57 protein-coding genes (2 of these 57 cut by a window edge) are annotated in these 57,671 nt (G+C 42.5%); 24 read left to right on the forward strand and 33 right to left on the reverse strand.

From position 1 onward, the window contains the following. Positions 1-741, forward strand: partial view of a fumarate hydratase gene (locus B9T26_RS02930; protein WP_086198323.1) — the end only. Its footprint begins 786 nt before the window's first position; the window shows 741 of its 1,527 coding nt (coding positions 787-1,527); the start codon falls outside the window, past its left edge; it ends in the stop codon at positions 739-741. A 53-nt stretch (positions 742-794) separates the two neighbouring features. Here the strand turns inward: B9T26_RS02930 and B9T26_RS02935 are convergent, their stop codons facing one another. From B9T26_RS02935 to tig, 4 genes are all read right to left on the reverse strand, one after another. Further along, the gene (locus B9T26_RS02935; protein WP_086198324.1) at positions 795-1,508 is read right to left on the reverse strand and encodes a DUF2846 domain-containing protein; all 714 of its coding nucleotides are present in this window, start codon (positions 1,506-1,508) and stop codon (positions 795-797) included. A 202-nt stretch (positions 1,509-1,710) separates the two neighbouring features. Then, positions 1,711-3,021: an ATP-dependent protease ATP-binding subunit ClpX gene (gene clpX / locus B9T26_RS02940; protein ID WP_086198325.1), complete on the reverse strand. Its 1,311-nt coding sequence runs from the start codon at positions 3,019-3,021 to the stop codon at positions 1,711-1,713. A 27-nt stretch (positions 3,022-3,048) separates the two neighbouring features. After that, positions 3,049-3,654: an ATP-dependent Clp endopeptidase proteolytic subunit ClpP gene (gene clpP / locus B9T26_RS02945; RefSeq protein ID WP_086198326.1), complete on the reverse strand. Its 606-nt coding sequence runs from the start codon at positions 3,652-3,654 to the stop codon at positions 3,049-3,051. Between the two features lie 191 nt (positions 3,655-3,845). Continuing rightward, positions 3,846-5,177: a trigger factor gene (gene tig, locus B9T26_RS02950; protein ID WP_086198327.1), complete on the reverse strand. Its 1,332-nt coding sequence runs from the start codon at positions 5,175-5,177 to the stop codon at positions 3,846-3,848. A gap of 624 nt (positions 5,178-5,801) precedes the next feature. On the opposite strand from tig, the gene B9T26_RS02955 reads away from it, so the two are divergent. The 9 genes from B9T26_RS02955 (at position 5,802) to B9T26_RS02995 (ending at position 17,806) form a co-directional block, all read left to right on the forward strand. Beyond that, positions 5,802-8,111: a TonB-dependent receptor gene (locus B9T26_RS02955; protein WP_086198328.1), complete on the forward strand. Its 2,310-nt coding sequence runs from the start codon at positions 5,802-5,804 to the stop codon at positions 8,109-8,111. Between the two features lie 110 nt (positions 8,112-8,221). Continuing rightward, complete coding sequence (locus tag B9T26_RS02960; protein WP_086198329.1) at positions 8,222-8,905, forward strand: Fe2+-dependent dioxygenase; 684 nt, start codon at positions 8,222-8,224, stop codon at positions 8,903-8,905. Between the two features lie 367 nt (positions 8,906-9,272). After that, a complete protein-coding gene (locus B9T26_RS02965) occupies positions 9,273-11,507 on the forward strand; it encodes a catecholate siderophore receptor Fiu (RefSeq protein ID WP_086198330.1) in 2,235 nt (744 codons plus the stop codon). Positions 11,508-11,616: 109 nt separating this feature from the next. After that, positions 11,617-12,300 carry a Fe2+-dependent dioxygenase gene (locus B9T26_RS02970; RefSeq protein ID WP_086198487.1) on the forward strand — a complete coding sequence of 228 codons (684 nt, stop codon included), beginning with the start codon at positions 11,617-11,619 and terminating at the stop codon, positions 12,298-12,300. Beyond that, positions 12,297-13,403, forward strand: coding sequence for an alpha-hydroxy acid oxidase (locus tag B9T26_RS02975; protein WP_086198331.1), 1,107 nt, complete (start codon positions 12,297-12,299; stop codon positions 13,401-13,403). Before B9T26_RS02970 ends, B9T26_RS02975 begins: the two co-directional genes overlap by 4 nt. Positions 13,404-13,669: 266 nt before the next feature. After that, positions 13,670-15,367, forward strand: coding sequence for a 2-isopropylmalate synthase (gene leuA, locus B9T26_RS02980; protein WP_086198332.1), 1,698 nt, complete (start codon positions 13,670-13,672; stop codon positions 15,365-15,367). A 101-nt stretch (positions 15,368-15,468) separates the two neighbouring features. After that, positions 15,469-16,629: a homoserine O-succinyltransferase MetX gene (metX, locus tag B9T26_RS02985; protein WP_086198333.1), complete on the forward strand. Its 1,161-nt coding sequence runs from the start codon at positions 15,469-15,471 to the stop codon at positions 16,627-16,629. Next, entirely contained in the window at positions 16,629-17,222 is a 594-nt protein-coding gene (metW, locus tag B9T26_RS02990; RefSeq protein WP_086198334.1) for a methionine biosynthesis protein MetW, read from the forward strand. Before metX ends, metW begins: the two co-directional genes overlap by 1 nt. Then, entirely contained in the window at positions 17,219-17,806 is a 588-nt protein-coding gene (locus tag B9T26_RS02995) for a tetratricopeptide repeat protein (RefSeq protein WP_086198335.1), read from the forward strand. The genes metW and B9T26_RS02995 overlap by 4 nt, the downstream gene beginning before the upstream one ends. A 38-nt stretch (positions 17,807-17,844) precedes the next feature. On the opposite strand, the gene B9T26_RS03000 is transcribed toward B9T26_RS02995, so the two are convergent. Next, positions 17,845-18,288, reverse strand: coding sequence for a GNAT family N-acetyltransferase (locus B9T26_RS03000; protein WP_086198336.1), 444 nt, complete (start codon positions 18,286-18,288; stop codon positions 17,845-17,847). A gap of 121 nt (positions 18,289-18,409) precedes the next feature. On the opposite strand from B9T26_RS03000, the gene rdgB reads away from it, so the two are divergent. Beyond that, positions 18,410-19,036: an RdgB/HAM1 family non-canonical purine NTP pyrophosphatase gene (gene rdgB / locus B9T26_RS03005; protein WP_086198337.1), complete on the forward strand. Its 627-nt coding sequence runs from the start codon at positions 18,410-18,412 to the stop codon at positions 19,034-19,036. Positions 19,037-19,199: 163 nt separating this feature from the next. On the opposite strand, the gene B9T26_RS03010 is transcribed toward rdgB, so the two are convergent. Beyond that, positions 19,200-20,081, reverse strand: a complete 882-nt coding sequence (locus tag B9T26_RS03010; protein WP_086198338.1) for a permease — start codon at positions 20,079-20,081, stop codon at positions 19,200-19,202. Between the two features lie 185 nt (positions 20,082-20,266). Here B9T26_RS03010 and tatA point away from each other — a divergent pair, with 185 nt between their 5' ends. The 4 genes from tatA (at position 20,267) to B9T26_RS03030 (ending at position 24,154) form a co-directional block, all read left to right on the forward strand. After that, on the forward strand, positions 20,267-20,500 hold the full coding sequence (gene tatA / locus B9T26_RS03015; RefSeq protein ID WP_086198339.1) for a twin-arginine translocase TatA/TatE family subunit: 234 nt from the start codon (positions 20,267-20,269) through the stop codon (positions 20,498-20,500). 6 nt (positions 20,501-20,506) lie between these two features. Further along, complete coding sequence (gene tatB, locus B9T26_RS03020; RefSeq protein ID WP_086198340.1) at positions 20,507-20,977, forward strand: Sec-independent protein translocase protein TatB; 471 nt, start codon at positions 20,507-20,509, stop codon at positions 20,975-20,977. Further along, positions 20,974-21,759 (forward strand): twin-arginine translocase subunit TatC, encoded by a 786-nt coding sequence (gene tatC, locus B9T26_RS03025; RefSeq protein ID WP_086198341.1) that lies wholly within the window; start codon positions 20,974-20,976, stop codon positions 21,757-21,759. Before tatB ends, tatC begins: the two co-directional genes overlap by 4 nt. Positions 21,760-21,931: 172 nt before the next feature. Continuing rightward, positions 21,932-24,154, forward strand: a complete 2,223-nt coding sequence (locus B9T26_RS03030; protein ID WP_086198342.1) for a PhoX family protein — start codon at positions 21,932-21,934, stop codon at positions 24,152-24,154. A 43-nt stretch (positions 24,155-24,197) separates the two neighbouring features. Here the strand turns inward: B9T26_RS03030 and B9T26_RS03035 are convergent, their stop codons facing one another. Then, complete coding sequence (locus B9T26_RS03035) at positions 24,198-24,980, reverse strand: NRDE family protein (protein ID WP_086198343.1); 783 nt, start codon at positions 24,978-24,980, stop codon at positions 24,198-24,200. Positions 24,981-25,073: 93 nt separating this feature from the next. Here B9T26_RS03035 and lgt point away from each other — a divergent pair, with 93 nt between their 5' ends. The 3 genes from lgt (at position 25,074) to B9T26_RS03050 (ending at position 26,831) form a co-directional block, all read left to right on the forward strand. Continuing rightward, a complete protein-coding gene (gene lgt / locus B9T26_RS03040; RefSeq protein ID WP_086198344.1) occupies positions 25,074-25,886 on the forward strand; it encodes a prolipoprotein diacylglyceryl transferase in 813 nt (270 codons plus the stop codon). A 193-nt stretch (positions 25,887-26,079) separates the two neighbouring features. Next, positions 26,080-26,466 (forward strand): hypothetical protein, encoded by a 387-nt coding sequence (locus B9T26_RS03045; protein ID WP_086198345.1) that lies wholly within the window; start codon positions 26,080-26,082, stop codon positions 26,464-26,466. Continuing rightward, complete coding sequence (locus tag B9T26_RS03050) at positions 26,466-26,831, forward strand: hypothetical protein (protein ID WP_086198346.1); 366 nt, start codon at positions 26,466-26,468, stop codon at positions 26,829-26,831. The genes B9T26_RS03045 and B9T26_RS03050 overlap by 1 nt, the downstream gene beginning before the upstream one ends. A 127-nt stretch (positions 26,832-26,958) precedes the next feature. Here the strand turns inward: B9T26_RS03050 and rplT are convergent, their stop codons facing one another. Further along, positions 26,959-27,318: a 50S ribosomal protein L20 gene (gene rplT, locus B9T26_RS03055; RefSeq protein WP_004647525.1), complete on the reverse strand. Its 360-nt coding sequence runs from the start codon at positions 27,316-27,318 to the stop codon at positions 26,959-26,961. Between the two features lie 12 nt (positions 27,319-27,330). Beyond that, positions 27,331-27,525 carry a 50S ribosomal protein L35 gene (rpmI, locus tag B9T26_RS03060; RefSeq protein WP_004278281.1) on the reverse strand — a complete coding sequence of 65 codons (195 nt, stop codon included), beginning with the start codon at positions 27,523-27,525 and terminating at the stop codon, positions 27,331-27,333. 236 nt (positions 27,526-27,761) lie between these two features. On the opposite strand from rpmI, the gene B9T26_RS03065 reads away from it, so the two are divergent. Next, complete coding sequence (locus tag B9T26_RS03065; RefSeq protein WP_086198347.1) at positions 27,762-29,021, forward strand: MFS transporter; 1,260 nt, start codon at positions 27,762-27,764, stop codon at positions 29,019-29,021. A 103-nt stretch (positions 29,022-29,124) separates the two neighbouring features. Continuing rightward, complete coding sequence (locus B9T26_RS03070) at positions 29,125-29,871, forward strand: TonB family protein (RefSeq protein ID WP_086198348.1); 747 nt, start codon at positions 29,125-29,127, stop codon at positions 29,869-29,871. 36 nt (positions 29,872-29,907) lie between these two features. Here B9T26_RS03070 and B9T26_RS03075 read toward each other — a convergent pair whose 3' ends face one another. The 3 genes from B9T26_RS03075 to B9T26_RS03085 form a co-directional block, all read right to left on the reverse strand. Then, positions 29,908-30,333 (reverse strand): YqaA family protein, encoded by a 426-nt coding sequence (locus tag B9T26_RS03075; protein WP_086198349.1) that lies wholly within the window; start codon positions 30,331-30,333, stop codon positions 29,908-29,910. A 15-nt stretch (positions 30,334-30,348) separates the two neighbouring features. Then, complete coding sequence (locus B9T26_RS03080) at positions 30,349-30,633, reverse strand: hypothetical protein (RefSeq protein WP_086198350.1); 285 nt, start codon at positions 30,631-30,633, stop codon at positions 30,349-30,351. 75 nt (positions 30,634-30,708) lie between these two features. Then, positions 30,709-31,338: a glutathione S-transferase N-terminal domain-containing protein gene (locus B9T26_RS03085; RefSeq protein ID WP_086198351.1), complete on the reverse strand. Its 630-nt coding sequence runs from the start codon at positions 31,336-31,338 to the stop codon at positions 30,709-30,711. 324 nt (positions 31,339-31,662) lie between these two features. Here B9T26_RS03085 and B9T26_RS03090 point away from each other — a divergent pair, with 324 nt between their 5' ends. Then, positions 31,663-32,124: an Hsp20 family protein gene (locus tag B9T26_RS03090; protein ID WP_086198352.1), complete on the forward strand. Its 462-nt coding sequence runs from the start codon at positions 31,663-31,665 to the stop codon at positions 32,122-32,124. Positions 32,125-32,263: 139 nt separating this feature from the next. After that, complete coding sequence (locus tag B9T26_RS03095; RefSeq protein WP_086198353.1) at positions 32,264-32,659, forward strand: hypothetical protein; 396 nt, start codon at positions 32,264-32,266, stop codon at positions 32,657-32,659. 95 nt (positions 32,660-32,754) lie between these two features. On the opposite strand, the gene infC is transcribed toward B9T26_RS03095, so the two are convergent. From infC to B9T26_RS03115, 4 genes are all read right to left on the reverse strand, one after another. After that, entirely contained in the window at positions 32,755-33,252 is a 498-nt protein-coding gene (gene infC, locus B9T26_RS03100; RefSeq protein ID WP_413772757.1) for a translation initiation factor IF-3, read from the reverse strand. A gap of 59 nt (positions 33,253-33,311) precedes the next feature. Then, on the reverse strand, positions 33,312-35,234 hold the full coding sequence (gene thrS, locus B9T26_RS03105; protein WP_086198354.1) for a threonine--tRNA ligase: 1,923 nt from the start codon (positions 35,232-35,234) through the stop codon (positions 33,312-33,314). Positions 35,235-35,467: 233 nt separating this feature from the next. Further along, positions 35,468-36,622: an alanine racemase gene (locus tag B9T26_RS03110; RefSeq protein ID WP_086198355.1), complete on the reverse strand. Its 1,155-nt coding sequence runs from the start codon at positions 36,620-36,622 to the stop codon at positions 35,468-35,470. Positions 36,623-36,637: 15 nt separating this feature from the next. Then, positions 36,638-37,918 (reverse strand): D-arabinono-1,4-lactone oxidase, encoded by a 1,281-nt coding sequence (locus tag B9T26_RS03115; protein WP_086198356.1) that lies wholly within the window; start codon positions 37,916-37,918, stop codon positions 36,638-36,640. A gap of 234 nt (positions 37,919-38,152) precedes the next feature. Here B9T26_RS03115 and B9T26_RS03120 point away from each other — a divergent pair, with 234 nt between their 5' ends. After that, on the forward strand, positions 38,153-39,793 hold the full coding sequence (locus tag B9T26_RS03120) for an acyl-CoA synthetase (RefSeq protein ID WP_086198357.1): 1,641 nt from the start codon (positions 38,153-38,155) through the stop codon (positions 39,791-39,793). A 152-nt stretch (positions 39,794-39,945) separates the two neighbouring features. Here B9T26_RS03120 and yjgA read toward each other — a convergent pair whose 3' ends face one another. From yjgA to B9T26_RS03180, 12 genes are all read right to left on the reverse strand, one after another. Further along, positions 39,946-40,482 carry a ribosome biogenesis factor YjgA gene (gene yjgA, locus B9T26_RS03125; RefSeq protein ID WP_086198358.1) on the reverse strand — a complete coding sequence of 179 codons (537 nt, stop codon included), beginning with the start codon at positions 40,480-40,482 and terminating at the stop codon, positions 39,946-39,948. Between the two features lie 2 nt (positions 40,483-40,484). Next, positions 40,485-40,754, reverse strand: a complete 270-nt coding sequence (locus B9T26_RS03130; RefSeq protein WP_086198359.1) for an HPr family phosphocarrier protein — start codon at positions 40,752-40,754, stop codon at positions 40,485-40,487. Further along, a complete protein-coding gene (gene rapZ / locus B9T26_RS03135) occupies positions 40,751-41,602 on the reverse strand; it encodes an RNase adapter RapZ (protein WP_086198360.1) in 852 nt (283 codons plus the stop codon). Before rapZ ends, B9T26_RS03130 begins: the two co-directional genes overlap by 4 nt. 27 nt (positions 41,603-41,629) lie before the next feature. Continuing rightward, positions 41,630-42,475, reverse strand: a complete 846-nt coding sequence (gene panC / locus B9T26_RS03140; RefSeq protein WP_086198361.1) for a pantoate--beta-alanine ligase — start codon at positions 42,473-42,475, stop codon at positions 41,630-41,632. Positions 42,476-42,477: 2 nt separating this feature from the next. Beyond that, positions 42,478-43,287 carry a 3-methyl-2-oxobutanoate hydroxymethyltransferase gene (panB, locus tag B9T26_RS03145; protein ID WP_086198362.1) on the reverse strand — a complete coding sequence of 270 codons (810 nt, stop codon included), beginning with the start codon at positions 43,285-43,287 and terminating at the stop codon, positions 42,478-42,480. 47 nt (positions 43,288-43,334) lie between these two features. Further along, entirely contained in the window at positions 43,335-43,820 is a 486-nt protein-coding gene (gene folK / locus B9T26_RS03150; RefSeq protein WP_171262923.1) for a 2-amino-4-hydroxy-6-hydroxymethyldihydropteridine diphosphokinase, read from the reverse strand. Next, positions 43,820-45,274, reverse strand: a complete 1,455-nt coding sequence (pcnB, locus tag B9T26_RS03155; protein ID WP_086198364.1) for a polynucleotide adenylyltransferase PcnB — start codon at positions 45,272-45,274, stop codon at positions 43,820-43,822. Before pcnB ends, folK begins: the two co-directional genes overlap by 1 nt. Before the next feature lie 135 nt (positions 45,275-45,409). Beyond that, the gene (locus B9T26_RS03160) at positions 45,410-45,817 is read right to left on the reverse strand and encodes a ComEA family DNA-binding protein (protein WP_086198365.1); all 408 of its coding nucleotides are present in this window, start codon (positions 45,815-45,817) and stop codon (positions 45,410-45,412) included. Positions 45,818-45,828: 11 nt separating this feature from the next. Next, positions 45,829-46,590 carry a nucleoside triphosphate pyrophosphohydrolase gene (gene mazG, locus B9T26_RS03165; protein ID WP_086198366.1) on the reverse strand — a complete coding sequence of 254 codons (762 nt, stop codon included), beginning with the start codon at positions 46,588-46,590 and terminating at the stop codon, positions 45,829-45,831. A gap of 392 nt (positions 46,591-46,982) precedes the next feature. Beyond that, positions 46,983-47,675: a hypothetical protein gene (locus B9T26_RS03170; RefSeq protein ID WP_086198367.1), complete on the reverse strand. Its 693-nt coding sequence runs from the start codon at positions 47,673-47,675 to the stop codon at positions 46,983-46,985. A gap of 12 nt (positions 47,676-47,687) precedes the next feature. Next, positions 47,688-49,748: a hypothetical protein gene (locus tag B9T26_RS03175; protein ID WP_086198368.1), complete on the reverse strand. Its 2,061-nt coding sequence runs from the start codon at positions 49,746-49,748 to the stop codon at positions 47,688-47,690. Continuing rightward, positions 49,739-51,244, reverse strand: a complete 1,506-nt coding sequence (locus B9T26_RS03180; protein WP_086198369.1) for a hypothetical protein — start codon at positions 51,242-51,244, stop codon at positions 49,739-49,741. Before B9T26_RS03180 ends, B9T26_RS03175 begins: the two co-directional genes overlap by 10 nt. A gap of 708 nt (positions 51,245-51,952) precedes the next feature. Here B9T26_RS03180 and B9T26_RS03185 point away from each other — a divergent pair. Further along, positions 51,953-52,381 carry a hypothetical protein gene (locus B9T26_RS03185; protein WP_086198370.1) on the forward strand — a complete coding sequence of 143 codons (429 nt, stop codon included), beginning with the start codon at positions 51,953-51,955 and terminating at the stop codon, positions 52,379-52,381. 184 nt (positions 52,382-52,565) lie between these two features. Here B9T26_RS03185 and B9T26_RS03190 read toward each other — a convergent pair whose 3' ends face one another. The 5 genes from B9T26_RS03190 to hisS all read right to left on the reverse strand — a co-directional run. Continuing rightward, positions 52,566-53,213: a 4'-phosphopantetheinyl transferase family protein gene (locus tag B9T26_RS03190; protein ID WP_086198371.1), complete on the reverse strand. Its 648-nt coding sequence runs from the start codon at positions 53,211-53,213 to the stop codon at positions 52,566-52,568. Positions 53,214-53,305: 92 nt separating this feature from the next. Beyond that, positions 53,306-54,715 carry a ribosome biogenesis GTPase Der gene (der, locus tag B9T26_RS03195; protein WP_086198372.1) on the reverse strand — a complete coding sequence of 470 codons (1,410 nt, stop codon included), beginning with the start codon at positions 54,713-54,715 and terminating at the stop codon, positions 53,306-53,308. A 162-nt stretch (positions 54,716-54,877) separates the two neighbouring features. Beyond that, positions 54,878-56,026 carry an outer membrane protein assembly factor BamB gene (gene bamB, locus B9T26_RS03200; protein ID WP_086198373.1) on the reverse strand — a complete coding sequence of 383 codons (1,149 nt, stop codon included), beginning with the start codon at positions 56,024-56,026 and terminating at the stop codon, positions 54,878-54,880. Continuing rightward, positions 56,026-56,727 carry a YfgM family protein gene (locus tag B9T26_RS03205; protein WP_086198374.1) on the reverse strand — a complete coding sequence of 234 codons (702 nt, stop codon included), beginning with the start codon at positions 56,725-56,727 and terminating at the stop codon, positions 56,026-56,028. The genes bamB and B9T26_RS03205 overlap by 1 nt, the downstream gene beginning before the upstream one ends. Before the next feature lie 29 nt (positions 56,728-56,756). Then, positions 56,757-57,671, reverse strand: the 3' portion of a protein-coding gene (gene hisS / locus B9T26_RS03210; protein ID WP_086198375.1) for a histidine--tRNA ligase. The gene runs 381 nt beyond the window's last position; the window shows 915 of its 1,296 coding nt (coding positions 382-1,296); the start codon falls outside the window, past its right edge — the gene reads right to left on this strand; the stop codon is at positions 56,757-56,759.

A 57,671-nucleotide genomic window follows, 5' to 3' on the forward strand; every position in this document is an offset into this window, starting at 1 on the left:
CCATGCCACGCTGCGGGTAAACCAGTCGGTATGATTCCGAACTGTGCTGCAACCCGTCATGCACACTTCCAGTTAGACGGTACGGGCGTTGCTCACATTCAAGCTCCTAAACTTGATGACTACCCTGCTGTAACTTGGGATTCTTCATCTTCTAAACGTGTTGACCTAGACAACATTACTCAAGAAGAAATGAACTCTTGGAAACCAGGTGATACCCTTCTTCTTAACGGTACCATCTATACCGGTCGTGACGCTGCGCACAAACGTATGGTTGATATGCTAAACAAAGGTGAAGAACTTCCTGTAGACCTTAAAGGTAAGTTCATTTACTACGTTGGCCCTGTAGATCCAGTGGGCGACGAAGTGGTTGGCCCTGCTGGTCCTACTACTGCGACGCGTATGGACAAATTTACTCGTCAAGTTTTAGAGGCAACTGGCCTGTATGGCATGATTGGTAAAGCTGATCGTGGTCCTGCTGCGGTTGAAGCAATCAAAGACAATAAAGCAACTTATCTGATGGCTGTGGGTGGTGCTGCTTACCTTGTATCTAAAGCTGTTCGTGAAGCTGAAGTTGTGGCTTTTGCTGACTTGGGTATGGAAGCAATCTACAAATTCAAAGTTGAAGATATGCCTGTATCTGTAGCGGTTGATGTCAATGGTACGTCTATTCACGCAACAGCACCAAAAATCTGGCAAGCGAAAATTGGTAAAATTCCAGTAGTAGATGCTGCTGCGAACTAAGATTCCAAGCTAAAAAAAGCACCCATATGGGTGCTTTTTTTATATTTAGACGATTACCACGTCAGTGGATTCCAAATCTTAAACGGCTGGGTCAGTTGCACATCTTCCGCTGGATCATATTTTGCAGGTTTCAGTTTTTGTGCTTTCTTGCGCTGCTTCCCGGTATTCTGATCTAGAGCAACAAAGTTATAACTTTCGGACTTCAATTGAGTATAGGCAATTTCATTTAAGCCGGTTTTTTCTGGTACCAAGATTAAAGGCCCGGAAACTTCACGACGGGTACTTAAGTTTTCTTCATCATACTTAATGAAATAAGACTGTCCTGCTTGCACAGTAAAATCCAGATATTTCGGCTTTTGAAAATGCTGCACACCCAAAGGACGGCTGGTAGATATGCGATAGGTTCCGACCGGTAGTTCAACCCAATAATAGTGATTATTTAATAAGCTTGGGATACGTTCACTATTAATAAATAAACTGGATGCCACAATTTCCTGACGGTTCCATTTGCTGTCAGGACGGTATAGATACACTATGGCTGCCTGATCATTTTGCGCCTGTACCGGCTGAAAGCGTTGCCCTAATTTTTGATTGACCCAAGCACCAATGGTAAACATGCCAAAACGATATTGTTCCAGCATACCCGGTTCATGTTCGGTATCTACAGGTTTTAAGGTTGATGTAGCTTGAGTATGCTCCATAGCAGATTTGCCATGACATCCCAATAAAATAAAGCTTGCACAGACTGCAATACAGACTCCACGCATGATTTTCCCTCACCGCGTATTTTTTATTTTTGTACTCAATTGAAAATTCATTCTTCGCTTATTGATCGCGACATTGATCTGAGTTAGTTGATCTTATTTAGGCGTCCACGCCTAATCATTGAGATTAACATTGCGTTTTATTTTTGGAAATAAAAAACGTGCGAAAACACCAGTTTTCCGCACGTTTCTGACGAATAGCGAGTTAAGCAGATTTAGAATTTACAACTTTTAAATCTACTTTAGAGGCATTTTCAGTCTCTGATTTGGGCTGACGCTCTGCTTTTAATACCGGTTTGGCTTCACCAGAAATCACTGCATCATTCACAATTACCGTCCCGATATCTGTACGGCTTGGTAAATCATACATGGTTTCAAGTAACGTGTTTTCCAGAATTGAACGCAGGCCACGCGCACCCGTATTACGCTCCAATGCTTTTTTGGCAACGGCACGTAATGCTGAATCTTCAAATACCAGATCCACGTTTTCCATATCAAATAAATATTGATATTGACGGGTTAAGGCATTTTTAGGTTCAGTCAGAATCTGCATCAAGGCTTCTTCATCCAGCTCATCCAAAGTTGCAATGACCGGTAAACGACCAATAAATTCTGGAATCAAACCAAATTTCACCAGGTCGGTCGCCTCAACTTGACGGAACAAATCAGACAGTTTTTGAGTATCGTCTTTGTTCTTCACTTCTGCCGTGAAACCGATACCGCCTTTTTCCTGACGCTGTTGCACGATTTTCTCTAGACCCGAGAAAGCACCGCCACAGATAAACAGGATATTTGAGGTATCAATTTGAATGAACTCTTGCTGCGGATGCTTACGGCCACCTTGAGGTGGAATTGAAGCAACCGTACCTTCAATCATTTTCAGTAAAGCTTGCTGAACACCTTCACCGGATACATCACGGGTAATCGACGGGTTTTCAGACTTGCGGGTAATCTTGTCGATCTCGTCGATATAGATAATACCCTTTTGCGCTTTCTCTACATCGTAGTCGGCTTTTTGCAAAAGCTTCTGTACGATGTTTTCAACATCTTCCCCTACATAACCGGCTTCGGTCAGTGTAGTGGCGTCTGCCATAGCAAATGGAACATCTAACAAACGCGCTAAAGTTTGTGCCAGTAAAGTTTTACCTGAACCTGTTGGCCCTACCAAAAGAATATTACTTTTTGCGAGTTCAACAGCATCATCAGGTTTATGGCCTGAATGAGTGACTTTTAGGCGTTTGTAATGGTTATATACCGCAACTGAAAGCGTTTTCTTAGCCACATCCTGACCAATGACATATTGATCAAGTGCAGCACGAATTTCGTGTGGCTTTGGCAAAGGCTTACTTGCCCAATCACCAGATTCAACTTGCTGACTGGTTTGGACTAAATCTAAGCATACGTCCACACACTCATTACAGATGTAAGCGTCCTCACCTGCAATCAGTTTCCCGACTTCAGACTGCGTTTTACCGCAAAATGAACAATGCTTTTGTCCTTGAGGATGGTCGGACATATTCACTCCAATATAAAAATCTGAAAATTATGGACGTTTACTTAACACTTCATCCACGAGACCGTATTCTTTAGCAGCCTGTGCTGTCATAAAGTTGTCACGGTCAGTATCTCTGGCAACAGTTTCATAGTCTTGACCACTATGCTCTGCCATTAAACGGTTTAAACGTTCTTTGATAAATAGAATTTCACGCGCGTGAATTTCAATATCTGATGCTTGACCACGGAAGCCACCAAGCGGTTGGTGAATCATCACACGGGCATTTTCCAAACAATAACGTTTACCCTTAGCACCTGCATTGAGCAGGAATGCACCCATTGATGCTGCCTGTCCCATACAATAAGTCACTACATCTGGTTTAATAAACTGCATGGTGTCATAAATCGCCATACCTGCAGTCACTGAACCACCTGGTGAATTAATATAGAGGTGTATATCTTTATCTGGGTTCTCTGCTTCTAAAAACAACATTTGCGCAACAATTAAATTTGCCATGTTGTCTTCAACTTCACCGGTTAAAAAGATGACGCGTTCACGCAAAAGACGTGAGAAAATATCGAAAGAACGCTCACCACGAGAAGACTGTTCTACCACTACTGGCACTAAAGCGTTATCAATTGTTGGAACATACATACGTTATTTATTCCTAAATTCTTGTTACTCAACTCATAGTCACAATATGAGGGATAATTGCCGAAAATGCAAAAGATTCCCAATTAAATAACAGATATTTTTTATATAAACATTGTGAATTCAGGACATGTTCAAGATAAGCCTGTACATAAAAAAAGGCGCATGATGCGCCTTTTTTCAGTCAGCTAAACTTAGCCTTGTTGACGAGCTTGTTGCTCTTTCAATAAGTCTTCGTAGCTTACTTTAGTGTCAGTCACTTTAGCAGATGCCAAGATGTGATCAACAACTTGATCTTCTAGAACAACAGCTTCGATTTGAGCACGTTGCTGTTTGTCATTTTTGAAGTATTCAATCACTTCAGTTGGATCTTCATAAGAAGAAGCCATGTCTTCGATGTAAGCTTCTACGCGAGCAGCATCTACTTCAATTTTAGCATCAGCTAAAACTTTGCTAACCAATACGCCAAGTTTTACAGATTTTTCAGCTTGTTCTTTAAACAAGTCATCTGGAAGCATGCTTGAATCAAATGCTTTAGCGCCTTGAGCACCAAACTGTTGAGTGAACTGTTGGATCATTTGTTGACGTTGACGGTCAATTTCTTGAGCCAACATAGCTTCAGGAATTTGAACTTCGTTTGCAGCTACAAGCGCATCAAAAGTTGCACCTTTTACCTGGTTACGAAGACCATTTTTCACTTCACGTTCCATGTTTTTACGAACGTCAGCTTTTAATTTTTCAACGCCTTCTTCTTCAGTTAGACCGAAGATTTTAAGGAATTCAGCATCAATTTCTGGAAGCTTTTGTTTTTCAACTAATTTCACAGTGATTTTGAATTGAGCAGCTTTACCCGCTAAGTTTTCAGCTTGGTAGTCAGCAGGGAAAGTAACATCAATTACTTTCTCTTCGCCTTTCTTCATACCAACGATGCCGTCTTCGAAGCCAGGGATCATACGACCTGAACCTAAAACAAGTTTGAAGTCTTCAGCAGCGCCGCCTTCAAATTTCTCGCCGTCCACAGTACCTTCGAAATCGAAAGTTACTTGCATGTCTTTTTTAGCCATGCCTTTAGTTTCAGTCCAAGAAGCACGTTGCTTTTGAAGGTTTTCGATCATTTGATCTACGTCTTTGTCGTTCACTTCAGTTGCTTTACGCTCAACTGCCAGACCGTCAAATTTAACTTCAACTTCTGGATAAACTTCTACAGTTGCTTCATAAACAAGAGCGTCTTCTTTGTTTTCAACTTTTTCAATGTTTGGCATGCCAACAGCATTGATTTTCTCTTGTTGAATTGCTTCAAATACTGTGTCACGAATTACATCGTTCACAACTTCTTGATAAATGCTTGCGCCATATTCACGACGTACTACATTTAAAGGCACCTTACCTGGACGGAAGCCGTTGATCTTCACAGTTTTGGCAGTGCGTTTTAAACGAGCTTCAAATTGCTCGTTCACACGGCTCGTCGGTACAGATACATTTAAACGACGGGCAACGCCCGAAACCGCTTCAGAAGTTACTTGCATGGCTTCCTCGATATAGAAATAGTAATTGCAATTTTGAAAGTGCCACATTATATGACAACATTGAAAGATATACAAAACAGGATGGCTTAACCATGTAATTTTACCCTTTTTAGATAAAATTCTGGCTTTATTGTTCTTTCATCCCATCTTTTTTAAAGATAACACCTTGCCGAATTTGTTCGTATTGCATTTGTGTGGTCTATTCTTCTCATTATTTTACTCGCTTCCTTTTGAAGGCTTATTCATAAACAGGGTTTTGCCTCCCCATTTCTACAACATCTCTGTATAAATACGGCATCAGCTTAAATGACTTAACTCATGTTTTAAAAAATACCCTTTTCACGAGATGAAATATGCGTGGCTAAAATGCAAGAATTTGTTCTATCTCGGCGCTAAAAATGTTAAAAATTGATATCAATATTCACAATTAATAACAAATTCTTAATCGTTTTATTTATTAACAATAATTATCAATAACTTAATTGAATATTAATACATTGTATCATTTATTAAAACACTTAATTAATTATTTTTAATTGCCAATTCCAATTCAACTTAATAGTGATATAAAATAAGAATCATTATTATTCTCATACATTTTCACAATACCATATTGAGTTAAAAATGGCCTTCATTAAAACACGCAAAAAAATCGTATCTTCTGCGATTGTGTCATCACTTTCAATGATGGCAGCTAATGCAATTGCACAAGATCAGGTTGCTCAGCTTGACACGATTCATGCTCAAGCAGAAGCAGAAACAACTCAAGGTTTAAAAGTAGATAAATCTGCAAACTCCAAGTTCGTTGCTCCTTTGCTTGATACGCCTAAATCAGTTTCTGTTATTTCTAAACAGCTGATTGCAGATACTCAAGTAACAACTTTAAGCGATGCTTTGCGTACAGTACCGGGGATTACTCTAGGTGCTGGTGAAGGTGGTAACCCGAATGGCGACCGTCCATTTATTCGTGGTTATAACTCAGAAAGTTCGATGTATATAGACGGTGTACGCAATGCGACATCGCAAAACCGTGAAATGTTTGCAGTAGAACAGGTTGAAGTGACTAAAGGTTCTGCATCTGCAATGGGTGGTGCAGGTACTACTGGCGGTAGCATCAACATGATTTCTAAAGTTGCTAAAAAAGGCGACTCATTAGAAGGTTCTATTGGCGCAGGTACAGACAATTACCAACGTATTACTTTAGATGGCAACAAAGATTTTGGTAACGGTATTGCTGCTCGTGTTGCAGTGATGGGTCATCATAATGAAAAAGCCGGTCAGGCGGATGGCACTGAATACAAACGTGCCGGTATTGCACCAAGCATTACGTTTGGCCTAGACACCCCTACCCGTGCAACTTTAAGCTATTACTACTTAAAGACAGATGATATTCCAGATTCTGGTATTCCGTATAACAATCCTTTCACAGCAACCAATCAACCAGGGCGAATTGCTACAGAAAATGGTAACGGCAAGCCGATTGATGTTAAGCAAGGCATGTACTACGGCTGGAAAGACCGTGATTTCCAAAAGCAGGAAAACCAGTCTGGTGCCATTAAACTTGAACATGACCTGACTGAAAATCTAACCCTGAGCAATACAGCCGTTTATAGCAAGTCTAAAAATGATTATCTATGGACCAATCCAGACGATTCTCGCGGTAATTTCTATCAACCTGGCGGTGCTTTAACCGGTAACGTTTGGGCACGTACCAACTCTCGTGTGGGCGATACCGATACCTTTACTGACCAGTTGGCTTTAACCGGTAAGTTTAATACGGGTTTCCTTAAGCATAGCTTTAACCTCGGTGCAGAATACTCAGATCAAGAAACTGACCGTACCCAATATATTATCGATGGTCTGAACGCGACAGGTAATGCACATAATGCCTGTAATGCTGCCGATATTGCTTCGGGTTGGTGTACTTCGGTACAAAGTCCAAACCGAGGACCATGGAACGGTTCTATTAGCACAGATGGTGCCGACCAATACAATATTCAAAGCAAATCAAAATCTGTTTATTTCTTGGATAGTATTGAATTTAATCCACAATGGATTTTAGATTTGGGCGTGCGTTGGGATGATTACTCAACTGAGCAAACAATGGTTGCAGGTCGTTTTAATACTACGACTCCAGCAGGAACTATTGTCAAACTTGAAAATGATAAAGACTTTATCAACTATCAAGCTGGCATTACATTTAAACCGGTTGAAAACGGCAGTATCTATGCGAGCTATGCAACATCTGCAAACCCAGTCGGTGTAGATGGTGGTGATGGTTCTGAAGGTATTACAGCTGCAATTCAGAATTTAAAACCTGAAGAAGTTCGTACCATGGAGTTAGGGACTAAATGGGATGTCTTGAATGACAAACTTAACCTGACTGCAGCTATTTTCCGTACAGAAAAAACCAATACTCGTGCGACCGGAGATGACGGTACTACACGTAATATTGGCGAAACTCGTGTTGATGGTATTGAGCTTGGTGCAAGCGGTAACATTACAGATAAATGGGCTGTATCTGCTGGTTATACCTACCTAGACAGCGAGTTGATCGATGGGGGTTTTGAAAACATCGGTACTACAGCTGCACCTATTTATATTGCAAACAGAAGTAATGGCAATCAAGTTCAAAACGTTGCGAAAAACAGCGCAACCCTTTGGACTACTTATCAAGTATTACCACAGTTAACATTGGGTGCTGGTGCAACTGCAATGGATAAAGTCTATGGTAATGCTACCAATACCAAGTTTGTTCCAGGTTATGTACGTTACGATGCCATGGCACGTTACAACGTCAACAAAAACGTTGATTTACAACTTAACCTAAACAACTTGTCTGATGAACGCTATTTCACTAAAGCATATTCATCTCATTATGCAACTGAAGCTGAAGGTCGTAGCGCAGTATTGTCTCTGAACTTTAAATACTAAAATCGACTTAAAAAATCCCATAAATTTATTATGGGATTTAATTAAAAATAGCCTCATAATGAGGCTATTTTTATAGCTAAAAGAATTCATTCTTCCAAAGGTATATTGCCGTGATCCATCATATTCCTAACGTCCTCACTAAAGAACAAGTTCAATATTTCCGTGAAGAAATGAATAAAATTGAATGGGTCAATGGCAAAGTGACCGCGGGTACACTTTCGGCCACGGTTAAACAAAATCAGCAACTGCCTGAAGATCACCCGCTCACTCACCACTTAAGTACCATCATTTTAGAATCATTGGGACAACATCCCTTATTTTTATCTGCTGCCATTCCGCTCGATATTATTCCCCCAATCTTTAACCGTTATGAAAACAATGAAGCTTTTGGCTTTCATGTGGACAATTCCATCCGTCGGATACGCGGCAGCAATGAGCGCCTACGTACAGACTTGTCCTGCACGGTTTTTTTAAGCGAGCCGGAGGAATACGAAGGCGGTGACCTGGTGGTAGAAGATACCTATGGCTATCATGAAATTAAACTTCCCGCAGGCGATATGATTCTCTACCCTTCCACCAGTGTACATGAAGTCACGCCGGTGACCTCCGGTTGCCGTCTCGCTTCATTCTTTTGGGTACAAAGCATGATCCGTGATGATGCAGAACGCCACATGTTATTTAATCTGGATCAAACTACTCAAAATTTACGTATGCAGTTGGGTGATCAACACCAAGAAGTGATTAAATTAACCAATCTTTATCATAATTTAATTCGCAAATGGGCTGAACTTTAATTTTTATAGTGCAAAAATAATAATAGGCTGATGAAATCTTATATAAGTCAGCCTAATTTATTACATACAAACATTTGAATCTTTTATTATTTTAACTTTTAGTCAAACTCAACTTCAATAGTATCGTTTTTCCCTTTAAGCATGATTGCTTTATCTAATTAACAAGTTTGAATTAAGTCATATTTCCATCCGTTTAAATGACAATTCGATATCAATCACTATTGCTAATGATAATAATTATCATTAGAATTCGCATCAATTGTTACAGGCCATAACAATATCTCCACTTTTGCTGCTATTTTGCCGATTTTAAAAGTCGCAGGCAGTAATGGAATTCTGTCACATACGATATTAGGGATTACCGACCATGGCACAAATCAAAAGCCGTAAACACCACAGAAATGCTCAACTGGTTGCCTTAGCGGCTTCGTTCCCGCTCATGACTCATGCAGCAACCAGCAATAGTGTAACCCAGCTGCCAACCATTACCGTGGAATCTAAAGCGGAAAATAAATATAAAGCCGATAGCGTCAGTTCCCCAAAGTATACTCAGCCACTGGTCGATACCCCCCAAACCATTTCAGTGATTAAAAAAGAACTATTAAAAGAACAAGGTGCAACGTCTTTGGTTGAAGCCTTAAGAAACACCCCGGGAATTACTCTGCAACTGGGTGAAAATGGCAATACCAGTGCCGGTGATGCCTTTCAAATGCGCGGCTTTTCGACTCAAACCTCTACCTATGTCGATGGTATCCGCGATTTGGGTGCGGTCACCCGCGATGTTTTTAACCTGGAACAGATTGAAGTGGTCAAAGGCCCGTCTGGTGCGGAAGCAGGCCGTGGCGCGGCATCAGGGTATATCAACCTGGCCAGCAAACTGCCTCAGACTGAAAATAGCCGTGAAGTTTCTGCCACTTACAATACTGCAGAACATGCTCGCCTGACTGCCGACATTAATCAGGTGATTAACGATAGCGTGGCGGTTCGCTTAAATGCCATGGGCCAAGACGGCGGCGTTGAAGGTCGCGATTTTATTGAAAATAACGGCTGGGCCATTGCACCCTCGATTGCCTTTGGCCTGGATAGCGATACCCGCCTGTATCTGTATTCACAGCATATCCGTCAACGTAACATTCCGGATGGCGGTATCCCGACCGTTGGCATGAAGGGTTTCTACAATGCCGATTCTGCTTTAGCTTCAGCGCCTAAAGTCAACCGTGAAAATTATTATGGCCAGGCCAATGACCATGAAGATGTCGATGCAGACATGTACACGGCAAAAATTGAAAGTGATTTGGCTGAAAACGTCAAACTAACCAATATCACCCGTTTGGGCAAAACCCAGATGCAGCGGGTATTAACCGGGATAAATAGCCTTACCAACGGTTCGACCAATCCAAATAACTGGACCGTAAGTCGCTCTCGCCAAGGGGTAGATCAGGAAAATAAGATTCTTGCCAACCAAACTACCCTGAACCTGAATTTAAAAACCGGTGCCATTGAACATGATGTGGTTGCAGGTCTGGAATTCCTGAAAGAACAGCAACACAACAAAACCATGGCGACGCAAATGCCGGGGCAAACCACCATTACTGCTACACCGGCGAATTTATACAATCCAGATCGTAATCAGGCACTACCTGGCTTGATTTATACTGGGGGGTACACCCATGGCGAAACAGATACAGCTGCAGCCTATTTATTTGACACACTTAAGTTTGGCGAACGCTTCCAGCTGAATGGCGGAGTGCGGGTCGATTATTACGACACTGAATATGATGCCCTGAGTGTACCAACAGGAAGTAGCGTTTTGACGCCATCGAATTTGGGTGCACACGATACCTTGTTCAGCTGGAAACTGGGTGGTTTGTTTAAGCCAACTACTTTTAGCAGTGTGTATGCGTCTTATGCCAAATCGTTAACACCTCCGGGAAGTGCCAACTTTAGTTTGTCTGCAGACGGTATTAATAGTGCTGCAGCAAAACCGCAAGAAACCCATCATTATGAAATTGGCACAAAATGGGACTTGCTGGAAGGTAAATTGGCACTGAATGCAGCTGCTTACCGCACCGAAAATGAAAATCAGTTTACTCAGGATGCAATTACACGTGAATCCATCCAAGAGGGTAAAACAACCGTTAAAGGGGTTGAACTCAGCGCAGTAGGACAGATTACCGATGCATGGAATGTGTCTGCCGGTGTTGCACATATGAAAACTGAACAAAAAGATCAGCTCAGCGTTAATGCAACCACTGGAGCAATTACCAATACCAACAATGTACGCTGGTCACCGGAATGGACAGCGAGTTTATGGTCGACCTATGACATTGCCGGATTCAAACTTGGTTTGGGCGCACGTTATGTCGATGATCAAAAACGTGTCATCACTGATAGCACTGCGGCTACACCAATGCCAAGCATTCCAAGTTATGTGGTGTTTGATGCCATGGCAGGTTACAGCTTCAATAAAAATGCCTCGGTCAACTTAAATGTCTATAACCTGGCAGATAAGGAATACATCAGCACTTTAAACAATGGTGGCGGTCGTGTGGTGTTAGGACAACCGCGTTCAGCAGCACTGACCTTTAATTATAAGTTTTAAGTAATTCGCTAAGTCTTAGCAAATTGAGTATAAATGTAGTGTATTAGGTTTAATACACTACATTATTTATTTTTGGGTTCCACCCACTCTAGGGATGCAGATCAAGCTGATGATGTTACATATTCCTGAAATTCTAAGCAAACAGCAGGTTGCTGAGCTACGCCAACAATTAGATAGCAGTCAGGCCTGGATTCAGGGTCAGCAAAGCGCCGGCTTTCAGGCACAGAAAATTAAAAATAATCTGCAAATAGATCCAAACAGTATTGCTTATCAATCCTTTGCGGCCAAAATTCTCCACGCCTTGCAAAACAACATCCTGCTCAAATCGGCAGCATTGCCCAAACATATTCTTCCACCGTTATTTAACTGCTATCAGGATCAGGGGCATTATGGCAATCATGTCGACAATGCCGTGCAATATTCCAGCAGCATCGGACAAGCTATTCGTACTGACGTTTCCATTACCGTGTTTTTATCTGAACCGGATGAATATGTAGGTGGTGAACTGATTGTGGAAGACAATTATGGCAGCCATGAAGTGAAGCTGGATGCCGGAGATGCCATACTCTACCCTGCGACCAGTTTACATCGGGTTGAAGCGGTGACCCAAGGCAAGCGGATTGCTGCATGCACTTGGATCCAAAGCATGGTCAAAGATGACTGGCAGCGTAGTATGCTGTTTAATCTGGATATGAACATTATTAAATTACGCCAGCAGATTGGTGACAGCGAAGAAATTCTGGGCTTGACCAGTCACTACCATAATTTACTGCGCCAATGGGGAGATCTATGAAAGCCGTTGCACCAGTTGCCCCCCTCTCCCAGATTCCCGCCTATTTACAGACTGTTGCCGATTATGAAATTGAAGCACAAAAGCATCTGTCTGATATGGTGTGGCAATATCTGCAAGGCGGTTCCATGGACGAAGTCAGCGTTCGCGACAATCTAGATCAGTTTCAGCAGATTCATTTATTGCCCCGCATGTTGCAAGACCTGACTCAAGGCCATACCCGCTGTACTATTTTAGGACAGCACTATCCGCACCCGATTTTTCTGGCACCGATTGGACACCAGCAGCAGTTTCATCCTGAAGCTGAAGCAGCAACGGCACTGGCAGCCGAAGTGCTTGGCAGCAATATGGTACTCAGTACCTTCAGCAATACCGACATGCGTCAGCTGAAACAGGAAAACCCATATAAATGGTTTCAACTGTACTGGCAAGGCAACCGGGAAAAATCGCTGGCCTTGGTAAAACTGGCCGAACAACAAAATTTTAAAGCCTTGGTGATTACCGTGGATTCACCACATACTGGCATCCGTGACCGTGAACGTCGGGTATTTTTCCATTTGCCTGAAGGTATGCAGCATCCCCATACACCGGCACATATTCCCTTGCCTGAATTGCAGGAAGGAGACCATCCCGTATTTAATGGCTTGATGAAAATTGCGCCTACCTGGGAGGATATTGCCTGGGTGGTTCAGCACACCTCATTACCGGTCATTTTAAAAGGGATCGTCAATCCGCAGGATGCCCTGCTTGCGATTCAGCATGGCGTACAAGGCTTGATTGTGTCGAATCATGGCGGTCGTGTGTTAGACACCTGCATTCCACCACTCACCGCATTACAGCTGATTAAAAAAGTGGTACCGGCTGATTTTCCACTGCTATACGATGGCGGGATTCGTCGTGGCTCAGATGTGTTTAAAGCCATTGCACTGGGGGCTTCGGCGGTTTTCATCGGTCGTCCTTATATTTATGGACTGGCAACTGCCGGGGCACTGGGTGTAGCGCATGTGATTAAAATACTGAAGGAAGAGTTTGAGATTACCATGGCATTAATGGGAACAGCCACGCTAAAAGACATTAACAGTGATTATATTTTCCACAAAAAATAAAATTCATGAAAAATATTTTCTTAAGTCATCATTAGGATGCAAAAATAGAAAAATATTTTCGGAATAAATGGATTAATATTAAGTTATAGATTTACAAGGTCTGCGGTAAAACTAAATCATAATAATGCATTGGTTTTATTACAACTTTCGACTAATGTCTGCCAGTGTCAGGCTTGTAAATTGCTAGAATAGACACAATCTATATAAGTAACAGGTTGCCGTTATCCACGACTTTAAGCAACCGATGTTACACAAGGAGTTACCTCATGATGTTGGCTGATCCAAGTAAAAAATATCGTCGCATGTACCAACGTGTAGACTTGCCAGACCGTCAATGGCCGAATAATGAAATTACCAAAGCGCCAATGTGGATGAGCACCGACCTTCGTGACGGTAACCAAGCCATTTTTGAACCGATGGATATGGATCAAAAATTCAAGATGTTCCAGATGTTGGTGAAAATCGGTTTCAAGCACATTGAAATCGGTTTCCCGTCTGCGTCGCAAATTGACTTTGACTTCACCCGTAAATTGATTGAAGAAAACCATATTCCGGATGACGTATATATTGAAGTGTTGGTGCAGGCGCGTGATCACTTGATTCAGCGTACTTTCGAATCCTTGGTCGGTGCAAAACGTGCCATCGTGCATATTTACAACTCAAACTCTCCAACTTTCCGTCAAAAAGTCTTGAACGTGGATGTGGAAGGTGCACGTCAGTTAGCGATTAATGCTGCACAAAAAGTGAAAGAATATGCAGCACAATATCCTGAAACTGAATTTATTTTTCAGTACAGCCCAGAATGTTTCTCCGCAACTGAATTAGAAGTGGCAAAAGCGGCCTGTGATGCCGTGACTGAAATCTGGGAAGCATCTCCTGAGAATAAAGTGATTTTGAACTTGCCAGCCACTGTTGAAGTTTCAGGTCCAAACGTTTATGCGGACCAGGTGGAATGGATGCACCGCAACATTGCCCGTCGTGATGGCGTGATTATTTCTGTGCACTGCCATAATGACCGTGGCTGCGGTATTGCAGCATCAGAATTGGCAATTATGGCCGGTGCTGACCGTGTCGAAGGCTGTGTGTTTGGTAATGGTGAACGTACCGGTAACGTCGATGTTGCAGCAATTGCCTTGAACATGTATACCCAAGGTGTTGCGCCTAACTTGGATTTCTCCAACATCAACGAAATTATTGCCACTGTTGAAGAATGTACAGGCTTGCCAGTGCACCCTCGCCATCCATATGCAGGTGACTTAGTGTTCACTGCATTCTCCGGTTCGCATCAGGATGCGATCAAGAAAGGTTTTGAATTCCAGAAAAACGAAGAAATCTGGGATATGCCTTACTTGCCAATCGACCCTAAAGACTTGGGCCGTGACTATGACGCGGTGATTCGCGTTAACTCGCAGTCAGGTAAAGGCGGTATTTCTTACTTGTTGGAATCGAACTACAACGTGGTATTGCCACGTCGTTTACAGATTGAATTCTCGCAAGTGGTTCAACAAGTCACGGATGAACAGGCGAAAGAAATTTCCGCTCAAGACATCTGGGCATTATTTAAAGACACGTATGTTGCAGTGAAAGATGCGCATTATTCTACCAAAAACTACAAATTGTCTGATGAAAATGGCAACCAGGTGATTGAGCTTGATATTGAAGTGGATGGTGAAACCCAACACTTGCGTGGTGAAGGAAACGGTCCGATCTCGGCGATCTTGAATGCATTACAGTTGCCAATTGATGTGTTGAACTATGAAGAACGTAGTATCAGCTCGGGTGCGCATGCCAAAGCCTTGGCTTTGATTGAGCTTCAAGTGAAAGGTACCGGTAAATCTGCATTCGGTGCCGGCGTTCACGACAACATCGTGACTGCTTCAATCGAAGCGATCATTGCATGTACCAATCGCTTGATTGAACAAGGTGTATTAAGTACCGATCAGGTGATTGCTGCTGCGGTATAAGTATTAGCAATAATATTTAGCACTAAAATGACTTTAGAAGGATACCCGCTAGTGGTATCCTTTTATTTATTGATCCTAAAGATTTAAGGCGAAAATTTCCTGTGTCTTTTCCAGCTGATTCAGTGGGCTTAGTTACCCCGCAAAAGTTTATTTTTGAAGAGCCGTTAGAGCTCGAATGTGATCGAATTCTTCCACGTTTTGAGCTCATGGTCGAAACTTATGGCGAACTCAATGCCGACAAATCCAATGCGATCCTGATTTGTCATGCGCTTTCAGGCCATCACCATGCAGCCGGTTATCATCATGAAGATGACCGCAAACCCGGTTGGTGGGATGCATGCATTGGACCAGGCAAAGCCATTGATACCTCTAAATTCTTTGTGGTTGCACTAAATAATATTGGCGGTTGTAGCGGTTCAACCGGACCAATTTCACCGAACCCTGAAAATGACAACCGTCCTTATGGACCGGATTTTCCACTGGTGACAGTACGTGACTGGGTCAAAACCCAGACCCTGCTCTCTGACCGTATGGGCATTGATGTCTGGTATGCCGTGATTGGCGGTTCTCTGGGCGGCATGCAGGCTTTGCAATGGTCAGTCGATTATCCTGACCGTTTAAAAAAATGCGTGATTATTGCCAGCGCACCGAAACTATCGGCACAGAATATTGCCTTTAACGAAGTGGCGCGTCAGTCGATTTTGTCTGATCCAGACTTCCATAATGGCCGTTATCTGGAAAATGACAGCTATCCGAAACGTGGCCTGATTTTGGCACGTATGGTGGGTCACATTACCTATCTGTCTGAAGAAGCCATGAAACAGAAATTTGGACGCGACTTGAAGTCTGGCAAATTTATGTATGGTTTTGACGTTGAATTCCAGGTGGAAAGCTATTTGCGCTATCAAGGTGAACAGTTCAGCCGTAACTTTGATGCCAATACCTACCTGATTATGACCAAGGCGCTGGACTACTTTGATCCTGCACGTGAGTATGAACAATCACTGGTCAAGGCCATGTCGAATACCCAATGTAAATTCCTGGTGGTTTCATTTACCACGGATTGGCGTTTCACTCCGCAACGTTCACAAGAAATAGTTGATGCATTAATCAGCAACCATAAACCGGTAAGCTATGTCGATATTGATGCAGAACAGGGTCACGACTCATTCTTGTTCCCGATCCCGCTTTACGTTAAATCATTACGTGCATTTTTAGGTGGTGCAGAACACCTCGAAGCCACACCTAAGGAGACTGTGTAATGCGTATCGATCATCAACTGGCAGAAACATGGATTAAACCCGATTCCAGCGTATTGGATTTAGGTTGTGGCGATGGTGAATTGCTGGCTCACATGAGCAAAAAGCACAATATTCGTGCATATGGCTTAGAAATTGATCAGGAAAAGATTGCAATTGCGGTCAGTCGAGGGTTAAATATTATCCAACAAGACTTGAACCTCGGTTTAAGCCGCTTTGCAGACCAGTCATTTGACTATGTTGTCATGGCACAGGCTTTGCAAGCTGTAGATGCACCAGACCTATTATTACGTGACATGGTGCGTGTGGGGAAACAGGCCATTATTACCTTTCCTAACTTTGCCCATTGGAAGACCCGTTCTTTCTTGGCCTTAAAAGGAATGATGCCTGTTTCAGAAGCATTACCGTATATGTGGTATAACACGCCAAATATTCATTTATGTACTTTCCGTGATTTTGAAGCGCTTTGCGCTGAAAATGATATCCGGATTATTAATCGACTCGCCGTGAATGGGGATCAACAAGGTAGTTTACTGAGTAAACATGTCCCGAATCTGTTTGGTGAGGTCGCTATTTATCGAGTGAGCGCATTATGAAAAAAATATTATTAAGCACACTATTGGTTGGACTGTTTAGCATTCAAGCCCATGCAGAATATGTTGCCCCTACGGCTTCGGTTTCAAGCCAGGCTGCGCAATATTCGGTTATGGATATCAATAGCTTGACTAAAGCCGCTAAAGCCGGTCAACCCGCTGCACAATTTTATCTTGCCACCAAATATCAACAGGGTAAAGACGTTCAGAAAGATGAACAGCAAGCCTTTACCTGGTACAAAGCCGCTGCTGACAACGGCTTGACTGCTGCCCAGCTGAATGTGGGGCGTATGCTGGCTGATGGGATTGGCACCAAAAAAGATGAAGCTTTAGCACGTAAATATTTTGAAAAAGCAGCAAGCCGTGGTGATAACCGCGCCAGCTTTAATCTTGCCATGATGGAAGAGCAAAAGAAAAATTACATCGGTGCATACCAGTGGTATGAACTGTCTACCCGCGACGGCATGCTCGACAATAAAGTCATTTCCCTCTCTGAAGGCAAAAAAACTGCTTTGGCTGCGAACTTAAGCCAAGAACAAATTCGTCAAGCACGTGACCGTGCAGACAAGTGGATTCAGGCACAATAAGCTACAATCTCGAATAAAAAGCACCTATGGGTGCTTTTTTATGCGCAGGATGATTTGAGCCGAAGCATTTTAATAAAGCGCAAACCGCCAAACTCACAGACATCTGAAATACATTGAAAACCAAATTTTTCATACACGGCAACAGCATTACAACTCGAATTTACACTCACTTGCTGAGGGTTGCCATCTTCCAGACTTTGCAGCAGATAATTCCATAATAATCGACCAATCCCCTGCCCCTGATCAGCCTGATCTACAAAAAAATGAACCAGATACGCTGGTTCTCTATAAGCGATTACACCCATTATTTTGCTTGCTCTTTCATAAACAAAATAATGGACTTCGGTTTGTTGCAATAACTGTTCTAAAGCAAACTGGCTAAATTTCTGCTCGCCTTCTGCATGAATAGCAAAGTCAGAAATATAGGGCTGAATCAGCTGCTGTATGTCTACACTATCTGACAACTCGGCAATTCTAATCACAATTTATTTCCTTAATTTTCTTATTATTTAATTCAAATCTACAATCAGCAGCGCTGAAGCAAATTAGGAACTAAAAATCCGTTAAAATAACACTATATTTATTGATACAAAGAGCACAACAATGGCGTCTCAAGACTGGTTATCTCAAGGAACCCTCGTTCTTGCAAGCAACAACAAAGGTAAAATTGCCGAATTTGAAAAAATGTTTGCCGAACTCAAGCTTCCTGTTGAAGTGATTCCCCAAGGCAAACTGAATATTGAAGATGCCATTGAAGATGGTTTGAGCTTTGTTGAAAATGCCATTATTAAAGCACGTCATGCCTCCAAGATTTCAGGAAAACCCGCTATAGCCGATGATTCGGGTATTTGCGTTCCTGTACTGGGTGGTGCGCCGGGGATTTATTCTGCAAGATTTGCCGGTGAGCATGGCAATGATGCAGCCAATAATGAAAAGCTGTTAGCCCGACTTAAACCGCTTCGTAAAGAAGGCGAAGTGATTGAAGGCATGTTTGTCTGTGTTCTTGCACTGGTTCAACATGCAGAAGACCCACTGCCACATATTTTCCAGGGTATCTGGACGGGTGAAATACTAGAAGCAGCTCGCGGTGAAAATGGTTTCGGCTATGACCCATTGTTCTGGTTGCCTGAACTGAATGTATCCAGTGCAGAATTATCGAAAGAAGATAAAAATAAAATTAGTCACCGTGGTCAGGCGATGAAATTGTTTAAGGCGAGTTTAGAGAAGTAATTTCCGCCTCTCATTACCCCCTCTCCCTTTGGGAGAGGGCTGGGGTGAGGGATTTTTAAAATACACCTCTCCTTATTAGGAAAGAAAAAAATTATCTTTCTCTAAAGCTTTTAGACCCTCTCTCTAACTCTCTCCCACAGGGAGAGAGGACTTTTTTATATTTTTAAAGACCCGGCACCAACGCATGCAACACTACCCCATAAATCCCGATCAATATCGCACTGGCCACAGTTCCCGACGCAATATATTTTGCTGAATGTCCTGTGCCCTGATAATGCGTTTCAAGCGCCACAATATTAGCTGCGGGTGGAAGCAGGAAATACATCATCATAACAGCGTAAGTCAGTACTTGATGCGGAATGGGTAAAAACAAATAAGCTCCTGTTACCAAACCTAAAGCGAGAATAAAACGACCGCTAATCAGCAGCAGGCTTCGCTTTAAATCGCTTAGTTGAATCCTGACTTTACTCAGCCACATGCCCAAAATACACATCCCGGCAAAAGTCACCAGAACCTTATTGACCTGATAGCCCCACTGAATGACTGGGTGAGATTCATAAGCACTAAAATCCCAGAAGGATAGAATCCCGGCAATCGTCAGTGCCATCACCGGCGGTGATTTCAGCATATTTTTAATAATAAATTTTGGATCCTGTTTATCAGGACTGACTGCCACGACCGCACTGACATTTCCAAATAGAGAACCACCAATATATAAGGCAATAATGGTATTTAAAGCTTCAGGACCAAACAATGCCAAAGCAAATGGGAAACCGAGCCAGACACCGTTTAAATAACTAAAACACAGTGCACGTAATTTATCTCGGGAAAAAACATAGAACAGGCCAAACAGGATTAGCGAACTAAAAATACTAAAACCGATCAGCCACAAACTCCCCTGCTTATAAAACACCATGTTGTAAATCACGATCAATGGGATCAGTAGACGAGCCAGCATAGCGGCCATCATCGGGCGAATCGGCTTTAATACATTGACACCCAAATATCCAATAAGAAACGAGATGAGTGGAAGGATAAGTGCCATGGATTGCAAATTGAATTGAAGCAGAAGTTTAAATCCTAGCACAATCCTATAAATAGCATGACCGGGTCTGCTTATTTTTCTGATTCCATCTCCATTGATGATTGTCTTTAAACTGAAATTTTTCAGTCACATTGCTGTCATGGCAACATGTTCAGATGATCTTAAATAAAAAATGAGTAAAGAACATGGCAGGATTATCGATTTGGCACGTTGTGATTTTTGCAATTGTGGTGATTTTATTGTTTGGCACATCCAAACTTAAAAACCTGGGTAAAGATGTCGGTGGCGCAGTCAAAGATTTTAAAAAGTCGATCAAGGAAGATGAAGCAGCCACTTCGTCATTAAATGAACCTAAAACCATTGAACATCAAGCTTCTCATTCGGATGTTAATTCCACGGTAAAAACCCATTCAGGCTAAAACTTTATGCTCAATATTGGTATGACTGAACTGCTGGCTTTCGGCATCATTAGCTTATTGGTGCTTGGGCCTGACAAGCTTCCGGAAGCTGCACGTTTTGCCGGGAAATGGTACGGCAAACTCAAACGCATGATCAGCAATGTACAGAATGATATTGACCGTGAACTGCGTTTGTCTGAATTACGTGAACAGATGCAAAATGAAATGCAAAGGATTCAGGCGCTAGAACAAAAGATGCAAGCTCAGATGCATGAACTACAACAACAATCACAACCTGCAGCAGCAGAAGGACAATTACAAAATGCAGTGCCCGATAATAAAAATGCTCCCTTACTTTATGTTTTTTTAGAAAAACCTGTGTTTTTAACTATTTATTTAACAGCACCGAGTATTTGCGACAAAGAAATATTCAAAGAATCTTCAATAAACATAATGCCTGCAATTTCACTATTAAATGAATTCAAGGTGGCTGTATGAGTACACCTATAGAAAGCAAGTTACCTAATACCGGTGCAGATCAATACTCCCCTAATCTTGAAGAAATGCCGATTACCCGCCACCTGATGGTTTTGCGTCGGCATCTGTTTAAAATTGTAGGATTGCTGCTGATACTGTTTTTTTGCTTATTGCCTTTTGCCAATCAAACTTATCAACTTCTGTCTGAACCTTTACGTGCGCAGCTGCCGGTTAGTTCATCCATGATTGCCACCGATGTTACTGCTACATTCATGGCACCATTTAAGCTGAATTTCTTTGTTGCCTTGATGTTAGCGATGCCCTATATCCTGTATCAGCTGTGGGCTTTTGTAAAACCTGCACTCTATGAAAAAGAAAAAAGTCTGGCTTTACCCTTACTGATTGGCAGCATCTGTCTATTTTATATCGGCATTAGTTTTGCCTATTTTGTTGCCTTGCCTTCCATTTTGCATTTTTTCATTAGTGTTTCACCGGAAACGGTCGCACCAATGACCGACATTAACAGTTACTTAGCTTTCTGCTTAAAACTATTCCTGGTGTTTGGTTTTACCTTTGAAATTCCGATTATTACCTTAATCCTGATTTTAATCGGGCTGGTTTCTACCCAGCAATTGGTCGAAAAACGGCGTTTTATTGTGGTGGGCTGTTTCTTTGTGGCGATGTTTGTCACTCCACCTGACGCCCTTTCCATGATTATGCTGGCGATACCGATGTGGCTTTTATTTGAGATTGGTCTATTTTTTGGAAAACTGATTGAACAAAAACGAGCTGCTGAAATCTAAGCTACTGTATTTAAAAGAAATGAGCAGGAAATTTGCCTGCTTTTTTTATGGCTAAATGCGCCACTCATCATTTCATATTTTTGACATATAAACTTCACTGCCCTGTCATATTGACTCTTTACCTTGTGAGTAACTTTATAAAAACGACCAAGCAAATACGCTAGGAAAACTTATGACTGAGCAAATGCCTTTTAACGATGATTATGATAGTAACAATTCGGGGAATGCTGAATTTTCAGAACTGTTTAATAAAAAAATTACACGTCGTGATTTGATTACCAAAACTGCCGGAGGTGCTGCTGCGCTTACATTAGCAGCATCTTTGACTGGCTGTGGGGATAACAATAACGATGACCCAACATTAACACCCCCAACGACACCCGTCACACCCGATAAGAATCAAACCCCTACCTCGCTGCAATTCAAGGCTGTAAACAAAAACGTGTTGGATCAAGTCACGGTTCCTGAAGGCTATGAAGCACGTGTTCTCTATGCCCTGGGTGACCCAATCTCTGATGGACTCGCAGAATGGGACGAAAATAACATTCCAACAGGTGCTTCATTTGTTCGCCGTTCTGGTGAATGTCACGATGGTATGACTTTCTTTGGCATGACCAATAGCCGCTTTGATGCAAACCAGTCAGGTTCAGGTTTGTTGGTCATGAATCACGAATATGTCGATGACAAAAAAATTCTACACCCTACCATCAATACAATTAGCGCAGCTGTTCGCTCAGAAGATGAAGCACTACGTGAAATTAACTGCCACGGCGTTTCAGTGATTGAACTGAAAAAAGACAGCAAAACGCAACTGGTAGGCATCAATAAAGCTTCAGTGTTTAACCGCCGTATCACCGCTGCTTCACGTATTGAATTTACTGGCCCAGTGAAAGGTAGCAACCTAGTTAAAACCAAGTTCAGCCCAAATGGCGACTTCGGCTTAGGTACCATCAATAACTGTGGTAATGGCTATACCCCTTGGGGCACTTACTTAACGACAGAAGAAAACTTTAACCAGTATTTCTCTCGTGATGACATTGGTCGTGATGCAAATAGCATTGTAGCGTTGGATCGCTACAAAATTCCTGCGGCAAGCTCATACAAATGGCATACGGTAAAAGCCACGGAAGACTCACGTACAGATGACATTAAAGACCTGAATATCCAGGATATCTATGACCGTTGGCTAACCAAAGTATCGGGTGCTGAAGCAAAAGATGACTTCCGTAATACGACGAATACCTTTGGCTGGATTGTTGAGATTGATCCTTTTAATGGCAGTCACGCTCCTGTTAAACGTACTGCACTCGGTCGTTTTGCACACGAAGACTGTCGCGCAAGCCGTGCTATTGCAGGCCAACCACTCGCATTCTATATGGGTGATGACTCTCAAGGCGAATACATCTATAAATTTGTTTCTGATGCGCTTTGGGATGCTAAAGATGTGAATGGCGGTTACAGCGCTGGTGACAAATACATGAACAGCGGCAAACTGTATGTTGCTAAGTTTAACTTTGACACAGCGACACAAAAATCAACAGGCGAATGGGTTGAACTCAATATCAGTAACCCCCTTATTTCAGCTTATGCAAAATACAAGTTTGCCGATCAAGCTGACGTCTTGGTGAATACGCGCCTTGCAGCAGATGCAGTGGGTGCAACCAAAATGGACCGTCCAGAGTGGGTTGCAGTCAATCCAAAAAATGGTGAAGTTTATGTGACCTTAACTAATAATAGCCTTCGTGGTAGCACTCATCCACTTGACTCTGCAAACCCGCGTAACTATGCGGATGCCGACAAAGGCGGCAGCTCTAAAGGTAATATTAACGGTCACATCATCCGCTTCAAAGAAGCTGGAGATGTGGTTACTGCATCGACCTTTAGTTGGGACATTTTCCTGTTTGGTGCTGAACAAGACTCTGTTCAAGATGTTAACCTGTCAAAACTTGGTGCAGACAATGACTTTTCAAGCCCAGATGGCATGTGGTTTGACCCACGCGGTATGCTTTGGATTCAAACAGATGATAGTTCATATACAGATGAAACCAACTGTATGATGCTCGCAGCACTTCCAGGTCAAGTCGGCGATGGTCAGGTTAAAACCACAGCGGGTTTACCAACGCCTACAGGTGCGGAGCTAGACAACACCAAACTCCGTCGCTTCCTTACAGGCCCTGCAGGTTGTGAAATTACCGGTGTTACCATGACACCTGACTACAAAGCTATCTTTGTTAATATTCAGCACCCGGGTAATAGTTGGCCTGCGAACCATCCATCTACATTGAATCTAAGCAAAGCAGTATTAGGCTCTCGCCCACGCTCTGCAACATTAGTGATTACCCGTGTAGATGGCGGTACAATTGCTGGTGAGGCATTGGAAAAGACCAAAGCTTAAGCATAACAATAAAGAAAATGCCGACTTTATGTCGGCATTTTTTTTATTCATTTAAAGGCAAATCGATCTGGATAATATTGCCTTGGGTCTGCCCTTGCTGGGATTTTTCCTGCCATAGCCATGCATCATTTTTCAGCCTTAAAAAATTGGAACAACGCGTGCCATAAACGGGGCTTTGAATAAAGGTTGAAGAGAGCAACTCTTCCATCTCTAAACTAATGCCGGTTTGTGGCAAAAGTTCGGGAATAATTTTCCGTTCATCTTCCAGAATGTCCCACACCGTAAAATCAAGATCGACTTGGGGTATATCTACCTGTTGGAGCATGGGTAAAAATTCCTGAGTAAAACGCTTACGCAGGTGTTTGGTCTTTTCCCAATGCTCGGTCATTAAACCATTGGATACCACATACACGCCTTTGGCCAACACCTGCGGTGCTTCGCCGCGGTTACTCATATAAACCGCCTGATTTGAATCACCTAAAAACAAGTTAAAACCGGCATAATCACACTGCTGTTTTTCCAATGCCTGGGCAAAGCGGATGGGAGCCAGATCGGATTCCAGAAAGGTCTGTATCAGATGACCACGTGAAGTTGGATATTGTGTCTTATCGCTAGCATCCCGGAAATTGGTCAGTACAGCCCAGCGACCGGAGGCGGTAATCCCCATCCATGTGCCACCCGACTGCAAGTCTTTTCCGGCAATAATCGGGCTGTTTTCCCAGTGTTGTAATGCCAAACTCGGACGCTGATAAAACTCATCCCGATTGGAAATAAGGCACAGCGGCGTATCATCCAGAACCTGCCAAGCTAAAGCTACAATACACATAATTCATGCTCTTTATCTTTACACATTGAATGTACAACATTTTTCCTTGGTTTCAGCTAAAATCTGTGCAAAACATAATGACAAGGAACAGGAATGCTGACCTATCCAAATATAGACCCGGTTGCTGTATCGCTGGGACCATTACAAGTCCACTGGTATGGACTGATGTATTTACTGGCATTTTTATTTGCCTGGGGACTGGCAACTTATAGAACCAAACAGCGTGATGGCTGGACACCCGAGATAGTGTCAGACCTGATCTTCTATGGCGCTTTAGGGGTCGTGGTGGGTGGTCGCGTAGGCTACGTATTCTTTTATGGCTTTGAACAGTTTCTGGCCAATCCGCTCTGGCTATTTCAGGTCTGGACCGGTGGCATGAGCTTCCATGGCGGCTTTCTGGGTGTGATGCTTGCCATGCTGTTCTGGTGCAAAAAATATCAGAAAACCTGGTTCCAGACTTTGGACTTCATTGCACCCTGCGTTCCGACTGGCCTGATGTTCGGTCGTATTGGCAACTTCATTGGCGGTGAACTGTATGGCCGTCCGGTCACTGATCCTAACTTTGCACTTGGGATGATTTTTCCCAACGACCCGCTGCAACTGGTGCGTCACCCATCACAGCTTTATCAGGCCGTGGCTGAAGGGTTAATCCTGTTTATTGTGTTGTGGTGGTTCAGCTCCAAACCGCGTCCACGTATGGCCGTTTCTGCCTTATTCCTGATTGGTTACGGGATTGCGCGATTTGTGGTGGAATTTTTCCGCGAACCGGACAATGGCCAGCTGTTCATTGGCTGGATGAGTAAAGGTCAATTCCTGACTGTACCAATGATTTTGATTGGCCTGTGGATGATGTGGTATGCCTATCAGAAGAAAATCTATGATTGGGGCCCAAATAAAAATAGCTAAATAAAATTCCTTCTCCCTTTGGGAGAAGGTTAGGATGAGGGGAGAGAAAAATGCCTCTTTTTTTTCATTTCTCTCCCTAGCTCTGAGCGCTTAAGAAAGAAATTTAAGACCACATACTGGCAGGCTGAATCTGTGCTTCCCTCTACCTCATATGCTAAAGTGCCATTAGCTCTCATTTATCTATCAGAACAATATGCTTGAATTTTGGTTTAATCCTAAAGTTTCCATCCTCCGTAAACTGCTGATCTTTGTGATCATCGCGATTGCAACAGGTGTGCTGTACTGGATGGAACCATTAAAACCGGATGCCATCCTGATGTTCATGGGTACAGGTATTATTTTCCTGATTTGCCGTTACTGCAAAATTCATTTTGCTGCAAAAAATCCGACCGGCCTGTTCTACCGGCTATTGATCTGGATTCCGATTGCCCTGTTACTGGCCCTGATTTTCATGCATATGCAGAATGGGGAAATTCTCATTCCGGGTGCTCAAGGCATTGGTTTTATGGCATTGGGCATTTGTCTGTTTTCGCCTTTATCTTTACTGAATAAAAACGATCCTTTAGATGAGCAAAAATAATGCTGGAATTTTGGTATTCAGACAAATGTAGCCGTCAACTTAAACTGATGGTTTGCATTGCAACTTGCGTGATCATTTATCTCTGCTCTACGGTACAGCCACTTTCAGCTGTATTTACCGGGATCAGTGTGGTGATTGGTATGGGTATTCATGGCTTAAGAGTATTAGGCTTAAAAATAGCAGAAGATAATCCCTATAAAAAAGGTTTTGCAATTCTTATTTTGATCATGCCACTGATGGCCTTAATCACCTTGATTTCAGTACTGCCAGCACAACATAAACTGATGCTTGCCATTCAGGCGATTGGCTTTGCTGCGATTGGTTTATTTTTATTATCGGGCTTTCCCAAACGCAGATTTGATTAAAATAAATTGAGTGTACTGCACTATCCTATATTTTCCTCTCAAAATATCCCTGAATTAATGAAAGATATTTTTAAAGCCGAAAATAAAAAAGACCGCTAAAAGCGGTCTTTTTTAAGTCTTAAAAGACTTATGCAGCTAATGCATCTTTAGCTTTAGAAGCTAAAGCAGCAAATGCAACTGCGTCATGCATAGCGATGTCAGCAAGTACGCGACGGTCGATGATTACTTGAGCTTTTTTCAAGCCAGCAATCATACGGCTGTACGACAAACCATTTTGACGAGCACCGGCATTGATACGTGCAATCCACAAAGCGCGGAATTGACGTTTCTTTTGACGACGGTCACGGTAAGCGTATTGACCTGCTTTGATTACTGCTTGGAACGCTACGCGATATACGCGTGAACGAGCGCCATAGTAACCTTTAGCACGAGCAAGAATTTTTTTATGACGGCGATGAGCCTGTACACCACGTTTTACACGAGCCATTTATAAATCTCCTTAGATGTATGGGCACATACGGCGAACTGAAGCAACGTCACTTACGTGAACCATTACACAGCCGCGTAATTGACGAATACGCTTAGCAGATTTTTTGGTCAAAATGTGGCGTTTGAACGCTTGTTTACGCTTAAAACCGTTAGCAGTCGCTTTAAAGCGTTTAGCTGCACCACGGCGAGTTTTCATCTTAGGCATAACAACCTCTTTTGAACACCTGTTCGGCTCGTTTGCACCATTACAAAACGACCTGCAGGTAAGGGAGCCAGTATTCTAAAGCATCTTTGCTTAAAACAAAAGCACATATGCTGAAAATAGCGCACCGATCATCGACTTCACTTAGACTTATTTTCACTATCCAAAGCGGGATGTTTTTATTAATAAATCAACTATTCGGCATTATAATTATCACAACATAAGAATACTGGACTCCTATGAACCCTGCACAGGATGCTTTTGCAGCCCTGCGTTATCGTGACTTTTCCATTGTGACGATTAACCAGTTCTGTCTCACCCTCGCTATTTTAATTCAAGAAATTATTGTCGCCTATTCGCTGTATCAGATTACCAAAGACCCTTTAACCCTCGGTTTAATTGGACTTGCCGAAGCGATTCCGTTTATTGCCTTGTCATTATGGGGCGGCTATTTTGCCGACCGCTTTAATAAACAGACCATCATGAAAATCTGTTTGTTTTTCGCCTTACCTCTACCTCTGATTTTATGGTGGCTTTTTCATGCTTACGGCTTGGCTCAAATTAGCGTAAATATCCTGTCTTGGGGAATTTATGCAGTTATTTTTGGCTTGGGCACCATTCGTGGTTTTTACAATCCATCTGCAACATCGCTCAAGCCTTTTCTGATTCCACGTGAGCTCTATGCCAATGGTGCAACCTGGACCACGATTGGCTGGCAAAGTGGCGTGATTATTGGGCCGATGCTCGGCGGTTTTATGCTGGCATTTTTAGGTCGTGAAACCAGTTTACTTTCGGTAGCGGTACTCTTGGCCATCTGTTTTATCCTGATTAACCTGCTGCAAAAACGCAGTTTTCCCAAGATTGAAACAGACAATTTACTGGAAAGTTTGGGTGATGGTTTCCGCTTTATCTGGAAAACCAAAATTGTGCTCTGGGCCATTTCACTGGATCTGGTTTCAGTATTGTTCGGCGGCGTGATTGCCTTATTGCCAATTTTTGCTGAAGACATTTTAAAAGTCGGGCCTGAAGGTTTGGGTTATTTGCGTGCTGCTCCTTCCATTGGTGCACTCATCACCATGATCGCCTTAACCAGATTTCCACCGACCCAGAATGCCTGGCGCAATATGCTGCTTGCCGTGGCCGGGTTTGGCGTGTTTACCCTGCTATTTGCCTTCTCGAACAATATGTGGCTATCGCTGTTTGCCTTGGCCATGACTGGTGCCTGTGACAGTATTTCCGTGGTCATCCGACAAACCATTCTACAAATTTACCCGCCAGAAAACATGCGTGGTCGTGTCGCAGCAGTAAATGGCATGTTTGTATCATCCAGCAATGAGCTGGGCGCTTTTGAATCCGGTTTGGCGGCAAAATATATGGGCACCATTATGGCAACTGTATTTGGCGGCTGCATGACCATGGTGGTGGTGGCCATGAGCTGGGCAAAAACGCATGATTTATTTGGTGTCGATATTACTAAAGTGCATGATCATGAACATTAATTGAATTTTTAGACTTGCGAGTATTTCCAATTCAGGAAATACTTCGCACTAACAATACTCCACTCCTGCCGCACGATCTGGTTTGATTAAGAAATAAATATTTATGAAACAAATACTGTGTTTTTCTCTACTCTTGAGCCTCCCGTTCAGTACTGTCTATAGCGCTGCACCCAAAGCAGCAAAACAACTCGCCGTTCAGAAAAGTGCAGCCCTTCCCGCGCATTTGACTACCCGCGTTCAGTGGACCAAATTTCCGCGCCCCAACTACAAAAATGAAGATTTAAAAGACCAGAACCGCAGTGCCATTATTCGTATTTATGCCGATGAAACTGGCAGTATTACCAAAGCCAGCGTACAAGAAAGTACCGGATTGGCACATCTGGATAACCTGTTAATGAATGCCGTGCGTGAAGCGCATGTCAAACCGCATATGGAAAATGATACGGCAACACCTCTCATTGGCTATCAAACCTTTAGTTTAAAATTAGGCCAGGAAGATGAGGATGCTGAAGCTTGTCCCTATCAGTTTGAATCGAAAAATTGGCAGGCTCAACAGCAGAACAGAAAAACACCTTTTTCATACCAAACCCAGCCTCAGCTAGACATCGATTCTGAATTGCTCAACGGGCACAATCGTAGCGTTAAATTCACCTTTAAGGTCAATAAACACGGCGATGTGAAAAAAGTTAAAGTGAAACAGGGTTCGGGTATTTATGCTTTAGACCAAAAAGTTGTTCAAGCTGTATCAAATAGTCAAGTTACGGTAAAACGTACTGCCAAAACCTTATGGATGTATAAGAAATCCAGCTTTAAAGATGAGATTACGTTCGACTTAAATCACTGTGAATAAGCAAAATAAAAAGAGAGATACTCAGGTATCTCTCTTTTAAAATAAACTAAAAGCCAAATAGATAAATAAATAGCGCCCTATTTTAGCAATCGAAACCATCATTAAAAATCGGACAAAATTTTCTTTCAGCAGACCGGCAATCAGGGTAATCGGATCACCAATTATTGGCACCCAACTCAACAATAATGACCAGTAGCCATATTTGTGATATTTCGCCTGTGCTTTGAACATTTGCTGCTGCGACACCGGAAACCATTTTTTGTCTTTATAGTGTTCAATCTTAAAACCCAGCCACCAGTTCACACAGGATCCCAGAATATTTCCCAGACTGGCAACAGCAATTAACAGCCATGCCTCATGCTGACCCTCGACCAGAAAAGTGAGCAGCACCGCTTCAGACTGTAACGGTAATAAGGTGGCCGCACCAAAAGCAGAAATAAACAGTAACAGGTAGGCCGGCATTAGGCCAATACCTGTTTAAAGCCCGAGTTTTTTCTTGGTCGAGATATATTCATAAACAGACCAAAGCACCGCTAAAATCAGAACCAGATAACGGCTATAGCTATAGCGTTGCGTCAAAGGCTGGATGGCTGCGTATAATGCATTTTGATCCTGCGTATTTAAAGTTGCCATAAAATTCTGGATGTGCACGGCTTCTGCAATATAAAGGATTAGACAAGCCGCTATGCCAAAAATGATGCTCCAGTAGATTCTGGCATTTCGTTCAAGAATACGGGTTGAATTTAAAAAGAATGCTTTCATAAGGTGCTGATCCAATAAAAAACCACCGCTGGGGTGGTTTATTTTTCTATACCGCCATCTTAACACAATTGCGATTCATACTAAGCTGTCTACCCGAATCGACAATGCTTTCTGCACAGCTGGACGTGCAGTTAAACGCTCAACATACTCTTTGACCAGAGGATAGTCTTCGAGCTGAATTTGCTGCCATTCATGGCGTAAAATCCACGGTAAAATGGCCATATCAGCAATCGAATATTCCCCGGCCACATACTTCTGACCAATCAGCTGCTTATTCAGCACGCCATATAAACGTTTAGTCTCGGCTACATAACGCTCAATTGCATAGGGAATTTTTTCAGCTGCAAAACGACCAAAATGATGGTTCTGCCCCAGCATCGGCCCCAAACCCCCCATTTGCCACATCAGCCATTGCTCGACTTCAACGCGCTGCTGTTCATCGGTAGGATAATACAGCCCGGTTTTACGGCCCAAATACTGCAAAATGGCACCAGACTCAAACACGGAAATCGCATCGCCATTTGGACCATCCTGATCCACAATGGCTGGAATTTTATTGTTAGGAGAAATACGTAAAAAGTCAGGTTGAAACTGATCATTTTCTAAAATATTGATGGGAAAAATTTGATAATCCAAACCCATTTCTTCTAATGCTATTGTAATTTTATGACCATTGGGCGTTCCCCAATAATAGAGATCAATCATGTTTCTTACCTTTTGCCTTTTTCGTTTTACATCACATTATTGAACGATATGCTTAGTTATAGCATGTTTTTTATGAATAAATCTTAATCTTAGCTTAAGCTTAAAAGCCCAAATACCTATCTAAATAATGATTTTAATTCGGCATTATTCATTTTTTCATGCTTTAAAAACATTTTATTGCAATGATTGAAAATACCCAAAACAGTCTTATATAAAAAATAGAGCAATGATCTTTTCCAAGATTGCTTCAAATACTATGGCTGCAATAACAAACAGCCTTTTATCTTGTTTATAAAACTTCGTGATCCTCAGGAGGTTCTATCAATGAGCAGTTTCAGTCTTAGTCCCCTATTTCGCCGAAGCATTGGCTTTGACCGTTTAAATGATCTATTCGATTATGCCATGCAAAGTGATACGCCCAATTACCCCCACTATAACATTGAAAAAACAGGCGACAATAATTACCGCATTGTTGTTGCCACTGCCGGATTTAATCAGGATCAACTAGAGATTAATATCGAAAATCAAGTACTCACCATCACAGGTAAAGCAGTTGATGAGTCTTCAGACACAACGGTTGAGTTTCTGCATAAAGGTATTGCCAGCCGTTCCTTTAAACTGTCGCTACGCCTGGATGAACATATAGAGGTACAACAAGCCGATTATGAAAATGGTTTATTGAAAATAGACTTACAACGTTCTGTGCCTGAAGAGGCCCTGCCACGCCAAATTCCAATTGGAGGCAAAGCCACTGAACAGCTCGCTTCACCCGAAAAGGACAAATGAAAGATAAAAAGACCCGCCAATAACGGGTCTTTTTTATAACCATCCTAAGATCATCAAACACACTGGATTGTCTTTGCCATATACTGACTAAAAAGCGCTTAAAAACTCAAAACAATAGTTTAAATAAAACAGGTCTATCATGAACTATACAAGACAGCCTCAGCTTAACCCCATCAGCTTATTTATTATCTTATTCTTTTCCCTGCTATTGGTGCTTCTTTTGCTGTTCGGCTGGCCACATTATAAAGTGTGGAAACAAGGCATGGACGGCCAAGCTGCGCTAGCAGAAGCGGAACAATCCAAAATGATTCAAGTGCAAGTCGCTAAAGCAGAACTGGAAAGCGCCAAGCTTCGTGCTGAAGCGATTAAATTGGTCGGACAAGCGGCTAAAGATTATCCTGAATACCGTAAACAGGAATTCATTGGTGCCTTTGGTGAAGCATTACGCGATGGGCGGATTCAACAAATCATCTACGTCCCGACTGAAGCCAACATTCCCATTGTTGAAGCAGGCAAGCAGAGTGCTGCGCAATAAGGCACATATCTAGGTAATAAGAATTTTAGTATTTCTCACAAAAATCAGCCATAAAAAAGCACTGCCATTGCAGTGCTTTTCTAATCAATGAGTGCTTACTTTTTACGTTTTGGTCCAAGTAGCATACCCATTTGACGGCCTTCCATTTTTGGTGTTTGTTCAACTACACCGAATTCAGCTACATCTGCTTCAACTTTTTGCAATTGAGCAAGACCGAGTTGTTGGTGAGCCATTTCACGACCACGGAAGCGTAGAGTGATTTTTACCTTGTTGCCTTCTTCAAGGAACTTGATAATGGCACGTAATTTTACGTTGTAATCACCAACATCAGTCGCAGGGCGTAGCTTGATTTCTTTCACCTGTACTTGATGCTGTTTTTTCTTCGCTTCTTTCTGCTTTTGCTTAAGATCAAACAAATGCTTGTTGAAGTCCATGATTTTACAAACAGGTGGCTCAGCATTTGCTACGATCTCTACAAGATCAAGCTCAACGCTTTCTGCAGCACGCAAGGCATCAGCCAAGCTTACAATACCTTTTTGCTCGCCATTTTCGTCTACAAGACGGACTTCTTTTGCACGAATTTCATCATTCAAGGCAGGACGGTTTGATTTGTTACCGCCCTGTTGATTACGGTCAGGCTGTTTAATCGCTGTTACTCCACAATGTACCGGCCGCGTTCGGCAACGGCTGCTTTCACTAGGTCAACGAAGGCATCGATTGACATAGTACCTAAATTTTTTCCTGAGCGGGTACGCACGTTCACTGTACCTTCCTCAACTTCACGGTCCCCTAGAACCAGTAAGTAAGGAATACGCTCTAAAGTACGTTCACGAATCTTAAAGCCGATTTTCTCATTTCTCAAGTCAGAAATTGCTCGAATACCGCTTTCTTTAAGTTTAGCGACGACTGACTCACATGCTTCAGCTTGCGAATCGGTAATGTTCATCACACACGCTTGAACTGGCGACAACCAAGGTGGCATAAAGCCTGCGTAGTGTTCAATCAGTATACCAATAAAACGCTCAAAACTGCCAAGAATTGCACGATGTAACATAACCGGCTGATCACGGTCGTTATCTTCTGTTACATAAGAGGCATCTAAACGCTCAGGCAAGTTAAAGTCGCACTGAATAGTACCACATTGCCAGATACGGCCTAAGCAGTCTTTCAATGAGAATTCAATTTTCGGACCGTAGAATGCACCTTCACCCGGTTGAAGATCCCACGCAAGACCTGCAGCATCTAAAGCATCTGCCAAAGATTTTTCTGCCATATCCCAAAGTTTGTCATCACCTACACGTTTTTCTGGACGTGTCGACAATTTCATTTGCACTTCTTCAAAGCCAAAGTCTTTGTAGACATCAAGGGTTAACTTGATGAAGTCCGCAACTTCTTGACCAATTTGTTCTTTAGTACAGAAAATGTGTGCATCATCTTGAGTAAAGCCACGTACACGCATAATACCGTGCAATGAACCTGATGGCTCGTTACGGTGACATGAACCAAATTCTGCAAGACGTACAGGTAAGTCACGGTACGATTTTAAACCTTGGTTGAACACTTGTACGTGACAAGGACAGTTCATCGGTTTTACCGCATAGTTGCGGTTTTCAGAATGCGTGGTAAACATGTTGTCTGCATAGTTTGCAGCATGTCCTGATTTTTCCCAAAGGGTGAAATCAACCACTTGCGGAGTACGGATTTCAAGGTAACCGTTGGCTTGCTGAACTTTACGCATGTACTGTTCAAGTACCTGATAAATAGTCCAGCCATTTGGATGCCAGAACACCATACCCGGTGCTTCTTCCTGCATATGGAACAAGTCAAGCGCTTTACCGATTTTACGGTGATCGCGTTTTTCAGCTTCTTCAATACGTTTGATATAAGCTGCTAACTGTTTTTTGTCTGCCCAAGCTGTACCGTAGATACGTTGCAGCTGTTCATTTTTCGCATCACCGCGCCAGTAAGCGCCAGAGATTTTAGTCAGCTTGAACGATTTTAAGAATTTGGTATTCGGTACGTGCGGACCACGGCACATATCCAAATAATCTTGATGGTAGTACAAGCCCATTTGTGTTTCTTCAGGCATGTCTTCAATCAAGCGGAGTTTGTATTCTTCGCCACGTGCTGTGAATTCTTTAATCACTTCATCACGCGGTGTCATTTTTTTGATGACATCATAGTCTTGGTCGATGAGCTTTTTCATACGCTCTTCGATGGCTGCCATGTCGTCTAAAGTAAATGGACGCGGCATCCAGATGTCATAGTAGAAACCTTCTTCAATGACTGGGCCAATAACCATTTTTGCTTCTGGGAACAATTGCTTAACCGCATGGCCGACCAAGTGTGCACAAGAGTGACGAATGATATGAATACCATCTTCATCTTTAGGCGTGATAATTTGTAGGGTTGCATCTTCGGTGATGAGATCAGACGCATCAACCAAACGATCGTTTACACGACCAGCAACTGTATTTTTTGCAAGACCGGGACCAATGCTAAGTGCAACGTCCATCACAGATACGGCTTGATCAAATTGTTTTTGATCGCCATTTGGCAAAGTGATAATTGGCATAAAAAATCCTTAAGGAGTGATGCCCCGTACCATAGGGCATGTCACCGCGAGATTATGATCGAGGCAGAACCTCAAAAGATAAAAACGGTGGATAAATAAAAATCGCCTAGAATTTTACACGTCTTATCCACAGGATTAAACCTTTTCACCTAGAAAATTCGCGATTTGGCTGATTTTGAATTTATTTGCCAATGTGCTGCTATCCTCCTAATTAGGCATTGCGGCTGTCATTTTTATTCTCTAAAGCTATCCCATGCTTCGAATTTACCCTGTGCATAGGCATAGAGCTGAGCAAATTGCGGGATAATCGCTTCACTCTGGGTTGGCCTTAAAAACACATAATCATCCCGCTCAATCTCACAGGATTTTGGCACCAGCAGCATTTCCTGATTGCTACTGCGCCCATACAAGCGATGCAGCTTGCTTTTTTCAGGATAAATATAAGCGGCCTGCCAATAGCCACCGTACACAAACAGGGCTTTATATTGATGTGGAAAATGATTCAGCAGTTCCAGACCCGGCAATTGGCTATGGCGCAAAACTTTTAAGACTGGCGTGGCAATCCATAAGGCACATTTTAAAGCAGATAAAGTGTCCAGATCAAAATCACTCGGCTTGAGCAGCATGGAACCAAAAGCCAGATCATTACAGACACTTTGCTGGCAATGCTGCATAAAGGTCGGACTGCCGCCACCGTTAAAACATAAGTTTTCATGCCATAAATTGGGAAATTGCTGCCGAATGATGTCTTGGTACTGTTGATAACTTTGCTGCGATTGTTGATAACTCTTTTCGGCAGACTTTAAAACTTTCGGCAATTTGGCGACATGAGCGTCATAGCCCATTAAACCGGTGAATTTAAGATGAGCCGAATGTTGCTGGATCAGCTTGAGTAAAGCCCGAAATTGCTGTGGATTTTGTACTCCACCCCGATGCAGTCCCACATCAATTTCAATATTCACATTCAAGCGGATGTTAAACCATTGCGCCAGCTGCAAATATTGTTGCAAGCGCCCCAGATCATCAATCAGCCATTGAATATTAAGTTGCTGATCAGGTATAGCCTGATAAAACCGTTCCACTGCGTGTATGGGCATGGGTTTACCCAGCAAGATATCGGCCTGTGGAAATGCTGCGCTAATGGTAGAAATATGTGGAAGATGGAACAGCATAAAACGCTGGGTATGCAGTTTTTCACTGGCCAGTTTCAGCAGCGGCAGACTGGCGAGGGATTTCACCACCAGGCGCGGGTTTAATTGCGCAGGCAGCTGTGACTGGACATAGCCCAGATTATGTTGATATTGCGCAAAATCCAGAATCAGCTGTGGTGTTCCGGTACCGTGCTGGTTTAAATCCTGCGTCAGTTGCTGAAAGTAGTTTGATTGCATCACCCTCTCCTCATGTCAGAGCAGAAATAATTGCTTTAGATAGGGATTCAGCCATTTTTGCTGAGGGTCCAATTGCTGACGCAGGGCCATAAAATCGTCCCATTTCGGGTAGAGATCGCGCAGCGAGGCTGCGGTCATGGAATGCAATTTCCCCCAATGTGGTCTGCCCTGATATTTCTGCAATATGGGTTCGACCAAATCAAATATCGCGTGATAATCCTGTTTATAAAACTGATGTATGGAAATGGACACTGAATCACGCTGATAAAAAGGACTTAACCAGATATCATCACCTTTGACATAACGGAATTCGATCGGGAAAAACATCGGCACATTCTGCTTCCTTAAGGTGGCTAAAACCTCCTCCAGACATTGCAGACCGAGTGACACCGGAAGCTGATATTCCATTTCATTGAACCTGGTATTGCGGGGTGTGGGAAAAATACGGTTTGACCAATCCACATAACAACTCGGTTTGACAAAGACACTGAGCAGTTTTTGCAGATAAGGATTAGATGCAGGAAGAACCCGGGTCAATTCAGAACACATCGTTAATAAGGCATCTTCCGAAGGCCATGAATCTTGTCGCGGCTGAATGGTTTCATCCGTTTCATCCAGAGTTTTTAACATCACCTGATCCGAATGGATGAAAGCCCAAAATTCAATATGCCGGTGCTGGTTTTTCCATTGATCGATATGTGTAAATACGTCCTGAATTGGACATAAGCGAATCTGCTCTTTTAATTTATAGCGGGGCCGATTTTGCAGGGTAATTTTGGTTAATATCCCCAGACTGCCCAGAGCAACACGTCCGGCCTGAAAGATATCGGTATTTTGCCAATCATCACATTGCAACAGCTCACCCTCTGTAGTTAGCAATTCAAAACCTTTAACGAAGGCAGATAAACAGGGTAAACCTATGCCCGTGCCATGCGTACCGGTAGAGATCGCGCCCGCCAGACTTTGCTGATCAATATCACCCTGATTCAGCAGTGCCTGATTGATTGGAGCAAGATATTCGCCTAAATCTTCCAGGCGTATGCCCGCTTGCACTGTGCATTGCATTTTCACTTCATCAAAGGCAACTACGCCCTTTAAATGATCAAGATTAAGCAGCACCTCATCGGTCTTAGCCAAAGCACTAAACGAATGCCCGGCGCCTACTGCACGAATCCTTGCATGCGATTTCACCAGTTGCTGGAGTTCATTCAGCTGTCGAGGTTGAATAATTTCAGGATCAGCTTGCTGGCTTCCAGACCAGTTGTGCCATCCTTTATCCGCCTGTTGTATTTTCATTATTATTCCTTGGCTGATACTATTTTAATTGCCCAGTTAGAGTAAAATACCTAAAAAAGCAAATATGGGAACCCATGCGTTCAAAAAAAATCAGTGCTACAAAATATTTTATTTATTTTTCAATATGTTAAAAATCTTTAAATAGTACTCGACTAAAGCATAAATGCAAGATTCTCAAGAAGTGCATATCTTTTTCAACAGGATATGAAAACAAATATATAACGGAGTTTTAAAATGGTTAGCGCATACGATGAATTACCGCGTACCCCCGCAAATTTTGTAGCGTTGTCACCTTTGCGCTATCTGGATCGTGCGGCTTATATCTATCCAAATCAAAATGCGATTATTCACGGTAAGCGCCGTATTACCTGGCGTGAAAAATATAATCGCTGCCGTCAGTTTGCGAACCAACTTCAAAAATTAGGCATCGGTAAAAATGACACCGTTTCTGTACTGCTGCCTAACGTTCCTGCCATGATTGAAGCGCATTTTGCCGTACCTATGGCAGGTGCCGTACTGAATACCTTAAATACCCGTCTAGATGCCAAAACACTGGCTTTCATGCTGGAACATGCTGAAACCAAAGTGTTACTGATTGATCCTGAATTTACCGCAGTAGCCAAAGAGGCACTGGCACTGGTTCCTCAAGAAATTTACATCATTGATGTGGCCGACGAAGAGTTTGAAGGTGAAGACACCCGTATTGGGAAAATTGAATATGAAGACTGGATTGCTCAAGGTGATGCAAACTTTGAATGGCATTTACCCCAAGATGAATGGGATGCAATCAGCTTAAGTTACACTTCTGGAACCACAGGTAATCCTAAAGGTGTGGTCTATCATCACCGTGGTGCCTACATTAATGCAGCCAGTAACATCATTGCCTGCGGCATGATGCCTCGTGCCACCTATTTATGGACCCTGCCATTATTCCACTGTAATGGCTGGTGTTTTGCCTGGACCATGGCAGCAAATGGCGGCACCAACGTCTGCTTGCGTAAAGTTGATGCTGAACTGATCTTCAAATTAATTGCTGAACATAAAGTGGATTATTTCTGTGGTGCGCCTATTGTACTGTCGATGCTGATCAACACACCTGAAGAGAAAAAGGCCAAGATTGATCATCGTGTCGAAGTGATGGTTGCGGGTGCAGCACCTCCAGCTGCAATTATTGAAGGCATGCGTAATATCGGCATTAACGTGACTCATGTTTATGGCTTGACGGAAACCTATGGTCCTTCGGCACTCTGTGCATCACAGGCTGGCTGGAGTGACCTGTCAATTCAGGAACAAGCCCAATTGCACTCTCGTCAAGGGGTTCCGTATCCACTACAAGATGGCATGAAAGTACTTGATCCAGACACCATGCAAGAGGTTCCGCATGATGGCAAGACCATGGGTGAGATTATGTTCCGCGGTAACATTGTGATGAAGGGTTATTTAAAAAATCCCGAAGCGACCGCAGAAGCCTTTGCCGGCGGCTGGTTCCATACTGGCGATTTGGCGGTTTGCCAACCAGATGGCTATGCAAAAATTACTGATCGTTCCAAAGATGTGATTATTTCAGGCGGTGAAAATATTTCCTCGCTAGAAGTAGAAGAAGTGCTGTATCAGCACCCTGCAGTGCTTACTGCAGCCGTGGTGGCAAAACCTGACCCACGCTGGCAGGAAGTGCCATGTGCCTTTGTGGAACTGAAACAAGGGTCAACAGCAACAGCTGAAGAACTGATTGAATTCTGCAAACAACACTTAGCACGCTTTAAAGTACCTAAAGATTTGGTGATTACCGAAATTCCAAAAACATCTACCGGAAAACTGCAAAAATTTATCCTGCGTGACTGGGCCAAAGAACGTGCCACAGGTGAGTTTCATTAATTTTTTCTGAATAATATCTCAATAACCTCCATCCCAACCTTCCTCCTACAAGGAGGAAGGAGAACCTGGAATCTACAAAGAGAAAATTATTAAGGTATAAAAAAAGCGACTCAATCGAGCCGCTTTTTTAGTTTTAGGATATAACCTAGAAATCAGTTGTCTGAAATCAAAGCCACTTGCTGAATATAGTTAAACAATTTTAACTTCGACGCGGCCAACTCTTCTTCAGATACTTGTTTGGCCATATCACGATGAATACGCAAAATATGCTGACGAATAGGATGATGCTCCGCCGCATTATGCGCTTTCATGAATTCTTTAATCACCGGATCACCTTGAGCGATCATGCGATCGACCCAACGCTGTAATTGGGCTGTTTTCTTTGCTCCTTGCTGCGGTGTTAAATAAGACAAAATCATTGCCTCATCTTCATTACGCAACAATTTACCAATCCGTAAAAACTGGCGACGACGTGCCTCACCTGAAGTAATACTACGCACATCAAGCAAAGCATCAATTAAACGTTCTTCCACAGGGAGTTTCTGAATCTGTTTAAGGCTCAATTCAGCCAGTTGTTCACCTAAAGCAGCCATACGCTGAACTGCTTTTTTTTGTTCGGTTTTGCTTGCACGTCCTTCTAAAGTCTCAAAGTCATCTTCAGTAAAACGCTGTTGCGGTCGACGTGCCACGATTAATCTGCCTCGTAAAATTTTGCTGCAAAGAGTGCCTGAATTTCAGATAAAGCTTGTTCTTCATCTGCGCCTTCAAGCACTAAACGTAAAGTTGTGCCCTTGCCTGCACCCAGCATGAGCAAGGACATAATATTTTTTGCATCTACTAATTTGCTACCTTTACCAATTTGAATCGATGAACGAAATTTGGTGGTCACTTCAATTAGCTTTCCAGACGCACGCGCATGTAAACCTAGTTTATTAATTACGTCAACAGTTGTGTCAATCATGACCAGTGCTTCATTTCTCTGTGTAGGACTTGGATAGACCATTTTTCCTCAAGGGCTTTTTTGAGTCTATCGACGATATATACTGAACGGTGCTGCCCGCCGGTACAGCCAATGGATACCGTCATATAGTGACGGTGCCCTTCTGCAAATGCAGGCAACCACTTATCTAAAAAGTGATAAATGTCTTGGAACATTTCATTGGTTTGTTCACTTTGCAGCAAAAACTGTTGCACAGGCAAATCTAAACCTGAATATTTTCGCAATTCCAGATCCCAATGTGGATTAGGCAAATGACGCACGTCAAAAACATAATCGGCATCAAGCGGAATACCGTGTTTATAACCAAATGATTGTAAAATTAAAATGAGGTTATCTGATTGACCAAGTTTAGACAATAAGGTGTGCTTCAAATCATGCACACTTTTATCCGTGGTATCAATATGTACCGTGGAACGCAATTGTATGGGAAGTAATAAGGTTTTTTCTTCCTGTATACACTCATTCAAACTTTTAAAACGACTGGCTAAAGGATGTGGACGCCGCGATGCACTGAAACGAGAAATCAGTTCTTGATCTTGTGTGGTCAAATAAATGATATCCACCGACCCATATTTCTGTAATTGTTCAAAAACATGGTCAAACTCTTGCAAATCTGCGCGGGTACTGCGTACATCCACGCCTAGTGCCAGTTGTTCTAAATTATTGTCACGATCGAGCTTTTCCACAATTTCCGGCAGCAATGCCAGCGGTAAATTATCAATACAGTAATAGCCCAAATCTTCAAGCACCTGCAGGGCAGATGATTTTCCTGATCCGGATTGTCCCGTAACAATTAAAATACGCTTCATGGCAAGGCTGTCCTTTATAGCAAAAATCTATGCAGTATGCTTAACCTGCAAGTTATCAATCAGACGGGTTGTACCTAATTTAGCAGCAACAAACAGCACCACGTCCTGATTAAATGCTTCTATTTTTTGTAATTCTGGAGTACGCGCTTCCACATAATCCACAATAAAACCAGCTTGTGTCAACTTTTGCTTTATATTTTCTAACACTTCCGCAAGGCTGACACCACTGTGCAATTGCTGTTCGGCAGCAGTTAAACTTTGGTAAATGGTCGGCGCAATAGCACGATTTTCTTCACTCAAATAACCATTACGTGAACTGAGGGCCAAACCATCTTCGGCACGGGCAATTGGCACTCCAATCACTTCCAGCGGAATATTCAGGTCACGTACAAACTGACGAATCACTGCCAGTTGCTGATAGTCCTTTTGTCCAAAGAAGGCAAAATTCGGCTGCACGATATTAAACAGTTTAGTGACCACCACCGCTACGCCATCAAAATGACCCGGACGCTGTAAACCACATAAGTCATTGGTAATATCAGACACGCTAATATTGGTTAAACGTGGCTTATTGCCATACATTTGCTCAACGCTAGGCGCAAAAATAATGTCACAGCCGACATCGGCCAACAAATGGCTATCCCGCTCCAAAGTACGCGGATAACTATCAAAGTCTTCGTTTGGCCCAAATTGAATCGGGTTGACAAAAATGCTGACTACCACAACATCACAGAGTTTTTTTGCTTCACGAACCAGGTTTAAATGCCCTTCGTGCAAATTGCCCATGGTTGGGACAAAACCAATAATTTTTCGTGCCGATCGAGCTGGACTCAGTGAAGCGCTTAATCCCTGAATGGTCGTTTCTGTTTTCATGTTTACAGCTCAACTTGAAAAGTTTGTTCTTTGGCAGGGAATGAACCCTCTTGGACTGCCGTATGGTACGCCTTAAAGGCATCCAGAATTGCAGTTTCCCCTGCTTGTTCTTTCATAAAATTACGGACAAATTTAGCCACATGACCACCGGTCAATCCAAGCATATCTTGCACGACAAGCACCTGACCGTCAGTATCTGCGCCCGCGCCAATGCCAATGACAGGAGTATGGGGAAACAATTCACTAATTTCCTTACCCACCTGTGCCGGAACGCATTCCAGTAGCAGGACTGCAGCCCCAGCTTCCACCACAGCCTTACAGTCGGCAATCAGCTGATCGGCAGCTTCACGGGTACGCGCCTGAACTTTATAGCCGCCAAACACATGCACAGATTGTGGGGTTAAACCCAAGTGTACACACACAGGAATACCATTACGGGTTAACACCTGAACCATTTCGGCCAGCCATGCACCACCTTCAATTTTCACCATGTGCGCGCCAGCTTGCATCACTTGTTTGGCACTGATAAGTGCATCATTCAGTGTGGCATAACTCATAAACGGCAAATCAGTCAAAATAAACGCATGCTGGTTGCCACGGCGAACCGCTGCCGTGTGATAAGCCATATCTGCGACAGTCACAGGTAAGGTAGAATCACAACCCTGAATGGTCATCCCTAAAGAATCACCAACCAAAATTGTATCAATTTCAGCAATTTCCATTGCTTTCGCCATACTCGCATCATAGCAAGTCAGGCAGGAGAATTTGCGGCCTTGCGCTTTAAATTTTCTTAAGTCACTTAGACTAATCATCCAGATATTCCTCTTATGACGACTTTCTCAAGCGGTCATTCAAAAAATTAAATATTTGCCCAATTTTCTTCATCCAGCACGGTAAGCGACGGATGTTGCAATAGCGGTAAATCTTTTAATAATTGGCCTTTGAGTTGAAAATTTTCATCCAAATCAAGCAATGGCATCAATACAAAATCACGCTCCATGACACCTACATGCGGCACAGTCAAGCGCTCATTATGAATCTGTTGTTCGCCATAAATGAGCAGATCCAGATCCAAAGTCCTTTCGCCCCAATGACGCAGTCGAACTCGACCTGATTCTTGTTCAAAACGCTGCAATTCATCCAGCAATGCAATAGGTTCCAAGTCTGTAATCAGCTGTACAGCCGCATTTAAGTAATTGGGCTGATCTTGAGGCCCCATAGGAGGACTTTGATACAATCTGGAGGTTTTCACTGTTCCCAATGTCGCCAGCTTCTGCACTGCTTCGATCAGAATTTGACGCGAATCACCCAGGTTACTGCCTAAGCCAATATAGGTTACTGTCATCATTGTGTCGGTCCAAAAACAACCTGACTTAAATCACGCTTTACCCGTTTGCGTTTTAAAATTGGATGATCGTAGCCAATTTCGGAGCCATTTGACGAAGCAGACTGAACTGGTCTTTCAGGTTTTGTCCGGCTCTTGCGTTCACGGCGGCTACGAGGTTCAGGTTCGTTCACCAAAGGCTCAATCTCAGCAGCCACCAATTTAGTTTCTACCACATCTTCTGTTGCAGTTTTACGACGGCTTTTTGCACGTTGACGGTTGTATTGACTAATGGCGCGTTCTTTTTCGTCCGTCGTCATCTGTTGATACGCATCCCACCACACGCCCATGCCCTGGGTAGTGTCGTCGCCCGATTTCTCACGCAGCAACAGAAAGTCAAACCCGGCACGGAAACGCGCATGGGTTGATAAAGCCTGAATTTGTTGTGGCTTCGGATTGAGCAAACGGGTTTGCATTTCCCACACTTCACGAATAAAGGTTTCGGCAAAACGTGGAATAATGGTACGGGTGGCCTGACGTTTTAAAACATCCAAACCCGCCTGCGCTCTTGCCTCTGCAGGAACAACACCTTTACTTAAATAAAAGTTGCAACGCTCTAAGAACGGTTTCCACAACAATACCGCATAAAAGAATGCCGGGTTGATGGTCTTGCCAATTTGAATACGCTGATCGGTATTAATGGCAGCACGTTCAATAAAGGTCGAGATATCCGGGCTGATGTCTGCAAACAGCTGACGCCAAATATCAAAATCAATCAGCATCGGCAGCACACGATTCAAATGCCCCATGGTGAACAACTTCTGTGATTCATCATATAAGCGGTGCGGAGAGATATCACGCAGCAACTGGGTCATTTCAGGCGTAAAAATCTCTAAAATTTCAGGGGCGATACTAAAATTTAATTTTGCAGCGAACCGCAAAGTTCGGAGCATCCGTACCGGGTCTTCTTCAAAACGTAAGGTTGGATCGCCCAATAAACGTAAGGTTTTATTTTTTATATCATCAATGGCATGACAGAAATCGAGCACAATACCTTTACGCGGCTGGTAATACATCGCGTTAATGGAAAAATCACGGCGGGCAAAATCCTGTTCAATTGTGCCCCAATTATTGTCACGTAAAATCATGCCTGAGGCAGAAGTGACTGCCTTTTTAGGCGGTGCACGGAAAGTGGCAACTTCGATCAGCTCGCGACCGGCATAGACATGAGCCAGCTCAAAACGTCGTCCGATAATCCGGCAACGTCGTCCGAAGACTTCTTTCACCTGAGCCGGAGTTGCATTGGTCACCGCATCAAAATCTTTAGGATTTAGCCCTAAGATCAAGTCACGGACACCACCACCGACGATATAAGCTTCATAGCCAGCCTTGGTTAAAGCATCGATAACATCTAATATGGAAGAAGGTAATTGAGCGGTTGATAAACCACATTTTGACGCGCGCAAAGTTTGCAAAAGACGCTGTCTCCTACGTCTGAACGTAAAATATCTAAGATGACGCTAATCATATCTCTAACACAATCAAAGGGCAATTTGATTATCTCAATGCTCAATACTTTGTTCGATATTCTAAGCGTCTATCACCGTCCACTATAGGCCTAAGCGATCTTTATTCTTGCTAAAGAGTGCAGGCCCAATGCCCTTGACCTGTTGCAATTCTTCAATATTTTTAAATTTTCCATTTTTTTGCCGATAGGCAATAATCGCTTCAGCTTTCTTTTGACCTACCCCGGACAGTTCTTGTAGCTGTTCAGCATTGGCCTGATTCAAACTGATTTTAGTTGCCGAACTGGCAGGATTTAAAGCAGGCTTAGCCAGATAGTGCTCTCGTGTTGAGACCCGTGGTATTTTCAAGCGTGCATCATGGGCCTGCTGTTCAGCCTTCCATTTTAAATATTGCTGGTCAAACTGTTGAGCATAACTATTGGATACACTCAACAAAGACAGCAAACCAAAAATATAAGAAATCCCCTTCAGGATAGGTATTATTTTTTTCATTGGCAAACCTATTATTTTAATTGTTTTTTCGCCTGCTCCCAAAGTAGATCCATTTCTTCTAATGATAGGGCTTCAATATTTTTATGTTGTTGTTGAGCCTGATCTTCAATGAAAGCAAAACGTGTTCTAAATTTATGAATGGTACTTAACAGTGCCATTTCACTAGAAAGCCCTAGTTTACGTCCAACATTAATCAGTGAAAATAAACAATCGCCAAATTCGTCGAATATTTCGTCGGAATTTTGCTTTTGCATGGCTTGTTGCAATTCGCCTAATTCTTCATTCAGTTTGCCATAAGCACCTGCCACATCAGGAAAATCAAAGCCAATTTGCGCAGCATTTTTTTGAATTTCATGAGCTTGCTGGATAGCAGGTCCATGCTTTATCTCATCTAAACGTGATTGTGCTTTGCCCTGTTTTTCCTGTTGTTTAATTTGCTGCCAAAGTATCGATACATCTTCTGCACTCAATTGTGAATATTGCTGTGCCTGAAATACATGAGGATGACGGCGAATCAATTTCTCGGTAATGGCATTCACCACATCATTAAAATCAAAAGCACCTTGTTCGCTGTACATTTGTGCCTGAAACACCACTTGCAGAAGTAAATCTCCAAGCTCATCGCGTACTTCCTCTGGCTTGCCCTGCCGTACCGCCGCTTCGACCTCATAGGCTTCCTCTATGGCATATCGGGTCAGGCTTTGCGGTGTTTGCTGCTGATCCCATGGACATTTTTCACGTAGCTCTCGCATTACTGTCAATAATTGATCCATGTTGTTCTCACTCCCATCATTTCAGACACACGACCATTTTCATTATCCATCCTGCTGATGCTGAACTTAAACTCATAAAAAATGCAGCACAGCAAACACAATTGAAAGGAAAATCAGTTGCACAGTATAGGGATTAGTGGTTCTGTACAAGGCATTACGCTTTCTTCCATATCTGTTGTTCATGGACAGCTAGATTGAGCTTCATGTTCAGCTAGTAACTTTTACTCAGAAACCTAACTAAGGCTTGGATATGCAAAGGTAAAACGGCAATAAGAAAATAAGTCATGTAATAGAAAAAGAGCCGGATTATCCGGCTCTTTCTTACGGTGAAAAGTATTCAATGAGTGCTAAAAAATTTTAATCTATTTTAAAACTCAGACTTCAATGAACTTTTAAATATCATCAAGCACTTTTGGTTTTTCTGCAGAACTTGCAGGTACTTTAAATTCAATACCGGCTTTTTTAAACAGTTTAGGATATTCCACCAAAGCCATACTTGAGTTTTTTGCAATTCCCGAAATGTCACCCATAACATTTTTGGCATCTACTAAAGACAGTCCTGTATTGGTTAAACTGCCTGGATTTGCCATCATGCTCATACTGACTTGTTTAGCGCCTAAAGCCAAATCACGTGCGGTTAAACTTGCAATCACAAAGTTTGTTGCAGAATCTAAAAGCAATTTCTTTTGTTTAGTATCTAGTGCTGAAAGCATTGCCACTGTCGCTGCTTCATCTTTTTTAGATGCTTCTAGAACCGCATTTGACATCGCGATAATTTCTTTTTGAATTGCTTCTTTTTCTTTCAGATCAGAAGTCGTTTTCAAGCTTTTTTGTTTTGCTTTTAATTCATCTGAATCTTTCTTGCTTGCCAGCAATGAAGCTAAAGCACTACGGCTCTGAATAAACATAGCATTGGTTGCTTTAGCTTGAGTAAAGAAACCATTCAGATCCATATTTGAAGATGATACACCAGTCGCAGATTCTGTTAAGGTCGAAGCCAGACTACTGAGTGACCCAAAACCAGCATAGACGCTTGAAGCCCCCATAGATGCCGATACAGCTAAAACTATTGCAATCTTTTTCATATCTTGTTACCCCTATTGTGTAGAATCGGCTTTTTGCACGATTTGATTTAAAATTTTTGGTAAAGCTTCAAACATTTGAATGTTGTACATTTCCTGACGATGCAGGTGAGCAATGCCCTTTAAGCCAATTTCTTGCTGCAAACCATAAGCGCCAACTTTTTCAGCTTTGGCATTAAATCTGCGAGCACCACTTGCCATGATTAATGTGGCATCGCAATTAGATTTATCGGCATTACATTTCACCGAGTTTTCTTTGACTTCAATCTTAAATACCGGCTGTAAACATTCATCTTTCGGAACATAAAAATTTGCATCCAGATTCTTTTTAAAACCTGAATTCTCGGTCATACGAATGACCGCATCTTTGAGTAAGGTTTGCCCTTTAAAGCCAGCACCAGTGGCATAAAATGGTCGTTTCGACTGACTGCTAAACGCGTGATAAATGAGCGGACCAAAACCATAAAATGGAATTTCGCCGACTTGGTCGGTATGCAAGCCCGGGCACAAGACACGTGCCTGTTTTGAATCGCCAACTGGAGCAGAACTATCAATCAAAATACGGTCACCCGAACGTACCGGTAAACGATCACTGCTGCTTATCGGGAAATCTAACTGAGCGCTCACTTTTGTACCTTGGCGTTCAACAATGGTTGCTTCCCACGTCGGAATCAGGATATTGCGCTGCGCAGCTTTGTCCTGATGATAGACATGCACTTTCATGCCTGCACTTAATCGCTCACCAGCATCATCAATTGTGATACTTTGTCCGCTAGAACCAGAGACTTTTAAATCTGCACGAGTAAACTGAAGACCTTTCTGGAACTTTTGCCCCAATTGAAGCAATGCATTTTTTAACGCAACTTCTTTACGTGCTTCTAAAGAAAAACCCATACCTTCAGAAACAATATCTTTAATATCATCCGTCGCATGTGCTGAATAAATGACCCGACCGGAACGATCAATCATTTCTGCAAACACTTCGCTATGAAAAACTTGCTGCTGCGTCATCTTGCCAATCTGCTGCTGATAGGCAATCACAGGAATAACATTAATACGAATAAAAAATTCTGGCAGATCACGCTGATTGATATCTTTACTTTGTGCCAACGATGTCTGTTCGCTGATGCTTTGTGCCATGGCACTATAACGTCGGTTGACTGGCGTAAGTGAAAAGGAAGCCTGCTCACCTACGGCATCGGAGAAGATCTGTTCAATGAGATCTTTTGATTCACCTTGATAGGTTAAGACATCAACCACTAAAGCCTTGGGCTTGTTCATTGCCTGACGGGTATTGGTGGATATCTTGCTAAATTGTTTGGCATTGCCTTGCATTAATACCGGTAATGCAACGGCATAGTCGCTGTCAGCATGCACAATCCGGATTAAATCACCTTCTGCCGAACTCAATTCATCCTGTGCTGCAATGCCCTGATTAAAACCTTTATCTAAGACCAGATAAGATTTCCACTGATCAATGACTTTGGTCTCGATTTCCGCAACATTTAATTTAGATTTTAATCCCTGTGCCACTTGCTGGGTCAAGGTCAGCAAGGTACTTTGAAATTTCTGCTTAATTGCAGCTTTGGTTGCTGCTGATTCAAGTTCGCTGCTCAGCACCTGAATCGGTTGAGACAAAGTTGCACTGTCACTATAAATGACTTCGCCAGACAATATATTGGTGAGTTTCAAACTCAGGGTCACAGGCAGAAAAATTTCGGCCGTTGAATCTTTTTTAACAACGTATTCACTTGCACGGAGTACTTCTAAGGATGCCACATAAGTACGATGCTTGTTCTTTTGTGAAATAGTGGCAACCACCTGATCGCCAAAATTTTGCTTCAAACTTTGCAGAAAAATTTGCTCAGCCTGCTGACGTGTAGAGTCATTGTCTATTGCTTGACTGAAATCACACACAATTGAAGAACCATTGGCTTCATATGTATTCGGATCAGCACGACAACCCTGTTCTAAGCCAAAAATCCCTTTGGAAGGATAAATTTCAATATCTGCATGTGCCCATACAGTGAATAGCATAGGCAGCGCCAAACTTAGAGCCTTAAGTTTTATTTGCATTGCGTGCCACCAATGCAAAGGGTAATGGTGTTACCGGCTTGCAAGCGTTCAGCATTCGACAGCGTTGGATTGACTTTACGTAATGCTTTGGCCAATTCAGCAGAGATAGGCTTTGCACTCTTGTAGGTCATAGTCATTTCAACCAGTTTGCCATCTTGAGTACGAATATCCACATTTTCCGCACCGTCCATCTCATCCAGAGCTATATATAAATCATCGCCTAAACGCGAAGAAACATTCCCCGAAACGCTTTTCACAAAAATGGTAATTTCCTTACCGTACATCGAACGATTTTTTGCATAACCTAAAATCTGTGGACCAATCCGGCCAATTGTCAATTCACCTAGCTTATTCGCTACATTGGTTCGACATGTATCAGTCGTTGCGCCAGTTGCTGATTCAGTACGCGTTTCGCCGCCCATTAAGGTTGAATCATCGACTGAATAAATTTTAAAGCTTACTGCACCATCACATACAAATTGACCGGTAGCCTGTGAACGGCCACGATCATAAATATATGAACTTCCCGCCATAAACCAGTCAGCTTTTTCTTTGCGTGCGGCTGTTACCAGTTTATTCAACTCTACATCGCTCGTTAATTGCTGAATAGTCATACTACGACCATTCAAATACTGGCTTTTAAAACGGTCGGAATCGAGTAAGCGCAAATCATAACGAGAGGCTGAATCCGCTATTGCATTTAAAGTCTGGTTATCTCGTTCAGCTTTGGTGCTTGGGGTCTGATATTCCACATACTTCACAAAACTCTGAATATCATTTTGACGTTCTGACTGGCTGTATTTGGCTGACTCACTGGCATTATAGCTACTTGAAGAAGCCGACTTACCCGAGTTGTTATGACTTGCTGAGCGTGCAGAAACCCCTACACCTGCACCATAATAATTATCATAGGCATAACCAGATGCGGCAGCTGAACGTCCTTTTGATGAATAAGAATCGGAGGCACTGGCTTTGGCACTTTCACTGGCTTTATAACTGGCATCTTCATCATAGCTATAGCTACGATCTGAAAAATAAGAGGTAAATTCTTTGACCGGTTTGGAATTATCTTTAGGAACGCCAAAATACTCATCCATCACGATCATAATCGGGCTGGTGCGGCTATTTTTTTTCGCCAGTCCAAGATCGTTTAAAATCGAACGAAACTCTTGATCATCCATTTCTAGGCTGACTTGTGTCACCAATTCATTATTGCCTTGGGTTGAGCTGCCACGGTTAATAATGTAAGTAGAGTCAACTTGCTTCACTATGTCATCTAGATACTGCTGTGCTTCCCCCATTGCTTGTGGACCATTTATTTTTTTGATCATGGCAATGACAGCATCTGTTTTCGCATTGTTGAATGCTTGATTACGCGTAGCGTTTGGATCTTTTTTTATAATGGCTGCTTTACCTTCGCCATTCACTTTAATGATTTCCGCATTGGAGACTTGAACCGAACCCAAACACATGAGTGCCAATATGGTTTTTTTCATCATTCATACCCTTTTCACTAAAGTTTTTATCTATTAATAAGTAAAATTTATAGACTTTTAACGTGATTTTTATAAAATACAAAAAACATACAAATTATAACAAATTTAAATATCAACACCATCACATAATTTTATTTTTTATTGATTTCTTATGCCAATTGATTAATAAATTGATTTGCCTTGTAAAATTATTAACAAATTAAACTCCCATAGAATTTTATCAATTTATTCTTCTAGTTAACTTTGAGTACATATTTTAAAAACTTCGACAAATTTCACTCAAGGAAACATAAATAGAAAAGGAAACCAATGTATTAAAGAATGATTATTACGGATATTATTATTTAAATTACCCCTAACAATTGTATGCAATTTCAGATGAAAGAGCTGGTATTTACCCCCAAACCTACAAATGCAGACCGGTAAAAAACTAAATTTGGTTTAATCCATCAAAGAAGTCTAGCCATAGTTGATTCGCCGCATTGAGAATAGGCTTGAAGAAGAAGGCAAAATAGCAATTTCTAAAAAAATAGAACCTCTATTCTTTCATCTACTTTAGAAACAACCTCAGGCTGCAAGAATTGGAGTAGAATAGTGAAGTACCATTTACCCATAACAATTGGTAAAACTTTACTTAAAAAACACCTATGGGCATTGTCTAATTTTGACTAAAATTATTTTTACCCCCTTTTCAATAAGGCGATAATAATGAAAAATTCTCTTCTTATTTTAATCAGCAGCTTAAGTTTAATGGCATGTACCACTATGCCACATTCATCCGATAAAAATACTTTTCAGAATAACTCAATAAATTCGGCACCGAATGGTAATGCCACCAAAGAGGTTTCTGTCGATGGCAGTTATACGGGTGAAATTGTAGGTGATTATAAAAATTCTAAATTTTCCCAGTTAAAAATTGGGATGTCACAACGTCAGGTAGAAGATCTAGTGGGTGCTTCAACAGACCAAAGAAGCTATCAAACCGCCAAAGCCTGGATACCTGTTGCAGGTGCTTTTTCTAAAGATCAATTCCGTATCGAAGCCTATTATCCTGGCGCAGGCCGCTTACTTTATGCAAATAATGGAACGAAGTTATATCGAATTGAAGTAGATCGTAGCGAAGATGGCCTTCAATAATCCTTGCATCTTTCATCAACGATCTGCTCTAGTCCTATCTTAAATATCTCTCCATTAAAAACGAGTTATACCCTTAACTCGTTTTTTTGTTCTAAATTTTCTCTTTGTTGATCTGCCATTTACTCAGATTAATTTTTTATTCTTTATATCTTATTTTTCATTCCGTTATACAAAAAAGCATATTTTAAGATGACAAAAAGATTTTTATTTCAGGAAAAGCAAAACCCTTACAGGAAGTTTCTGATCGCCAGGCAACCGTGAGCATGACCTTGCCCAAATGAAAGTTTTGATAGGCAAATGTTCCAATTAAAGGATGACTGCACAATCCCCCATCATGCAGCGGATGAACGTGGGTATCCAGCTCATTTAAGTTTAACCGTACTCCCAGTCCGGCAGCTTTCAATACTGCTTCCTTGGTGGTCCAGACTTTAAACCAATACTCTGCATCCTGCTCCAATTCATTCCAGTATTTTAATTCATGAGGATGAAAGGCATGATTCGCCAAGGCTTCAAATCTGACCTTACGATCCAGGTCTTCAATATCCACCCCGAGATCCGGCATATTGCTACTGGTCGCCAAAGCATAATTTTTTTGGCTATGACTATGATTAAAATAAAATTTTGGAAAATTAATTAAATAAGGTTTGCCATATTCAGTGGTTGCCAACTGCTGCTGCTGAATTGTGGTCTGTAACTGCTCTGAGAGTAATTGATTGCGGTAATGATAGATTTGCTGTTTTTGCAGCTGAATTTTAGCTTTACGATCTAATTCATGAGACAGCGTCACTATACGTTCAAGCGCATTCACATCTACCCGTATCCATCTACTCACTTAAGATCGTCCTCTCAAAAACACAGTTACATCTTAAAAGAAAAAAGCCCAAAGATCACTTTGGGCTTTTAAAGAAACAGCACATTTGAAAATTAACGTTTAAATTTCTTTTCAGCTTTCTTGAACTTCTGTACATAACGACGCTTACGTGCTGCCGTGCGTTCATCAATTTGTGACTTACGCCCTTCAAACGGGTTTTCAGAGGTTCTAAATTCGATTTTTACCGGCGTACCTTCAAGTTTGTACACTTTACGGAATACGTTTTCTAAATAGCGACGGTAATCTGCCGGAGTTTTATCCACCTTGTTACCGTGAATCACGATAGTCGGTGGATTTTGTCCGCCCATGTGCGCATAACGCATTTTAATACGGCGACCTTGTACCATCGGCGGCTGATGCGCATCAGTGGCATCATTCAAAATTTGGGTAATTTTGGCCGGTGAAACTTTTAAATGCGATGAATCATAAGCACGGTGAATTGAAGGATATAAATCACCTACCCCTGTACCATGCAGTGCAGAGATTAAATGAATTTTTGCCCAAGGAATAAAGTCAAAACGACGGTCGACATCCAGCTTGCATTGCTTACGATCATACTCAGACATGTTGTCCCATTTGTTGATCGCAATCACCATGGCACGACCTGCTTCCAGCGCGTAACCAATTAAATGCAAGTCCTGCTCAACAATACCATCGCGTGCATCGACCACAATGACCACCACATGCGCATCTTTCATCGCTTGCAGGGTTTTTACAATCGAGAATTTCTCGATCATTTCATCGACTTTACCTTTACGGCGTACACCGGCAGTGTCAATTAAAGTGTATTTACGGCCATCGCGTTCAAATGGAATATAAACCGAATCACGAGTGGTACCCGGTTGGTCAAATGCTACGACACGGTCTTCACCCAAGAGGCGATTGACCAAAGTCGATTTACCCACATTCGGACGACCAATAATCGCTAAACGCAAACCGGTATCTTTATCATGCAGCTCCGGGTTTTCATCTTCAGGAACATCGGCAAGCACATCTTCAAGCATTTGCTGCACACCACGACCATGGCTGGCAGCAACTTGTAACGGTTCACCCATCCCCAGTTTGTAAAATTCAACCAGTGCAGCTTCAGCATGTACGCCATCCACCTTGTTGGCAACCAGGAATACTTTTTTACCCAGGGTACGCAGGTCACGTGCAATCTGTTCATCAGATGCAAGTAGTCCGGCACGTGCATCTACTACAAAGATGATCATGTCGGCTTCGTGAATGGCTGTTTTTGATTGTTCAGCCATGTAGGAGTCAATCCCACCTTCAGTTTCGCCAATACCGCCAGTATCGACAACGATGAATGATTTATTTTGATAAGTCGCGTCGCCATACTTACGGTCACGGGTAAGACCGGCAAAGTCAGCAACAAGCGCATCACGGCTCTTGGTAATCTGGTTAAATAACGTTGATTTTCCGACGTTCGGACGACCAATGAGCGCAATTACGGGTTTCATAAATTAACCTTTATTCAAGATCAGCCAGTAGGTCTGGTCTGAACAAGCAGAAACAATGGAAGAAATAATGGGCCAAAAATAAATAAAACACGGGGCATTGAATACTCAATCCCCCGTGTAAAAAAATACGGTTAGCTTAGTTTAACATAAGGCTGAAAAAAATTAACGATTCTGCCAGATGCTTAAAGCACCCTTACGGGTCGCCACATAAAGTTGATTGTCAATCACACGCAGTGTACGTACTTCACCACTGGTTTTTGAACGACCAATCAGCTGGCCTGTTGCCGGATCAATTAAATGCAATACGCCATCCAAATCACCTACCACCAGATCTTGGCCCAAGATCACCGGATTACTGAGTTGGCGATTCAGCAGGCTGTCGTTTTGCCATAATTGCTGACCTGTGGTCAGTGCATAGGCCGTGATTTTTCCATCAGCCTGAACAACGTAGACGGTATTATTAAAGACTTCAGGACGCTGGATACTGCTGGCATCTTCGCTCCACACAATTTGTTGTGCAGCCAGATCCATTACCGTCACCTGTCCCTGGAAACTGGTGGTTACCAGGAATTGCCCAGCAACAACAGGGTCACCATCCAGATCATTCAGACGCTGAATATCCGAACGCCCCTCGCTGACAGCAACACGACGCTGAATACGCGGCACGCCACTGATAATATCTAAAGCATAAATATAGGCATTGGATGAAGCAATCAGGACGGTACGTGGGTCAAGTGCCACTGGTGTAGCAACACCACGCAAGCTGAACTGTACATTCGGCAGGTTATAGGTCCAGACTTGCTGACCTGTAGCAAGATCATGCGCATAGACCGTATCATCATTGCTAATGGTAATGACACGACCGGACTGAATGAGTGATGCAGATAAAATGGCGCCTGACAACTGCGCAGTCCATTTTTGCTCACCTGTGGCCTGATCCAGAGCAAACAATTGACCTTTTTTATTACCAACCACCACAATGCCTTCACCGGCCTCTATACCCGCACTTAAACCCTGCTTGGAAACTTTTTGTTTCCATACGCGTTGTTTACCTTGATAGGCAGCCACTTCACCATTTGGATCGACGGCAAAAACCACGCCATTATCGGCATCTAAGCGCAGACGTAACGGGTCTGCTTTACTGGTCGAAGAAACACTTTGAGAAAATACAGGAACAAGATTTTTTGCTTGCACCAATTTAGGCAATGGATTCGGCTTAACCTCTTCCACCTTGATTTTATTGGTAGAACAACCGGCAAGTGCAAATGTTAAAATTGTTAGTGCAAACGGTATTTTGTATTTTCTATCCATCACGACTCATCCACTTGTGTTTCTAAAATTGGGCGTTCCACATCAGGATCATCAACTAAAACGCCAACACTTTCGAGTTTAATTTGTAAAATTTGACGTTCTTGCTTACGTTCAAGCAACGCATCCCATGCGCTCATATACGATTTTTTAGCATTTTCGATATCATTTTTAGCCACATAGACATCACCACGTGCTTCATCAGCAGTTGCCTTAAAGGCAGGATCGGTCACCGCAGCCAATGTTTTAATTGCATCGTCATATTTCTTTTGTGCCAGCTGAGCATAGGCTAAACGAAGCTTAACCACTTGCACTAAACCGGCATCATCCAGTTTGGAATTTTCAACTTTCTTCAAGGCACGTTCTGCATGTGCATAATCGGCTTTGTCATAAGCCAGCTTAGCCATCAACAATTGAGTTTGAATGGCCTGGACAGAATCTGGAGCTTCTTTAACAATTTTGTCCGCAGTTGCAGATAAGGCATTAAAGGCATTGCTATCGCTTTGTGCACTTTTTGCATCATCCATCAACTGTTGAACCTTGGCTGTTTGCTTTTGAGACTCAGCCAAGTTCTTCTTCTGCCAATATTCCCAGCCAAAAAAGGCAATCAACGCAATTAAAATTCCACTAATCATGGCAGAACCATATTTTTTAGTGAAAGATTTTAAGTTATCAAGTTGTTCTTCATCACTCAATGCGTTCATGGGATTACCTTTTCCTTATGTTATTTGGCTTATTTTGAAGAAAATTTTTCGATGATAAATGGCACAAAATCAGCCACTGCAATTTCAGTCTGTTCTGCTGTTGCCAGCTCCTTGACCAGAATTTGCTGAGCTTCGGCCTCACGATCACCAAAGATTAAAGCATAAACGGCACCGGCCTGATCGGCTTTTTTCATTTGGCTCTTCATTGAACCTTGTGAACCGGTTTTCAAACGGATTGTGCTATTGGCTGCTTCAAGCTGGTCACGAATCTGCTCGGCAAGAACCAAAGCTTTGGCCTGAGATGCTGGATCTGAAACCAGGAACATTTCACAATCACGAACAGGTGTGTTGTCTTCCACTTGTTCAAGCAGAAGCAACAGACGTTCCATACCCATGGCAAAACCAACAGCGGGTACAGACTGATCTGCTTTGCCTTTAAGCTGACCCACCAAACCATCATAACGGCCACCGGCACACACGGTACCTTGTGAACCTAAATGTGTCGTGGTCCATTCAAATACAGTTTTGTTGTAATAGTCCAGACCACGAACCAGTTTTTGGTTAATCACAAACTCAATGCCGGCATCAGTCAAATATTGTTGCAATTGAGCAAAATGCGCCAAGGTTTCTTCACCCATAAAGTCATGAAGTTTCGGTGCATTTTCTAAAATCGACTGAGTTTTTGTATCTTTAGAATCTAAAATACGCAGCGGATTGGTGGTTAAACGGCGCTGTGAGTCTTCATCTAAATCAGCTTTATGTGATTCTAAAAACTCAACCAATGCAGCACGGTATTCTGCACGCTCGTCAGACTCACCCAATGTATTCAATTCAAGCTGTACTTTATCGGCCACACCCATGCGTTTCCACAAACGTGCCGTCATCAGAATCAATTCTGCGTCCTGGTCTGGTGTTGCCACACCAAAAGTTTCTACACCAAATTG

The organism is Acinetobacter sp. ANC 4169 (assembly GCF_002135355.1).
GTDB lineage: Bacteria > Pseudomonadota > Gammaproteobacteria > Pseudomonadales > Moraxellaceae > Acinetobacter.

Coding starts and splice junctions, on each gene's coding strand:
- B9T26_RS02935 (WP_086198324.1), bottom strand. CDS start 1,508: ATGCGTGGAGTCTGTATTGCAGTCTGTGCAAGCTTTATTTTATTGGGA.
- clpX (WP_086198325.1), bottom strand. CDS start 3,021: ATGTCCGACCATCCTCAAGGACAAAAGCATTGTTCATTTTGCGGTAAA.
- clpP (WP_086198326.1), bottom strand. CDS start 3,654: ATGTATGTTCCAACAATTGATAACGCTTTAGTGCCAGTAGTGGTAGAA.
- tig (WP_086198327.1), bottom strand. CDS start 5,177: ATGCAAGTAACTTCTGAAGCGGTTTCGGGCGTTGCCCGTCGTTTAAAT.
- B9T26_RS02955 (WP_086198328.1), top strand. CDS start 5,802: ATGGCCTTCATTAAAACACGCAAAAAAATCGTATCTTCTGCGATTGTG.
- B9T26_RS02965 (WP_086198330.1), top strand. CDS start 9,273: ATGGCACAAATCAAAAGCCGTAAACACCACAGAAATGCTCAACTGGTT.
- B9T26_RS02970 (WP_086198487.1), top strand. CDS start 11,617: ATGATGTTACATATTCCTGAAATTCTAAGCAAACAGCAGGTTGCTGAG.
- B9T26_RS02975 (WP_086198331.1), top strand. CDS start 12,297: ATGAAAGCCGTTGCACCAGTTGCCCCCCTCTCCCAGATTCCCGCCTAT.
- leuA (WP_086198332.1), top strand. CDS start 13,670: ATGATGTTGGCTGATCCAAGTAAAAAATATCGTCGCATGTACCAACGT.
- metW (WP_086198334.1), top strand. CDS start 16,629: ATGCGTATCGATCATCAACTGGCAGAAACATGGATTAAACCCGATTCC.
- B9T26_RS02995 (WP_086198335.1), top strand. CDS start 17,219: ATGAAAAAAATATTATTAAGCACACTATTGGTTGGACTGTTTAGCATT.
- rdgB (WP_086198337.1), top strand. CDS start 18,410: ATGGCGTCTCAAGACTGGTTATCTCAAGGAACCCTCGTTCTTGCAAGC.
- B9T26_RS03010 (WP_086198338.1), bottom strand. CDS start 20,081: ATGGCACTTATCCTTCCACTCATCTCGTTTCTTATTGGATATTTGGGT.
- tatA (WP_086198339.1), top strand. CDS start 20,267: ATGGCAGGATTATCGATTTGGCACGTTGTGATTTTTGCAATTGTGGTG.
- tatB (WP_086198340.1), top strand. CDS start 20,507: ATGCTCAATATTGGTATGACTGAACTGCTGGCTTTCGGCATCATTAGC.
- tatC (WP_086198341.1), top strand. CDS start 20,974: ATGAGTACACCTATAGAAAGCAAGTTACCTAATACCGGTGCAGATCAA.
- B9T26_RS03030 (WP_086198342.1), top strand. CDS start 21,932: ATGACTGAGCAAATGCCTTTTAACGATGATTATGATAGTAACAATTCG.
- B9T26_RS03035 (WP_086198343.1), bottom strand. CDS start 24,980: ATGTGTATTGTAGCTTTAGCTTGGCAGGTTCTGGATGATACGCCGCTG.
- lgt (WP_086198344.1), top strand. CDS start 25,074: ATGCTGACCTATCCAAATATAGACCCGGTTGCTGTATCGCTGGGACCA.
- B9T26_RS03045 (WP_086198345.1), top strand. CDS start 26,080: ATGCTTGAATTTTGGTTTAATCCTAAAGTTTCCATCCTCCGTAAACTG.
- B9T26_RS03050 (WP_086198346.1), top strand. CDS start 26,466: ATGCTGGAATTTTGGTATTCAGACAAATGTAGCCGTCAACTTAAACTG.
- rplT (WP_004647525.1), bottom strand. CDS start 27,318: ATGGCTCGTGTAAAACGTGGTGTACAGGCTCATCGCCGTCATAAAAAA.
- rpmI (WP_004278281.1), bottom strand. CDS start 27,525: ATGCCTAAGATGAAAACTCGCCGTGGTGCAGCTAAACGCTTTAAAGCG.
- B9T26_RS03065 (WP_086198347.1), top strand. CDS start 27,762: ATGAACCCTGCACAGGATGCTTTTGCAGCCCTGCGTTATCGTGACTTT.
- B9T26_RS03070 (WP_086198348.1), top strand. CDS start 29,125: ATGAAACAAATACTGTGTTTTTCTCTACTCTTGAGCCTCCCGTTCAGT.
- B9T26_RS03075 (WP_086198349.1), bottom strand. CDS start 30,333: ATGCCGGCCTACCTGTTACTGTTTATTTCTGCTTTTGGTGCGGCCACC.
- B9T26_RS03080 (WP_086198350.1), bottom strand. CDS start 30,633: ATGAAAGCATTCTTTTTAAATTCAACCCGTATTCTTGAACGAAATGCC.
- B9T26_RS03085 (WP_086198351.1), bottom strand. CDS start 31,338: ATGATTGATCTCTATTATTGGGGAACGCCCAATGGTCATAAAATTACA.
- B9T26_RS03090 (WP_086198352.1), top strand. CDS start 31,663: ATGAGCAGTTTCAGTCTTAGTCCCCTATTTCGCCGAAGCATTGGCTTT.
- B9T26_RS03095 (WP_086198353.1), top strand. CDS start 32,264: ATGAACTATACAAGACAGCCTCAGCTTAACCCCATCAGCTTATTTATT.
- thrS (WP_086198354.1), bottom strand. CDS start 35,234: ATGCCAATTATCACTTTGCCAAATGGCGATCAAAAACAATTTGATCAA.
- B9T26_RS03110 (WP_086198355.1), bottom strand. CDS start 36,622: ATGCAATCAAACTACTTTCAGCAACTGACGCAGGATTTAAACCAGCAC.
- B9T26_RS03115 (WP_086198356.1), bottom strand. CDS start 37,918: ATGAAAATACAACAGGCGGATAAAGGATGGCACAACTGGTCTGGAAGC.
- B9T26_RS03120 (WP_086198357.1), top strand. CDS start 38,153: ATGGTTAGCGCATACGATGAATTACCGCGTACCCCCGCAAATTTTGTA.
- B9T26_RS03130 (WP_086198359.1), bottom strand. CDS start 40,754: ATGATTGACACAACTGTTGACGTAATTAATAAACTAGGTTTACATGCG.
- rapZ (WP_086198360.1), bottom strand. CDS start 41,602: ATGAAGCGTATTTTAATTGTTACGGGACAATCCGGATCAGGAAAATCA.
- panC (WP_086198361.1), bottom strand. CDS start 42,475: ATGAAAACAGAAACGACCATTCAGGGATTAAGCGCTTCACTGAGTCCA.
- panB (WP_086198362.1), bottom strand. CDS start 43,287: ATGATTAGTCTAAGTGACTTAAGAAAATTTAAAGCGCAAGGCCGCAAA.
- folK (WP_171262923.1), bottom strand. CDS start 43,820: ATGACAGTAACCTATATTGGCTTAGGCAGTAACCTGGGTGATTCGCGT.
- B9T26_RS03160 (WP_086198365.1), bottom strand. CDS start 45,817: ATGAAAAAAATAATACCTATCCTGAAGGGGATTTCTTATATTTTTGGT.
- mazG (WP_086198366.1), bottom strand. CDS start 46,590: ATGGATCAATTATTGACAGTAATGCGAGAGCTACGTGAAAAATGTCCA.
- B9T26_RS03170 (WP_086198367.1), bottom strand. CDS start 47,675: ATGAAAAAGATTGCAATAGTTTTAGCTGTATCGGCATCTATGGGGGCT.
- B9T26_RS03175 (WP_086198368.1), bottom strand. CDS start 49,748: ATGCAAATAAAACTTAAGGCTCTAAGTTTGGCGCTGCCTATGCTATTC.
- B9T26_RS03180 (WP_086198369.1), bottom strand. CDS start 51,244: ATGAAAAAAACCATATTGGCACTCATGTGTTTGGGTTCGGTTCAAGTC.
- B9T26_RS03185 (WP_086198370.1), top strand. CDS start 51,953: ATGAAAAATTCTCTTCTTATTTTAATCAGCAGCTTAAGTTTAATGGCA.
- der (WP_086198372.1), bottom strand. CDS start 54,715: ATGAAACCCGTAATTGCGCTCATTGGTCGTCCGAACGTCGGAAAATCA.
- bamB (WP_086198373.1), bottom strand. CDS start 56,026: ATGGATAGAAAATACAAAATACCGTTTGCACTAACAATTTTAACATTT.
- B9T26_RS03205 (WP_086198374.1), bottom strand. CDS start 56,727: ATGAACGCATTGAGTGATGAAGAACAACTTGATAACTTAAAATCTTTC.